General features: G+C 66.6%; 57 protein-coding genes (2 of these 57 running past the window's edge). 43 read left to right on the plus strand and 14 right to left on the minus strand.

The features are described 5' to 3' along the window. Together mtr and ACH49N_RS01415 are read right to left on the minus strand one after the other, a co-directional pair. Window positions 1-108: the 5' end (the start) of a mycothione reductase gene (gene mtr / locus ACH49N_RS01410; protein WP_358270478.1), read on the minus strand. 1,281 nt of this gene lie to the left of the window's left edge; only the first 108 of its 1,389 coding nucleotides appear in the window; its start codon is at window positions 106-108; the stop codon falls past the left edge of the window. Then, complete coding sequence (locus tag ACH49N_RS01415; RefSeq protein ID WP_159926190.1) at window positions 105-1,115, minus strand: alpha/beta hydrolase; 1,011 nt, start codon at window positions 1,113-1,115, stop codon at window positions 105-107. Before ACH49N_RS01415 ends, mtr begins: the two co-directional genes overlap by 4 nt. Before the next feature lie 122 nt (window positions 1,116-1,237). On the opposite strand from ACH49N_RS01415, the gene mqo reads away from it, so the two are divergent. The 9 genes from mqo (at window position 1,238) to ACH49N_RS01460 (ending at window position 12,359) form a co-directional block, all read left to right on the plus strand. Further along, window positions 1,238-2,785, plus strand: a complete 1,548-nt coding sequence (gene mqo, locus ACH49N_RS01420) for a malate dehydrogenase (quinone) (protein ID WP_213577905.1) — start codon at window positions 1,238-1,240, stop codon at window positions 2,783-2,785. Window positions 2,786-2,847: 62 nt separating this feature from the next. Further along, entirely contained in the window at window positions 2,848-3,372 is a 525-nt protein-coding gene (locus tag ACH49N_RS01425) for a GNAT family N-acetyltransferase (RefSeq protein WP_159926192.1), read from the plus strand. A 194-nt stretch (window positions 3,373-3,566) separates the two neighbouring features. Next, window positions 3,567-5,495: a magnesium chelatase subunit D family protein gene (locus ACH49N_RS01430; RefSeq protein ID WP_397504357.1), complete on the plus strand. Its 1,929-nt coding sequence runs from the start codon at window positions 3,567-3,569 to the stop codon at window positions 5,493-5,495. A gap of 67 nt (window positions 5,496-5,562) precedes the next feature. Beyond that, a complete protein-coding gene (cobO, locus tag ACH49N_RS01435; RefSeq protein WP_109330876.1) occupies window positions 5,563-6,177 on the plus strand; it encodes a cob(I)yrinic acid a,c-diamide adenosyltransferase in 615 nt (204 codons plus the stop codon). Further along, window positions 6,171-7,571, plus strand: coding sequence for a cobyrinate a,c-diamide synthase (locus ACH49N_RS01440; RefSeq protein WP_358270477.1), 1,401 nt, complete (start codon window positions 6,171-6,173; stop codon window positions 7,569-7,571). Before cobO ends, ACH49N_RS01440 begins: the two co-directional genes overlap by 7 nt. A gap of 7 nt (window positions 7,572-7,578) precedes the next feature. Further along, window positions 7,579-7,944 carry a cobalamin biosynthesis protein gene (locus ACH49N_RS01445; RefSeq protein WP_358270476.1) on the plus strand — a complete coding sequence of 122 codons (366 nt, stop codon included), beginning with the start codon at window positions 7,579-7,581 and terminating at the stop codon, window positions 7,942-7,944. Window positions 7,945-7,991: 47 nt separating this feature from the next. Next, window positions 7,992-9,218 carry a uroporphyrinogen-III C-methyltransferase gene (gene cobA, locus ACH49N_RS01450; RefSeq protein WP_159926201.1) on the plus strand — a complete coding sequence of 409 codons (1,227 nt, stop codon included), beginning with the start codon at window positions 7,992-7,994 and terminating at the stop codon, window positions 9,216-9,218. Window positions 9,219-9,349: 131 nt separating this feature from the next. Beyond that, on the plus strand, window positions 9,350-10,747 hold the full coding sequence (locus ACH49N_RS01455; protein ID WP_358270753.1) for an MFS transporter: 1,398 nt from the start codon (window positions 9,350-9,352) through the stop codon (window positions 10,745-10,747). Between the two features lie 79 nt (window positions 10,748-10,826). After that, window positions 10,827-12,359, plus strand: a complete 1,533-nt coding sequence (locus ACH49N_RS01460; RefSeq protein ID WP_358270475.1) for an NAD(P)/FAD-dependent oxidoreductase — start codon at window positions 10,827-10,829, stop codon at window positions 12,357-12,359. Window positions 12,360-12,397: 38 nt separating this feature from the next. Here ACH49N_RS01460 and ACH49N_RS01465 read toward each other — a convergent pair whose 3' ends face one another. Next, complete coding sequence (locus ACH49N_RS01465) at window positions 12,398-13,072, minus strand: response regulator (protein WP_159926222.1); 675 nt, start codon at window positions 13,070-13,072, stop codon at window positions 12,398-12,400. Between the two features lie 30 nt (window positions 13,073-13,102). Beyond that, window positions 13,103-14,719, minus strand: a complete 1,617-nt coding sequence (locus tag ACH49N_RS01470) for an ATP-binding protein (RefSeq protein ID WP_358270474.1) — start codon at window positions 14,717-14,719, stop codon at window positions 13,103-13,105. 66 nt (window positions 14,720-14,785) lie between these two features. Between ACH49N_RS01470 and ACH49N_RS01475 the strand changes: the two genes are divergently transcribed. From ACH49N_RS01475 to ACH49N_RS01490, 4 genes are read left to right on the plus strand one after another with little or no spacing between them, the layout of a single operon-like run. Then, complete coding sequence (locus ACH49N_RS01475; protein ID WP_358270752.1) at window positions 14,786-15,775, plus strand: tripartite tricarboxylate transporter substrate-binding protein; 990 nt, start codon at window positions 14,786-14,788, stop codon at window positions 15,773-15,775. Further along, window positions 15,772-16,311, plus strand: coding sequence for a tripartite tricarboxylate transporter TctB family protein (locus ACH49N_RS01480; RefSeq protein ID WP_358270473.1), 540 nt, complete (start codon window positions 15,772-15,774; stop codon window positions 16,309-16,311). Before ACH49N_RS01475 ends, ACH49N_RS01480 begins: the two co-directional genes overlap by 4 nt. A 1-nt stretch (window position 16,312) precedes the next feature. After that, window positions 16,313-17,872, plus strand: coding sequence for a tripartite tricarboxylate transporter permease (locus tag ACH49N_RS01485; protein ID WP_358270472.1), 1,560 nt, complete (start codon window positions 16,313-16,315; stop codon window positions 17,870-17,872). Continuing rightward, window positions 17,869-18,255, plus strand: a complete 387-nt coding sequence (locus ACH49N_RS01490; protein ID WP_159926230.1) for a universal stress protein — start codon at window positions 17,869-17,871, stop codon at window positions 18,253-18,255. The genes ACH49N_RS01485 and ACH49N_RS01490 overlap by 4 nt, the downstream gene beginning before the upstream one ends. A 50-nt stretch (window positions 18,256-18,305) precedes the next feature. Here the strand turns inward: ACH49N_RS01490 and yaaA are convergent, their stop codons facing one another. Then, complete coding sequence (yaaA, locus tag ACH49N_RS01495; RefSeq protein WP_358270471.1) at window positions 18,306-19,049, minus strand: peroxide stress protein YaaA; 744 nt, start codon at window positions 19,047-19,049, stop codon at window positions 18,306-18,308. Window positions 19,050-19,138: 89 nt separating this feature from the next. On the opposite strand from yaaA, the gene ACH49N_RS01500 reads away from it, so the two are divergent. The 4 genes from ACH49N_RS01500 (at window position 19,139) to ACH49N_RS01515 (ending at window position 24,652) form a co-directional block, all read left to right on the plus strand. Then, window positions 19,139-20,884, plus strand: a complete 1,746-nt coding sequence (locus tag ACH49N_RS01500) for a proline--tRNA ligase (protein ID WP_358270469.1) — start codon at window positions 19,139-19,141, stop codon at window positions 20,882-20,884. Between the two features lie 68 nt (window positions 20,885-20,952). Continuing rightward, a complete protein-coding gene (locus tag ACH49N_RS01505) occupies window positions 20,953-22,680 on the plus strand; it encodes an acyl-CoA dehydrogenase family protein (protein WP_358270468.1) in 1,728 nt (575 codons plus the stop codon). Between the two features lie 334 nt (window positions 22,681-23,014). Then, window positions 23,015-23,476, plus strand: coding sequence for an Hsp20/alpha crystallin family protein (locus tag ACH49N_RS01510; protein WP_159926238.1), 462 nt, complete (start codon window positions 23,015-23,017; stop codon window positions 23,474-23,476). Window positions 23,477-23,689: 213 nt separating this feature from the next. Continuing rightward, window positions 23,690-24,652, plus strand: a complete 963-nt coding sequence (locus ACH49N_RS01515) for an alpha/beta hydrolase (RefSeq protein WP_358270467.1) — start codon at window positions 23,690-23,692, stop codon at window positions 24,650-24,652. Here ACH49N_RS01515 and ACH49N_RS01520 read toward each other — a convergent pair whose 3' ends face one another. The 5 genes from ACH49N_RS01520 to ACH49N_RS01540 form a co-directional block, all read right to left on the minus strand. Then, the gene (locus ACH49N_RS01520) at window positions 24,653-25,273 is read right to left on the minus strand and encodes an FHA domain-containing protein (protein ID WP_159926242.1); all 621 of its coding nucleotides are present in this window, start codon (window positions 25,271-25,273) and stop codon (window positions 24,653-24,655) included. Window positions 25,274-25,379: 106 nt separating this feature from the next. After that, on the minus strand, window positions 25,380-26,207 hold the full coding sequence (locus ACH49N_RS01525; RefSeq protein WP_358270466.1) for an SDR family NAD(P)-dependent oxidoreductase: 828 nt from the start codon (window positions 26,205-26,207) through the stop codon (window positions 25,380-25,382). Next, the gene (locus ACH49N_RS01530; protein ID WP_358270465.1) at window positions 26,204-26,689 is read right to left on the minus strand and encodes a nuclear transport factor 2 family protein; all 486 of its coding nucleotides are present in this window, start codon (window positions 26,687-26,689) and stop codon (window positions 26,204-26,206) included. Before ACH49N_RS01530 ends, ACH49N_RS01525 begins: the two co-directional genes overlap by 4 nt. Before the next feature lie 115 nt (window positions 26,690-26,804). Then, window positions 26,805-27,248, minus strand: a complete 444-nt coding sequence (locus tag ACH49N_RS01535; protein WP_358270463.1) for a ferritin-like domain-containing protein — start codon at window positions 27,246-27,248, stop codon at window positions 26,805-26,807. After that, a complete protein-coding gene (locus ACH49N_RS01540) occupies window positions 27,245-27,778 on the minus strand; it encodes a hypothetical protein (RefSeq protein ID WP_358270461.1) in 534 nt (177 codons plus the stop codon). Before ACH49N_RS01540 ends, ACH49N_RS01535 begins: the two co-directional genes overlap by 4 nt. 223 nt (window positions 27,779-28,001) lie before the next feature. Between ACH49N_RS01540 and rimP the strand changes: the two genes are divergently transcribed. The 11 genes from rimP to truB all read left to right on the plus strand — a co-directional run bounded on the left by rimP (window position 28,002) and on the right by truB (window position 39,085). Next, window positions 28,002-28,574: a ribosome maturation factor RimP gene (rimP, locus tag ACH49N_RS01545; RefSeq protein ID WP_358270459.1), complete on the plus strand. Its 573-nt coding sequence runs from the start codon at window positions 28,002-28,004 to the stop codon at window positions 28,572-28,574. Continuing rightward, window positions 28,571-29,602, plus strand: a complete 1,032-nt coding sequence (gene nusA, locus ACH49N_RS01550) for a transcription termination factor NusA (RefSeq protein ID WP_109330833.1) — start codon at window positions 28,571-28,573, stop codon at window positions 29,600-29,602. Before rimP ends, nusA begins: the two co-directional genes overlap by 4 nt. Window positions 29,603-29,646: 44 nt before the next feature. Beyond that, entirely contained in the window at window positions 29,647-30,000 is a 354-nt protein-coding gene (locus tag ACH49N_RS01555; protein ID WP_358270457.1) for a YlxR family protein, read from the plus strand. 105 nt (window positions 30,001-30,105) lie between these two features. Continuing rightward, window positions 30,106-33,081 (plus strand): translation initiation factor IF-2, encoded by a 2,976-nt coding sequence (infB, locus tag ACH49N_RS01560; RefSeq protein WP_358270455.1) that lies wholly within the window; start codon window positions 30,106-30,108, stop codon window positions 33,079-33,081. A gap of 102 nt (window positions 33,082-33,183) precedes the next feature. Then, complete coding sequence (locus tag ACH49N_RS01565; protein WP_109330827.1) at window positions 33,184-33,474, plus strand: DUF503 domain-containing protein; 291 nt, start codon at window positions 33,184-33,186, stop codon at window positions 33,472-33,474. A gap of 116 nt (window positions 33,475-33,590) precedes the next feature. Beyond that, window positions 33,591-34,079 carry a 30S ribosome-binding factor RbfA gene (rbfA, locus tag ACH49N_RS01570; protein ID WP_109330825.1) on the plus strand — a complete coding sequence of 163 codons (489 nt, stop codon included), beginning with the start codon at window positions 33,591-33,593 and terminating at the stop codon, window positions 34,077-34,079. A gap of 10 nt (window positions 34,080-34,089) precedes the next feature. Then, window positions 34,090-35,091 (plus strand): bifunctional oligoribonuclease/PAP phosphatase NrnA, encoded by a 1,002-nt coding sequence (locus ACH49N_RS01575; protein WP_317746542.1) that lies wholly within the window; start codon window positions 34,090-34,092, stop codon window positions 35,089-35,091. A 12-nt stretch (window positions 35,092-35,103) separates the two neighbouring features. Continuing rightward, window positions 35,104-36,486 (plus strand): MATE family efflux transporter, encoded by a 1,383-nt coding sequence (locus ACH49N_RS01580; protein WP_397504358.1) that lies wholly within the window; start codon window positions 35,104-35,106, stop codon window positions 36,484-36,486. 69 nt (window positions 36,487-36,555) lie between these two features. Continuing rightward, window positions 36,556-37,485: a metallophosphoesterase gene (locus ACH49N_RS01585; RefSeq protein ID WP_358270453.1), complete on the plus strand. Its 930-nt coding sequence runs from the start codon at window positions 36,556-36,558 to the stop codon at window positions 37,483-37,485. Next, a complete protein-coding gene (npt, locus tag ACH49N_RS01590; protein WP_250764143.1) occupies window positions 37,482-38,135 on the plus strand; it encodes a 4'-phosphopantetheinyl transferase Npt in 654 nt (217 codons plus the stop codon). Before ACH49N_RS01585 ends, npt begins: the two co-directional genes overlap by 4 nt. Before the next feature lie 35 nt (window positions 38,136-38,170). Further along, entirely contained in the window at window positions 38,171-39,085 is a 915-nt protein-coding gene (gene truB / locus ACH49N_RS01595) for a tRNA pseudouridine(55) synthase TruB (RefSeq protein ID WP_358270451.1), read from the plus strand. A 1-nt stretch (window position 39,086) separates the two neighbouring features. Here the strand turns inward: truB and ACH49N_RS01600 are convergent, their stop codons facing one another. Next, window positions 39,087-39,800 carry a metal-dependent transcriptional regulator gene (locus ACH49N_RS01600; protein WP_109330819.1) on the minus strand — a complete coding sequence of 238 codons (714 nt, stop codon included), beginning with the start codon at window positions 39,798-39,800 and terminating at the stop codon, window positions 39,087-39,089. A gap of 164 nt (window positions 39,801-39,964) precedes the next feature. On the opposite strand from ACH49N_RS01600, the gene ACH49N_RS01605 reads away from it, so the two are divergent. The 3 genes from ACH49N_RS01605 to ACH49N_RS01615 all read left to right on the plus strand — a co-directional run bounded on the left by ACH49N_RS01605 (window position 39,965) and on the right by ACH49N_RS01615 (window position 43,907). Continuing rightward, the gene (locus tag ACH49N_RS01605; RefSeq protein WP_201453467.1) at window positions 39,965-40,939 is read left to right on the plus strand and encodes a bifunctional riboflavin kinase/FAD synthetase; all 975 of its coding nucleotides are present in this window, start codon (window positions 39,965-39,967) and stop codon (window positions 40,937-40,939) included. 111 nt (window positions 40,940-41,050) lie between these two features. Further along, window positions 41,051-41,320 carry a 30S ribosomal protein S15 gene (gene rpsO / locus ACH49N_RS01610; protein ID WP_109330815.1) on the plus strand — a complete coding sequence of 90 codons (270 nt, stop codon included), beginning with the start codon at window positions 41,051-41,053 and terminating at the stop codon, window positions 41,318-41,320. A 313-nt stretch (window positions 41,321-41,633) separates the two neighbouring features. Next, the gene (locus ACH49N_RS01615) at window positions 41,634-43,907 is read left to right on the plus strand and encodes a polyribonucleotide nucleotidyltransferase (protein WP_109330812.1); all 2,274 of its coding nucleotides are present in this window, start codon (window positions 41,634-41,636) and stop codon (window positions 43,905-43,907) included. A gap of 72 nt (window positions 43,908-43,979) precedes the next feature. On the opposite strand, the gene ACH49N_RS01620 is transcribed toward ACH49N_RS01615, so the two are convergent. Next, entirely contained in the window at window positions 43,980-44,393 is a 414-nt protein-coding gene (locus tag ACH49N_RS01620) for an SRPBCC family protein (RefSeq protein WP_358270448.1), read from the minus strand. 136 nt (window positions 44,394-44,529) lie between these two features. On the opposite strand from ACH49N_RS01620, the gene ACH49N_RS01625 reads away from it, so the two are divergent. From ACH49N_RS01625 to ACH49N_RS01655, 7 genes are all read left to right on the plus strand, one after another. Further along, a complete protein-coding gene (locus ACH49N_RS01625; protein WP_358270447.1) occupies window positions 44,530-45,231 on the plus strand; it encodes a HemK2/MTQ2 family protein methyltransferase in 702 nt (233 codons plus the stop codon). A gap of 92 nt (window positions 45,232-45,323) precedes the next feature. Continuing rightward, window positions 45,324-46,670 (plus strand): pitrilysin family protein, encoded by a 1,347-nt coding sequence (locus ACH49N_RS01630; protein WP_317746546.1) that lies wholly within the window; start codon window positions 45,324-45,326, stop codon window positions 46,668-46,670. 32 nt (window positions 46,671-46,702) lie between these two features. Next, complete coding sequence (locus ACH49N_RS01635) at window positions 46,703-47,809, plus strand: alcohol dehydrogenase catalytic domain-containing protein (RefSeq protein WP_358270446.1); 1,107 nt, start codon at window positions 46,703-46,705, stop codon at window positions 47,807-47,809. Window positions 47,810-47,944: 135 nt separating this feature from the next. Then, the gene (gene dapB, locus ACH49N_RS01640) at window positions 47,945-48,703 is read left to right on the plus strand and encodes a 4-hydroxy-tetrahydrodipicolinate reductase (RefSeq protein ID WP_159926275.1); all 759 of its coding nucleotides are present in this window, start codon (window positions 47,945-47,947) and stop codon (window positions 48,701-48,703) included. Next, window positions 48,700-49,182, plus strand: a complete 483-nt coding sequence (locus tag ACH49N_RS01645; RefSeq protein WP_159926277.1) for a hypothetical protein — start codon at window positions 48,700-48,702, stop codon at window positions 49,180-49,182. Before dapB ends, ACH49N_RS01645 begins: the two co-directional genes overlap by 4 nt. A gap of 28 nt (window positions 49,183-49,210) precedes the next feature. Further along, window positions 49,211-49,669, plus strand: coding sequence for a flavodoxin family protein (locus ACH49N_RS01650; RefSeq protein WP_109330801.1), 459 nt, complete (start codon window positions 49,211-49,213; stop codon window positions 49,667-49,669). Window positions 49,670-49,737: 68 nt separating this feature from the next. After that, entirely contained in the window at window positions 49,738-50,970 is a 1,233-nt protein-coding gene (locus tag ACH49N_RS01655; protein ID WP_358270443.1) for a DNA glycosylase AlkZ-like family protein, read from the plus strand. A 3-nt stretch (window positions 50,971-50,973) separates the two neighbouring features. Here the strand turns inward: ACH49N_RS01655 and ACH49N_RS01660 are convergent, their stop codons facing one another. Next, window positions 50,974-51,408, minus strand: a complete 435-nt coding sequence (locus tag ACH49N_RS01660) for an SRPBCC family protein (RefSeq protein ID WP_159926281.1) — start codon at window positions 51,406-51,408, stop codon at window positions 50,974-50,976. A gap of 103 nt (window positions 51,409-51,511) precedes the next feature. Beyond that, window positions 51,512-51,991: a toxin-antitoxin system HicB family antitoxin gene (locus ACH49N_RS01665; RefSeq protein WP_358270441.1), complete on the minus strand. Its 480-nt coding sequence runs from the start codon at window positions 51,989-51,991 to the stop codon at window positions 51,512-51,514. A 166-nt stretch (window positions 51,992-52,157) separates the two neighbouring features. Between ACH49N_RS01665 and thyX the strand changes: the two genes are divergently transcribed. From thyX to ACH49N_RS01690, 5 genes are all read left to right on the plus strand, one after another. Further along, window positions 52,158-52,910: an FAD-dependent thymidylate synthase gene (gene thyX / locus ACH49N_RS01670; RefSeq protein WP_358270439.1), complete on the plus strand. Its 753-nt coding sequence runs from the start codon at window positions 52,158-52,160 to the stop codon at window positions 52,908-52,910. A 43-nt stretch (window positions 52,911-52,953) separates the two neighbouring features. After that, the gene (gene dapA, locus ACH49N_RS01675; protein WP_358270437.1) at window positions 52,954-53,862 is read left to right on the plus strand and encodes a 4-hydroxy-tetrahydrodipicolinate synthase; all 909 of its coding nucleotides are present in this window, start codon (window positions 52,954-52,956) and stop codon (window positions 53,860-53,862) included. Further along, window positions 53,859-55,847 (plus strand): RNase J family beta-CASP ribonuclease, encoded by a 1,989-nt coding sequence (locus ACH49N_RS01680; protein ID WP_159926287.1) that lies wholly within the window; start codon window positions 53,859-53,861, stop codon window positions 55,845-55,847. The genes dapA and ACH49N_RS01680 overlap by 4 nt, the downstream gene beginning before the upstream one ends. A gap of 25 nt (window positions 55,848-55,872) precedes the next feature. Then, on the plus strand, window positions 55,873-56,496 hold the full coding sequence (locus tag ACH49N_RS01685; RefSeq protein ID WP_358270435.1) for a TIGR03085 family metal-binding protein: 624 nt from the start codon (window positions 55,873-55,875) through the stop codon (window positions 56,494-56,496). A gap of 78 nt (window positions 56,497-56,574) precedes the next feature. Further along, window positions 56,575-57,671, plus strand: partial view of a DNA translocase FtsK gene (locus tag ACH49N_RS01690; protein WP_358270433.1) — the 5' portion only. It continues 1,540 nt past the right edge of the window; only the first 1,097 of its 2,637 coding nucleotides appear in the window; its start codon is at window positions 56,575-56,577; its stop codon lies beyond the right edge, outside the window.

Here is a 57,671-nt window from a genome sequence, read left to right on the forward strand (position 1 = left end):
GCCGAACGTGCCTTTCTCGAGAAGTGCGATCTTCTTGTCCGAAAAGCGTTCGTCGGGAAGGGAATTGCCCGACCCGGAGCCGATGATCGCAAGATCGAAGTGGGTCATCGCGGCGCCTCCGCGGAATTGTGGCCGTGCAGCCAGTCGAGCCAGAGGTCCACCTCGGCGAACGCCTGGGCGCGGGGTTCGTCCGAAGACAGGAAGACGTCGTGCCGGGCGCCCGGAATGGGCACTATCGTCGTGCGGTCGCCGAGACACCCGGCCCACCGGGCGATCTGCCGGACATCGAGGACTGCATCGGCTGTGTCGACCTGAGGGTCGTACCTCGGAGCGAAGTACGACGCCTTGGAACGCAGAATCAGCGCAGGAACACCGATATCGAGACCCCGGTGCAGTTGCGCATGCCCGCGGCGCACCGCCCGGAGCCAGCCGAAGGTGACGGGAAAGCCGCCCAGCGGTTTCCAGTCCAGGTTGTAGTTCCAGATTCCGTTGCCGTCGACGTGGAGACTCACCCCGTAGGTGTCGAGGGTGGTCTTCGGAACGATCGACTTCCGCTTGACACGGCCCAGTGCGTCGACGGCCACCGTTCCCACATTTCGCAGATACGACGGCCCCTGCAGGTCGAACCACGGGCTGTTCAGGATGACGCCGCTGACGCCGAGGGCCGCGGTGCCGCCGGCCTTCTTCTGCCGTCGGTGCAGCCACAGCGGGAGTACGAGTCCCCCGGTGGAGTGTGCGACCAGCAGGACCTGGCCCTCGCCGGTCTGCTCGCGCACGACGCGGAGAGCTTCGTCCAGTTCGGCGTCGTACAGCGTGAGGTCCGACACGAAGTGCGCCGTCTGACCGGGTTTGAGGGAACGACCACACTTGCGCAGGTCCAGGGCGAAGAAGGCGTATCCCTGGTCGGCGAAGTGCTCGGCCAGGTGTTTCTGGAAAAAGTAGTCGGTGAACCCGTGCACGTAGAGCACGGCTCGGCCGGTCCGCTTCGTCTCCTGTGCGGGCTGGTAACGGATCAACGTTGCCTCGACCTCACCTTCGCCGTCGGGATCGGTACCGAGGGGGATGGTCAACTGCTGATATCCGTCGCCGAGGACGTCGGGAGCCCATGTAGTCACAGATCACAATCTAATGGGCGATCCCGGGCCGCGGGGAGAGGCACAATTGGGGCAGGTAACTTCCGCTCATACGCGCGGGTAACCTATGCGGCGAACACGGCAGGCGGATGCGCGCACGGCTAATGGACAAGGAAGTCGATTCTCCAGTGTCAGATCAGAACGCGGTAGAGACGAAGACGGATGTAGTGCTGGTGGGCGCGGGCATCATGAGCGCGACGTTGGGGGCGATCCTGCGGCAGGTGCAGCCCGACTGGTCGATCACCACCTTCGAACGGCTCGACGCCGTCGCGGCCGAGAGTAGTGACCCGTGGAACAACGCCGGCACCGGTCACTCCGCGTTGTGTGAACTCAACTACACACCCGAGAACCCCGACGGCACCGTCGAGATCGCGAAGGCCGTCAACGTCAACGAGCAGTTCCAGGTGTCGCGCCAGTTCTGGGCGCACGCCGTGGAGAACGGCGTCCTGACCAAGCCGAAGGAATTCATCAACCCGATTCCCCACGTCAGCTTCGTGCACGGCGAGGCAAACGTGAAGTATCTGCGCGCCCGTTACGACGCGCTCGCCGGACACCCTCTCTTCGCGGGCATGGAATACGTGGAGGATCCTGTCGAGTTCGCCCGCCGCCTGCCGTTGATGGCGAAGGGCCGCGACTACAGCGATCCGATCGCGCTGAACTGGACCGAGAACGGCACCGACGTCGACTTCGGTGCCCTCACCAAGCAGCTTCTCGGCTACGTCGGTGCATCCGGCGGCATCGTGCATTTCGGTCACGAGGTCACCGATCTCACCAAGCAGTCCGACGGCAGCTGGGTCGTCAAGGTCACCAACCGCCGCAACGGTGCCAAAAAGGTGGTGCGCAGCAAGTTCGTCTTCGTCGGCGCCGGCGGCGGTGCCCTGCATCTCCTGCAGAAGTCGGGTATCTCCGAGGCCAAGGGCTTCGGTGGATTTCCGGTCAGCGGAGCCTTCCTGCGCTGCACCAATCCGGAACTCATCGACCAGCACCGCGCCAAGGTGTACGGCAAGGCTGCCGTGGGCGCTCCGCCCATGTCGGTGCCGCACCTCGATACCCGGGTGATCGGTAGCAAGCCCGGACTGCTGTTCGGCCCTTACGCCGGCTGGTCACCCAAATTCCTCAAGGAAGGTCGCGTCACCGACCTCCCCGGTTCGGTCAAGCCCGACAACCTTCTGTCGATGCTCGGCGTCGGTGTCAGTGAACTCGGCCTGGTCAAATACCTGATCAGCGAGCTCACGAAGTCGGAGGCCGGACGCATCGACACGCTGCGCGAGTTCGTACCCAAGGCCGTCGGTAAGGATTGGGAACTGATCACCGCCGGCCAGCGTGTCCAGGTCATCCGGCGGGCCAAGGGCAAGGGCGGTGTCCTCGAGTTCGGCACCGCCGTGGTCAATGCCGCGGACGGCAGCATCGCCGGTCTGCTCGGTGCGTCTCCCGGCGCGTCCACGGCTGTGCCGGCCATGCTCGACGTGCTCGAGCGCTGCTTCCCGGACCGGTACGAGTCCTGGAAGCCGAAGCTGCAGGAAATGGTGCCGTCGCTGGGGGTGAAGCTCACTGACGAACCGGGGCTGTTCGCGCAGGTCTGGGAGCACACGTCCAAGGTTCTTCAGCTCGATACCATCGCGGTGGAAGAGGCCTCGGTCGCCGCGGTCTGACGACGACGGGCGGGTTCGGCTGCGGGCGCGCGCCGAGCGGGCCTGTGCCATAGTTGCTTGTCATGACGGCAACTGCAGCACTGAAGCGTTCGTGGGCACTCGATCTCGACAACAAGACGCTCTATGAGTTGCTGAAGCTTCGAGTCGAGGTGTTCGTCGTGGAGCAGGCCTGCCCGTACCCGGAGCTGGACGGGCAGGATCTGCTGGCGGAGACGCGCCATTTCTGGTTGGAGCAGGACGGTCAGGTGGTCTGTACGCTCCGGTTGCTCGAGGAGCACGGCGACGGCACCACCTCGTTCCGCATAGGACGACTGTGCACGTCGCGGCCCGCGCGTGGGCAGGGCCATACCACCCGTCTCCTGCGTGCGGCGCTCGCTGAGGTGGGGTCCGCTCCCTGCCGGATCAACGCCCAGACCTACCTGGTGGATATGTATGCGAAGCACGGATTCACGCCGGATGGCGAGGAGTTCGTCGAGGACGGTATCCCGCACGTGCCCATGAAGCGTGGTGGTGGGGCGCCCCGCGGTGCGGGGGATACGGCGTCGGTATCGGATGCGCAGGGTGCCCCGTCGACGGCGGGCCGGTGAGCGCCGACTAGGGTCGGCGAAGGAATGTCCGCGGGGAAGTCCTGTTCCAATCAGGCGCGGTCCCGCCACTGTGACGGATCTCTGATTCGCTGCTGCCACGGGCGCGGCGAATCGGAAGTCCCAGCCAGATCGCCGCGGCATTCGTACCAGCCAACAGCTCTCGGCGAGGAAACCGGGGCGTGAAGGGATGCATCGTGCGCACGAACCGTGACGTGGACCAGTCTCCACGGGACTCCTCGACGGGTTTCCCGTTCAGTGCGGTGGTCGGCCAGGACCAGCTGCGTCTGGCGCTCGTCCTGTGCGCCGTCCACCCGGGCATCGGCGGCGTCCTGGTGCGGGGCGAGAAGGGCACGGCCAAGTCGACGGTCGTCCGGGCGCTCACCACGTTGTTGCCGGCGGTCCGTGACGAGAACGGCCCGCGGCCCGCGCGGCTGGTCGAGTTGCCGGTGGGAGCCACCGAAGACCGTGTGGTCGGTTCACTTGACCTCGAGAAAGTTCTGCGCGACGGTGAACGCGCCTTTCGTCCGGGCCTGCTGTCCGCTGCCCATCAGGGCGTTCTCTATGTCGATGAAGTGAATCTGCTGCACGATCATCTGGTCGACGTTCTTCTCGACGCCGCAGCGATGGGCCGGGTGCATATCGAGCGGGACGGCATCTCCCATTCGCATCCGGCTCGGTTCGTTCTGGTGGGCACCATGAATCCAGAAGAAGGCGAACTGCGGCCGCAGCTTCTGGACCGTTTCGGCCTCGCTGTCGATGTCGCTGCATCGCGTGACGTCGATGTGCGGATGGAGGTGGTGCGGCGGCGCCTCGACTTCGAACGCGACCCGCAGACGTTCGCCGCTCGCTATGCCGAGCGGGATCACGCTCTGGCTACCGCCATCCTGGAAGCTCGCAATCGACTCGATTCGGTGCAGCTCGACGACACCGAACTGCGCCGGATCGCGTTCCTGTGCGCCTCGTTCGACGTCGACGGTATGCGCGCCGATCTCGTCCTCGCTCGCACGGCCACCGCGCACGCCGCCTGGCGCGGTGCGGACGCCGTGACGGCAGAGGACGTGCGGGTTGCTGCGGAGTTGACGTTGCCGCACCGGCGCAGGCGGGACCCGTTCGACGAGCCGGGCCTCGACCAGGATCAACTCGACGAGGCGTTGCGTCAGGCCGACGAGGACACCAGGGCGGCGGCCGACGAACCGCCCGCCGAAGCACCGTCGAGCGAGGATTCGTCCGAGCCGACCGCGGGCGAGGCCGCGGAGGATCCCGACGGACCCGACGACCCGGGCGGACCCGGGGGCGGAGCGCCGCCGCCGGAGCGGCCTTCCGGGCCGGCGGGCTCGCAGTTCACCACCAAGCTGCTCGAGATTCCCGGTGTCGGTGAAGGCGCGCCGGGTCGGCGCTCGCGTTCCCGCTCGTCGCGTGGTCGAGCTGTGCGGGCGGCGAGCGAGCAAGGTCACGGCCTGCACCTCGTGGGCACGCTGTTCGCGGCAGCGGAACGGCAGGCCGCTCGCGGACGCACGGCGGGCCGGATGATTCTGGACTCGGCCGACCTGCGAGGCGCTGTCCGAGAAGGCCGCGAGGGAAACCTCGTGGTGTTCGTCGTGGACGCGTCCGGCTCGATGGCGGCACGAGATCGGCTGTCCGCGGTCACCGGGGCCGTCGTCTCACTCCTGCGCGATGCCTATCAGCGCCGGGACAAGGTGGCCGTCATCACCGTGCGTGGACGAGACGCCGAATTGGTTCTGCCACCGACATCGTCGGTGGACATCGCGGTCCGTCGGCTGCGCGGGATGCGCACGGGCGGTAAATCGCCTCTGGCGGAAGGCTTTCTGCGGGCTCGGCAGGTGGTATTGCGTGAGCGGCTCCGTGACCCGCAACGGCGGGCGCTCGTGGTCACACTCACCGACGGCCGGGCCACGGGCGGCAAGGACGCTCTGCACCGCGCCAGAGTGGCGGCAGGGTTGCTCGCCGACAGTGCAGTCGCCTCGGTGGTAGTGGATTGCGAGACCGGAATGGTCCGGCTCGGTCTGGCGGCAGAACTCGCCCGGCATCTGCGTGGTGGGTACGTCCGACTCGGTGAACTCTCCGCGCAGCACGTCGCAGGTGTCGTCCGCGCTGCGGCTTAACGACATTCGACGTAACGGAACCGGCATACAAGAAGCCGGGTGTTATCGAACGGTAGGAGAGTAGGACATGCCCAAAGGTGTTCCCGAGAACGTCCCGAACGACGGCCTCACCACACGGCAGCGAAGGAACGCACCGATACTCGCGGTCCACACCGGCCCGGGTAAGGGAAAATCCACCGCGGCTTTCGGGATGGCGTTGCGTGCGTGGAACCAGGGCTTCGATGTCGGGGTGTTCCAGTTCGTGAAGAGCGCCAAGTGGAAGGTGGGGGAGGAGGCGGCGTTCCGTGCCCTGGGGCAACTTCACGAGGACACCGGGGTCGGCGGCGCGGTCCAATGGCACAAGATGGGTGAGGGCTGGTCGTGGGCGCGGAAGCACGGCTCCGAGGAAGACCATGCCGCGGCCGCTGCCGAGGGATGGCGTGAAATCGCCCGGCGGCTCGCTGCCGAGGAACACCGTTTCTATGTGCTCGACGAGTTCACCTATCCCCTCAAATGGGGGTGGGTGGACGTCGACGAGGTCGTCGCGGTGCTGCGTGACCGGCCGGGTGCTCAGCACGTCGTCATCACAGGCAGGGATGCCCCACAGGCGTTGATCGACGCGGCCGACCTCGTGACGGAAATGACGAAGATCGCCCATCCGATGGACGCCGGCCGCAAGGGCCAGCGAGGCATCGAGTGGTGACTGCGCACTCCGCGGTTCCCGCCGTAGTCATTGCGGCCCCCGCCTCGGGGAGCGGAAAGACGACAGTCGCCACGGGCTTGATGGGTGCGCTGGGTCAGTCGGGAAATGCGGTGGCGCCGTTCAAGGTCGGCCCCGACTACATCGATCCCGGCTACCATGCCTTGGCCGCGGGTCGGCCCGGACGCAATCTCGACCCGGTGATGGTGGGAGCCAACCGAATCGGCCCGCTCTACCGTCATGGGAGCACCGAGTGCGACATCGCCGTGGTCGAGGGTGTCATGGGATTGTTCGACGGCAAGATCGACGCCGCGTCTGCGGAGCCGTCGGCCGAGGGGTCGACAGCACAGGTCGCGGCACTGCTCGGCGCTCCCGTCGTGCTGGTGGTCGATGCCCGCGGGCACAGCCAGTCTCTGGCCGCTGTGCTTCACGGATTTTCGACGTACGACGCGTCGGTGCGCATCGGCGGTGTGATCCTCAACCGGGTCGGAAGCGCCCGGCACGAGGAAGTGCTGCGGCAGGCGAGCGAGCGTGTCGGGCTCCCCGTGCTGGGCGCGGTTCCCCGGATGGCGGAGCTGGAAGTGCCGAGCCGGCATCTGGGCCTCATTCCCGCTGCCGAACACGGCGCCGCTGCCATGCAGGCCGTGGAGGCAATGACTCGGCTGGCCGCCCGGCATCTCGATCTGGCGGCGATCCGGGCGCTCGCAAGCTCTGCGGTCGACGGACCGGCGTGGGATCCCACCGTCGAGGTGGGTGAGGTGCCCGCCGGTGCTCGCCCGACGGTGGCAATCGCCGGCGGCCGGGCCTTCACTTTCGGGTACGCCGAACATCGAGAACTGCTCGCGGCGGCCGGGGCGCGCGTCGTGACCTTCGACCCGCTGCACGACGAACTGCCCGCGGACACGTCCGGAGTCGTCCTTCCGGGCGGCTTCCCGGAAGAGCATGCCGCCGCGCTCGCCGGGAACGGGCGCCTCCTCGCACAGATACGCGCACTCGCCGACGGCGGCGCACCGATACACGCCGAATGCGCAGGACTGCTGTATCTCGCGCGTAGCCTCGACGGTTCGGCGATGGCATCGGTCATCGATGTCGACGCCTCGTTCGGCTCACGCCTGACTCTGGGCTACCGCGATGCCGTGGCATTGACCGATTCGCCGCTCTTCGCTGCGGGCGAGCGGGTGGTGGGGCACGAATTTCATCGAACGTCGCTCACCCGGGCAGAGGCGCCCGGCTATGCGCCGGCGTGGGGATGGCGGCCGTGGGACGGTGCACCCGCGCGTGAAGGTTTCGCCGGAGGGGGCATTCACGCGTCGTACCTTCACACGCATCCGGCGGGACACCCCACCGCTGTCGCGCGGTTCGTGAGCGCCGCCCGCGACTTCGCCGACCGTGGTTGAGGTCTGCGTGGGCGTCGGGTTCCGCACGAGTGCGTCGAGCGCCGACATCGTCTCGGCGGTGCGCGCGGCGTTGGAGTCCGCGAGCGTCGAGGCGCCCGTGACAGTGATCTGCCTGGGCACTCTCGACCGCAAGGCGAACGCGCCTGCCGTCGTGGGTGCGGCCGCGGCACTCGGGGTTCCGGTCCTCGGATTCGACACTGAGACTCTCGCTGCCGTCGTCGTCCCACACCCGTCCGACGTGGTGCATGCACACACCGGTTCACCGAGTATCGCGGAGGCGGCGGCGGTACTGAGCGCCGGCGGCGGGCCACTGATCATTCCCAAACGGTCCGCGAATGGCGTCGTCGTCGCGGCAGCCCGTAAAGTTTCGTAGGTTCGAGACAAGACTTACCGGAAAATCTGGAGAAACGGGGATAGCGCGTGACTGCCGCCACCGGAGACGAGACCAACTACCTGGTCGGCCTCAATTTGACCGATCGCCGTGTGGTCGTGATCGGTGGCGGAAGCGTCGCACAGCGTCGACTGGGCCTGCTCATCGCATCGGGAGCACGCGTGCACCTGATCAGCCGCGCCGTCACCCCCGCGGTCGAGGGGATGGCGACGTCCGGTCAGATCACCCTGGAATTGCGCGACTATCGGGACGGTGACCTCGACGGCGCCTGGTACGCCATCGCGTGCACGGACGAACCCGACACCAATGCGGCGATCGTCGCCGAGGCCGAACGGAACAGGGTGTTCTGTGTCCGGGCAGACAACGCCCGGTACGGCACGGCCGTCACCCCGGCCAGTGCGGGCTACGACGGCTTGAGCATCGGTGTGCTGGCGGGCGGCGATCACCGCCGCTCCGCGGCCGTGAGAAACGCACTGGTGGAGGGCCTGCAGTCCGGAGTCGTTCCCGACACCGACGAGGCGCCCGCAGCCGGTGTGGCGCTGGTAGGCGGAGGCCCCGGCGACCCCGACCTCATCACCGTCCGTGGCCGTCGACTGCTGTCGCGCGCCGACGTCGTGGTGGCCGATCGCCTGGCGCCGCCGGAGCTTCTGGCCGAACTCGGTCCCGATGTCGACGTGATCGATGCTGCGAAGATTCCGTACGGCCGCGCGATGGCGCAGGAAGCCATCAACGCCGCCCTGATCGACAACGCCAAGGCGGGCAAGTTCGTGGTTCGTCTCAAGGGCGGCGACCCCTACGTGTTCGGACGGGGGTACGAAGAGCTCGAGGCGTGCGCGGCAGCAGGCGTCCCCGTCACGGTCGTCCCCGGTATCACCAGCGCGATCTCGGTCCCGTCGGCCGCCGGAATTCCGGTGACCCACCGAGGAGTGACCCACGAGTTCGTGGTCGTGAGCGGGCATGTGGCTCCCGACCATCCCGATTCTCTCGTCGACTGGTCGGCGCTGGCGCGGCTGAAGGGCACCATCGTGTTGCTGATGGCGGTCGAACGCATCGACGCGTTCGCGACGGTCCTGATGGCGGGCGGCAGGCCCGTGGATACCCCGGTCACCGTCATCCAGGAGGGCACACTGCGCACTCAGCGCACGCTCCGCGCGGATCTGCAGAGTGTCGCGGCCCGGGTGAAGGAAGAGCAGATTCGGCCGCCCGCCATCGTGGTCATCGGACCGGTGGCAGGGTTTAGCGTGGACGCTGGGTAACGTGAACGCTCGTGTCTGATTCCCGAGTGCCGAAATCTGCTTCAGTGAACTCTGCGGCAGATGCCCCAGCGGTCCCGGCCGCGGCGACCCGCGTGCTGGGTCTCGCCATCATCGTCCTGAGCGGCTTGCAGATGATGGTGGTCCTCGACGGGACCGTCGCCAACCTGGCCCTGGCCCCCCTGCAGGCAGACCTCGGTCTCACCGACAGCGGCCGTAACTGGGTGCTGACCTCCTATGCCTTGGCGTTCGGTGGGCTCATGCTCCTCGGGGGCCGGCTGGGGGACGCCTTCGGCCGGAAGAAGATGTTCATCGGCGGCGTCGCGCTCTTCACCGTCGCCTCCTTGTTGTGCGGCCTCGCGGTCAACGAATTCATGCTGATCGGTGCCCGCTTCCTGCAGGGTGTGGGTGCTGCGGTGGCCTCGCCCACCGCGCTGGCCCTGGTGGCCACGACGTTCGCCGCCGGTCCCGCGCGCAACCAGGCCATTGCGATCTTCGCTGCAATGACGGGGATCGGATCGATTGCGGGGCTGATCATCGGCGGTGCACTCACCGAAGTGTCGTGGCGGCTGATCTTCCTCATCAACGTGCCCATCGGTGTGGTCATCGTGCTGTTCGCCTTCACGTCGTTGAAGGAGACGGCCGGTGAGCGCCTGGCGCTGGACGTACCGGGCGCCGTTCTGGCGACGGTCGCGGCAACCGGTGTGGTGTTCGCTCTCACCGAGGGTCCGGAACTGGGGTGGACCAGTCCCTTCGTGATCGGTGCGCTCATTGCGGGTCTGCTGCTGTTCGTCGCGTTCCTGTACGTCGAGCGCACCGCCGACAACCCGTTGCTTCCCTTCTCGCTGTTCACCGACAAGAACAGGGTGGCCACCTTCGTCGCCATCTTCTTCGCAGGCGCCGTGATGTTCACAGTCGCCGCCTTCGTGGCGCTGTTCGTCCAGGACATCCTCGGTTACAGCCCACTCGAAGCGGGCCTGGCCTTCATCCCGTTCGCGTTCGGTCTGGGAGCCGCGGCCTTCGTGGCGTCGAAACTCGCCGTCCGCATCCAGCCGCGCTGGCTGGTGATCGCCGGGGCGGCCATCATGGTGGTGGGCCTGCTCTACGGTTCCACCCTGGACGCGTCGGCGACGTATCCGGCCAACCTGTTCGTGCCGGTCGTGGGAATCGGTTTCGGCGTCGGACTTGCCGTTGTTCCGCTTCCTCTGTGCGCCATCGCGGGAGTGCCGGAAACCGAGATCGGACCGGTGGCCGCCATTGCTCAGGTCGCGCAGACGCTCGGCGGCCCGCTCGCCCTCGCCCTGATCGGGGCGATGGCGACGTCCCGCACGCTGTCCCTCGGTGGGGTGTCGGGCAAGATCGCCGACATGACGCCGGCGCAGATCACTGCGCTCGGTGAGGGCTACACCTTCGCCCTGGTAGGCAGCGCCGTCTGTGCCCTGATCGCCGGTCTGGCGGCACTGTTCATCCGGTTCACTCCGGAACAGGTTGCGCAGGCGCAAGCGGCCGAAAAGGCAGCGCAGCAGTCCTGACTTTCCTCCCCGGGGCGTGCGGGCGAAAAGATCCGTAATCGTTGTGCCTGGCGTTCTGTAACTGTCTAGGGTCATTTATATGGATGACCGGGTAACAGACACTGCAGCGGTCGGCGTCGTTCCGGAGAACAGCGTGCGGCACGTCCGCACGGTGATCATCGGCAGTGGTTTCGCGGGACTCGGTGCGGCTATCCGACTGAGCAAGGACGGGCGGGAGGACTTCCTCGTCCTCGAGCGGGACAGTGACGTCGGGGGCACCTGGCGCGACAACACCTATCCCGGCGCCGCCTGTGACGTGCCCTCGCACCTGTACTCCTACTCCTTCGCACTCAACCCCGAATGGTCACGTTCGTTTTCGGCACAACCGGAGATCCAGCACTACATTCGCAGGGTTGCGCGTCAGTACAACGTCCTCGAAAAGCACGTCTTCGATTGCGACGTGACCGAGGCCCGCTGGAATTGCGGCGTCTCGCGGTGGGAGCTCACCACCAGCCGCGGCCACTTCGCCGCGGACACCGTGATCTGCGCGTTCGGGGCGCTGGCCGAGCCCTCTCTGCCGAGCATTCCCGGGATCGACATATTCGACGGCGAGATCTTCCACTCGGCGCAATGGAATCACGATGCCGACCTCACCGGCACACGCGTGGCAGTGATCGGCACGGGAGCATCGGCAATTCAAATCGTTCCTGCCATCGTCGACCAGGTGCAACACCTGGACGTGTATCAGCGCACCGCCCCCTGGTTGCTGCCGCGATTCGACCGGGCCTATACCCGGATCGAGCGGTGGGCCTTCCACCACGTGCCCGGCGTCCAGCGACTGCTCCGCGCCGCAATCTACGGAGGCCGGGAAGTGCAGGTGGTCGGTCTCGCCAAGGCACCCGTCTTCATGAAACCGCTGGAATGGCTGGCGCGCATGAAGATCCGGACGGAGATCAAGGACCCGGCCCTGCGTGAGAAGGTCACTCCGAACTTCCGGATCGGTTGCAAGAGAATGCTGATTTCCAACGACTACTACGCGGCCCTCGACCGGGACGACGTCGAACTCGTCACCGACCCGATCGCGGAGATACGAGAGCATGCGGTGGTGACGAGGGACGGCACCGTGCGTCCGGTGGATGCCATCGTCATCGCGACCGGATTTCAGGTGACGGATTCACCGATGTTCGAGGTCATCTTCGGGCGGGACGGACGCAGTCTGGCGCAGGTTTTCGGTGAAGCCGGTATGCAGGCCTACAAGGGCGCGACTGTCGCCAACTTCCCCAACATGTTCTTTCTCGTCGGACCCAACACGGGGCTCGGCCACACGTCGATGGTGTACATGATCGAATCGCAGATCAACTACGTCGCCGATGCCATTGCGGCGTTGGAGCAGAACGGTATTCGCACGGTCGAGGTCCGCAAGGAGGTTCAGGACGATTACAACCGGGACCTTCAGGAGAAGCTGTCGAACAGCGTCTGGATGACGGGCGGATGCGCCAGCTGGTACCTCGATCGGCACGGCAACAACACCACACTGTGGCCCGACTTCACCTTCAGATTCCGCCGCCAGACACAGCGTTTCGACATCGCAGCCTACGAGGTATCCGCCGACGCGGGCACGCCGGTGGGGTAGCGACCGGCCACGGCAGACTGTCCTGATGCCGGACTGCCTCAGCGGCGAACGGGCCGGTACCGGCGAACAGGTCTGCCCGCGCCCCCGTACTCGAGGCGTACTTCGAGTAAACCCTCGGCCAGGTAATGCTCGAGGTACCTGCGCACGCTCACCCGGGACAGTCCCGCGAGCTCGGCGCATTCCATGGACGACAACTCGCCCCGCTCCTGCACGATGTCGAGGACCAACCTGCCGGTTTCGACGCTGAGCCCCTTGGGCAGACGGCCCGGGTCGGCGTTCTTGCCTGCGCTGCCGAACAGGGAGTCGATCAACGACTGATCCGCGCCGGATTGCGATTCGAGTGCCCGTGCCCGTCGCCGGAAGTTCTCGAGCTTCTCCTGCAGATGGGCGTACTCGAACGGTTTCACCAGGTAGTCGGAGGCGCCGCCGTGCAGCGCCCTGCTGACGGTGTCGATTTCTCGTGCAGCCGTGATCATGATCACGCCGACCGGATTTCCTTCCGCCCGGAGGGACTGGAGGACATCGAGTCCGGACATGTCCGGCAAGTACACGTCGAGAAGCACGAGATCCGGCCGACGGGAGCGCACGGCATCGAGGGCGTCGGCTGCGGTCCGCGCGACTGCGACGGTGGTGAACCCCGGCGTCTTGTCGACGAACCGGCGGTGTATCTCCGCGACCATGAAGTCGTCGTCGACGACCAGCACCTCATACATCGTTCCGCCGAACGGTCATGGTCGGAGAGTCTAACTACGGGGAACGTGGACAGTGAACAAGGCGCCTCCGGTGCCGGGCGCGTCCGACACGGAGGCGAATCCGCCGTGCTGCGCGCTGACCAGTCGCACCAGGGCCAGCCCGATCCCGCGACCGCCCGGCACCCCCGTCTTGGACGTGACTCCCCGGGAGAAGATTTCCTCGCGCATCGACTCGGGTACCCCGGGGCCCGAGTCGGCGACCTCGATCAGAATGCCGTCGCCGTCCGTGATTCGAATCGATATCGTCGCGTGCGGTCCACCTTCGGACACGTCGACGGCATTGTCGATGAGATTTCCGACGACGGTGATGACGTCGGTCGCGAGCTCGGGGTCGAGTGCGTGGAGGCGTGAATCGGGCTCCAGTGTCAGAGACACTCCGGTCTCCGCCGCCAACGAGGTCTTCGCGATCAGGAGGGCGGCCACGGCCGGATCGGAAATCCTTTGCGTCACCGCGTCGCTGATCTCTGCTCGGCGTCGAGTGAGGGTTCCGACGAATTCGGTGACGGCGTCGTAGTCACCGAGCTGAGTGAGTCCCGAGATGGTGTGCAACTGGTTGGCGAATTCGTGCGTCTGCGCGCGCAGCGTGTCGGTGACGCTCTTGTGGGACGACAGCTGGCTCTGCATCGACGCCAGTTCGGTGCTGTCGCGCATGGTGGTGACGGTGCCGATCTTGTGGCCCTGGCTGGTAGCGGCCCGCCGGCTGAGCGCCAGCATGCGCGAGGACGTCGAGAGCACCACGTCACGGCCGTCCTCGCCGGTGAGCAGATACCGCCGGACGCCCGGGTCGAGTGGGACGTCGTCGACGTGCCTGCCGACGACGTCACCGCTGAGGTCGAGTAGATCCTGGGCGCTGTCGTTGAGGAGCGTGATGATGCCGTCGGTGTTCACCGCGACCACGCCCTCACGGATGCTGTGAAGCAGGGCCTCCCGGTGGTCGGCGAGACTGGCGATCTCGGCGATCTCCAGCCCCCGGGTGTGTGTCTTGATTCTGCGTGAGAGGAGCCACGAACCGAGAAGTCCCAGCCCGGCGCCGATCCCGAGGTAGAGGAGCAGGCGCGCACCGGCACTGCTGAGCAGGGCCCAGGTCGACGGGTAGTCGTCGCTGACCGACACTGCTGCCAGGACGTCACCGGTGGCCGTGAGGATAGGAACGTGGCCGACGATGGCGCGCCGGTCGTCGACCACGACATCACCCGACCAGGCGCGGCCGGTCAGCACGTCGCTGCCGCCGAGTTCCGCGGGCAGCCCGATCCGGGTGGGGTCGGAGGACACTGCCGTCACCCCTTCGGGTGTGACGATCTCCGCCAGTGTCGCGCCCGACAGATTGACTGCCCGATCCACTTCGGGGGCGAGGACCCGCTCGACCGACGGGTCCGAGAGGCGGTCACGCACCACCGGGGTCGAGGCGACGTTCTCGGCAACGGCGATCATGCGCTGGCCCTGCAGTTCGCGAAACTCCCCCGTCGATTGGTGAACCGAGACGGCAGCGACCGCGAGAAGGACGACGCCGACGACCACCAGCTGGAGCAGCAGGACCTGTCCGGCAAGACTTCGCACTCTGGGGTGACGTGGTGACCACAATGAACTTAAGTTCCATTTCGTTCGCATAGGTGACGTGCGTCACCAATGGGGACAGTATTGCCGAAGATCACATCGATGGCGAAATGGGGAACGATGGCGAGAACAGGTGGCGGAAGCAGCGTACGCGCGGTGCTCCTGCTGGCGCTCGTAGGCCTTCTCGTGGCCGGGTGCGGAGTTACCCGTGGCGAGGACGAGGGCTTGCACAGGGTGCGGATGATGGTTCCGAACAGCCCCGGCGGCGGCTACGACCTCACCGCGCGGACTGCGGTGAAGATCATGGAAGATCAGGACATTACCGGCCGCGTCGAGGTCTTCAACGTCATCGGTGCAGGTGGAACGGTCGCCATGGCTCGACTGATGAACGAGTTGGGCAACGACGATCTCATGATGATGATGGGTCTCGGAGTCGTCGGTGCCGGTTACACCAACGGGTCGTCCGCCCGGGTGTCCGACGCGACCGCATTGGCGAAGGTAGTGGAAGAGCAGGAAGGCATTCTGGTGCCTGCGGATTCGCCGTTGCGCACCATCGACGACTTCGTCGCGGCGTGGCGGGCCGACCCGGCCTCGGTCACGATCGGCGGGGGATCGTCACCGGGCGGACCGGACCACCTGTTTCCGATGGAGACCGCCCGCGCGGTAGGGGTGGACCCCAATGCAGTGAACTACGTCTCCTACGACGGTGGAGGTGACCTGTTGACGGCGCTGCTCGGACAGAAGATCACCGCAGGCACCTCGGGGCTGGGGGAGTACGTCGACCAGATCGAAGCCGGTCAGGTGCGCGTGCTCGCGGTGTCGGGTAGCGAACGGGTCGAGGGCGTCGATGCGCCGACGCTGTCGGAGGCGGGAATCGATCTCACCTTCACCAACTGGCGTGGAGTCCTTGCGCCCCCAGGCCTTTCGGACAGTGCCCGGGCCGACATGGTGGAGGCGCTGGAGAAGTTGCACGACACACCCGAATGGAAGGAGGCCCTGGTGAAGAACGGTTGGAGTGACGCCTTCATGACGGGACCGGATTTCGAGCAGTTCCTGCGCGACCAGGACGAGCGGGTCTCGTCCACCCTGTCCGAACTGGGGTTGGCATGACCACGCCCGTGACACCGCCCGCCGGCGCCCCCGACGTGGTCCCGGCGCCACGCAAACGGGACCTGGCACAGTTCATCGTGTGTGCGGTCATGCTCACGGTGGGCGTGTTCCTCATCGTCGACGCACTGACCCTCAGTGCCGGGTTCGCGAAGGTGGACCCGGTCGGGCCGCGGCTGTTTCCGCTGGCGGTGGGCATCGGGTTGCTCGTCCTCGCCGCGATCCTCGCTGTCGCGATCCTGCGCGGCTCCACGGGGGAGGCCGACGGGGGCGAGGACGTCGACCTCGATTCGTCGAGTGACTGGCGAACGGTGGGGCTGCTCGTCGGTCTGTTCGCCGCCACCATCGCGCTGATCGACTTCCTCGGATGGGCGATCACCGGAACGTTCCTCTTCGCCGGGGCGGCAACAATTCTCGGCAGCCGCCACTGGGTACGCAACATCGCCATCGGCGCGGTGCTCGGCTTCGGTAGCTTCTACGCGTTCTACGTCGGGCTCGGAATCCCGCTGCCCGCAGGCATTCTGGACGGAATTCTCTGACATGGACAATCTGAACTGGCTGCTGCAGGGGTTCGAGCAGGCAGCCACCCCGATGAACCTCCTCTACGCATGCCTGGGCGTCCTGCTCGGTACCGCTGTCGGTGTCCTTCCCGGCATCGGCCCCGCCATGACCGTGGCGCTCCTGCTCCCCGTCACCTACAACGTCAGTCCGAGCGCCGCCTTCATCATGTTCGCCGGCATCTACTACGGCGGAATGTACGGCGGCTCGACCACATCCATTCTGCTGAACACCCCGGGGGAGTCGTCCTCGGTGATCACGGCCATCGAAGGCAACAAGATGGCCAGAGCAGGACGAGCGGCGCAGGCTCTGGCGACCGCGGCGATCGGTTCCTTCGTCGCCGGATCGATCGGCACGATGCTGCTCGTACTCTTCGCCCCCGCGGTCTCGAGTTTCGCTGTAACCTTGGGTGCCCCTTCGTATCTCGCTATCATGCTGCTCGCCCTCGTTGCCGTCACGGCGGTGCTGGGAAGCTCGAAGCTTCGTGGATGCATCTCCCTCCTGCTCGGGCTCGCGATCGGGCTGGTCGGGATCGATTTCCTCACAGGGCAACCGCGCGCCACGTTCGGAATCCCGCAGCTGTCCGACGGCATCGATATCGTCGTCGTGGCAGTCGCAGTCTTTGCGCTCGGTGAAGCCCTCTGGGTGGCGGCGCACCTGCGCCGCCGACCGGCCGAGGTCATTCCGGTCGGCCGGCCGTGGATGGGCAAGAAGGACTGGAAGCGGTCGTGGAAGCCATGGCTGCGAGGGACCGCGTACGGATTCCCGTTCGGCGCACTCCCCGCCGGTGGCGCCGAGCTCCCTACCTTCCTGTCCTACATCACCGAGAAGAAGCTCTCGAAGCACAAGGACGAATTCGGCAAGGGCGCCATCGAAGGGGTCGCGGGCCCCGAGGCGGCCAACAACGCCTCCGCGGCGGGCACGCTCGTGCCCATGCTGTCGCTCGGTCTGCCCACCAACGCGACCGCGGCTGTCATGCTCACAGCCTTCGTCTCGTACGGAATCCAGCCCGGACCGACCCTGTTCGAGAAGGAACCGCTTCTCATCTGGACGTTGATCGCCAGCCTGTTCATCGGCAACTTCCTCCTGCTCGTCCTGAACCTGCCGCTCGCGCCGCTGTGGGCCAAGCTGCTCCGCACCCCGCGCCCCTACCTGTATGCGGGAATCTTGTTCTTCGCTGCACTCGGCGCCTTCGCCGTGAACCTGCAGTGGCTGGACCTGGCGCTGCTTTTGGTCTTCGGCCTGATGGGTTTGATGATGCGCAGATTCGGATTGCCCGTGCTGCCACTGATCATCGGTGTCATCCTCGGTCCGCGCATCGAACGGCAACTGCGGCAGAGTCTGCAACTCGGTGGCGGCGACTGGGGAAGTCTGTTCACCGAGCCGGTGGCAATCATCGTCTACGTGATCATCGCGCTTCTGCTTCTCGCCCCGCTCGTCGCGAAGTTCGTCCGTTCGCGGCTTCCCGCCCCCACACTCGACCTCCCGGAGGGACCGTCCGCTGACGACTCCCCGGACACCAGAGAGAAGGCGCACGCATGATCGTCGTCGGTTACACCCCGGACCGGTACGGAGAGGCAGCCCTCGACCACGGCCTCGCAGAAGCACGGCTGCGCCGGACGTCGCTGGTGGTGATCAACTCCTCGAAGGGCGACGCTCTTGCGGATCAGTCGTTCGCCGACCACACGCAGCTGCAGAAACTGGAAGAGAAGCTCGCGGACAGCGGTGTCGAACACGAGGTCCGGCAAATCGTCGGCGACGAGGTGGTCGACGTCATCATCGAGGCGACGACAGCACCGACCGCCGAGCTGCTCGTCATCGGTATCCGCGACCGCACCCCCGTCGGGAAGCTGCTGATGGGGAGCACTGCGCAACGCCTGCTGCTGTCCTGCCGCAAGCCCGTCCTGGCGGTCAAACCGGAGTAGACCCCCGTGAGTACTTGTTAACCGCCCGCGGTTGACAAGTACTCACAGGGTTAGTCGGTGAGGATGATCAACTCCCGCTTCGAGGCGACCTCGACCCGGAGTCCGGCCTTCGATGCCACGCGGGCGACGCCGCGTACGTCCTGGGGTTCGGCGCGCGAAAGGGTGAGTGCGCGGGCGAGCAGCCCTTTGTGGTGTTTGTTGAAATGGCTCACGACGGTGCGGGTGCCGTCCGGCTTCTCGGTGAGCACCGTGGCGATGACCGCGTCCGGAATCGGTCCGAGCTGCTGATACGTCCCGGATCGCAGATCAACGACGAGGCCATCCGCTTCCGCCGTGATCGCGCGGCTCAATTCCGGCTTCCACAACGACCGGAGGGTCCCCAGACCCGGCAGCTTCGACCCGCCGGACAACCGGTAGGCGGGGATCAGGTCACCCGCGCGCACCGCGCCGAACAGTGCCGATCCCATCGCGAGGCGCGAGAGCGCCTTCGACTTCTGTGCCTTGGTGAACGACTTCGCGTCGAGCGCGTCGAACAGGACGCCGGTATATCGCTCCAACGCCGGTCGGGTCGGCGACACCCACAGCTTGGCGTTCCGCTCGATCTCGTCGGCCTGCGTCGGGCCGAGGCCCAGTGCCTCCTGCGACGCCTCCGCATCGGCGGCGAGGGCCACCAGCGCCGACACCAGCACCTCTCGAGTGTCGGTGAGCTGCGGCATGGACAGCTCGGCCAGGTCGAGGGGGGCGTCGGCGCCACCATCGGACTTGGTTTCTGAGGGAGGAAGCAACACCAGCACGGTGGAGACCCTACCGATCGGCCCCTTCATCGATGCCGAAGCCGTGCCGACGCAGTGGTGCGGCTACCAGCGGACTATTCTGATGACCCGTGATTACCCGCCTCTCCCACCTGTTCCTCCGCACTTTGCGTGACGACCCCGCCGACGCCGAGGTTCCGAGCCACAAGCTGCTGGTCCGTGCCGGCTACGTACGACGTATCGCTCCCGGTGTGTACTCGTGGCTGCCGTTGGGTCTGCGCGTGCTGCGTGAGGTCGAGCGGGTGGTGCGGGAAGAGATGAACGCGATCGGCGGCCAGGAGATTTCCTTGCCCGCGCTTCTGCCGCGCGAACCCTACGAGGCCTCCAACCGCTGGACCGAGTACGGCGAAGGGCTCTTCCGCCTCAAGGACCGCAAGGGCGGCGACTATCTGCTGGGCCCCACTCACGAGGAGCTGTTCGCCCTCACCGTCAAGGGTGAGTACAACTCCTACAAAGACTTCCCGGTCACCCTCTACCAGGTGCAGACCAAATACCGCGACGAGGAGCGCCCCCGTGCCGGGATTCTCCGTGGTCGCGAATTCATCATGAAGGACTCGTACTCCTTCGACCTCACCGATGACGGTCTCATCGCCTCATATCAGGCCCACCGGGACGCCTACGAGAAGATCTTCACCCGTCTCGGTGTGAAGTATGTGATCGTGTCGGCCACTTCGGGCGCTATGGGCGGAAGTGCGTCCGAAGAGTTCCTGGCGGAAAGCGAGATCGGCGAGGACACCTACGTCCGCTGCCTCGAGTCGGGCTACGCCGCCAACGTCGAAGCCGTCGAGACGCTGGCGCCCGAGCCCATTCCCTTCGACGGGCTTCCTCCCGCGCAGGTGCACGACACGCCGGACACACCGACCATCGCGACGCTCGTCGACTGGGCCAACGGGGCCGACCTGGGCCGGACCGTGACGGCCGCCGACACGTTGAAGAACATCCTGGTCAAGACCCGGCAGCCCGGCGGCAAGTGGCAGTTGCTCGGAATCGGCATCCCCGGTGACCGGGAGATCGACGACAAGCGCCTCGGTGCGTCGTTGGAACCGGCGGAGTTCGAAATGCTCACCGAGGCCGATTTCGAGGCCAACCCGTTCCTTGTGAAGGGGTACATCGGACCGAAGGCTCTGCAGGAGAACGGTGTTCGCTACCTCGTGGACCCCCGGGTGGTCGACGGCACGAGCTGGATCACCGGCGCCGACGAGCAGGGTAAGCACGTGGTGGGTCTCGTCGCCGGCCGCGACTTCACCCCGGACGGCACCATCGAGGCGGCGGAGGTTCGAGACGGGGACCCGTCGCCGGACGGCGCCGGTGCCCTGGTGGCTGCCCGTGGCATCGAGATCGGCCACGTCTTCCAGCTCGGTCGCAAGTACACGGATGTGTTCTCCGTCGACGTTCTGGGCGAGAACGGCAAGCCGGTCCGGCCCACGATGGGCTCCTACGGTGTCGGCGTGTCCCGCCTCGTCGCCGTGATCGCGGAACAGCACCACGACGACAAGGGTTTGCGCTGGCCGGCGGAGGTGTCTCCCGCAGACGTGCACGTAGTGATCGCCAACAAGGACGACACCGCGCGTGAGGGTGCGGAGGGGCTCGCGGCACAACTCGATAAGGCCGGACTCGAGGTCATTCTCGACGACCGTAAGGCTTCGCCCGGCGTGAAGTTCAAGGACTCCGAGCTGCTCGGCGTGCCACTGGTCGTGGTGGTCGGGCGCGGCTGGGGTGAGGGAAAGGTGGAGGTCCGCGATCGCTTCACCGGCGAGAGCCGTGAGGTTGCCGCAGAGTCCGCGTTGAGCGAAATCGTGCAGACCGTCAGGGGCTGATCAAATCGCCGCGCGCCTTTCGTCTCGACTGTTAGCTTGGCCTGACACGTCCGGACGAAAGGCCCGCTGTGACGAACTCGCTGCTGTTCGACCCGACTTCCTACGACCCCGAGCATTTCGACCCCGAGACGCGACGGCAACTGCGGTCGCTGATCGACTGGTTCGAGGCGCGGGGTAAGAAGAGGCTGCTCGAGGACGATCTCGGGGCGGTATGGCCGGCCGAATTCCTGGAGTTCGTGAAACGGGAGAAGCTGTTCGCGACCTTCCTGACTCCTGCCGAACTCGCGGACGGCAACCCGGACAAGCGCTGGGACGCCGCGCGCAACGCCGCGCTGAGCGAAATTTTCGGGTTCTACGGGCTGGCGTACTGGTACGCGTGGCAGGTCACAGTACTGGGGCTCGGTCCGATCTGGATGAGCGCGAACCGGGCGGCGAAGGAACGCGCCGCCCGACTCCTCGACGAGGGCGGGGTGCTGGGTTTCGGTCTGTCGGAGAAGGCACACGGCGCCGACGTCTACTCGACGGACATGCTTCTCACACCCTATCCGGACCGGGACCTCGCCTTTACCGCGACCGGCGACAAGTACTACATCGGCAACGGCAACGTCGCCGGCATGGTGTCGGTGTTCGGACGCCGCACCGACGTCGAGGGCAGCGACGGGTACGTCTTCTTCGTCGCCGACAGCAGGCATCCCGCCTACCATCTCGCGGGCAACGTGGTGCACGGGCAGATGTACGTCAGCACTTTCCGGCTCGAGGAGTACCCGGTGCGCGAGGAGGACATCCTGCACACCGGCGTGGCGGCGTTCGAGGCGGCACTGAACACCGTCAACGTCGGGAAGTTCAATCTGTGCACCGGGTCGATCGGAATCTCCGAGCACGCCTTCTACGAGTCGATCACCCATGCCCACAACAGGGTCCTGTACGGCAACCCGGTCACCGACTTTCCGCACGTGCGCGGAAACTTCGTCGACGCCTACAGCCGGTTGATCGCGATGAAGCTCTTCAGTGCCCGCGCAGTCGACTATTTCCGCAGCGCGAGTCTCGACGATCGCCGGTACCTGCTGTTCAACCCGATGACGAAGGCGAAGGTCACCTCCGAAGGGGAGAAGGTAATCGCGCTACTGCACGACGTGATCGCGGCGAAGGGGTACGAGAAGAACACCTACTTCCGGGAGGCGGCTCAGCTGATCGGCACCCTGCCGAAGCTCGAGGGCACTGTGCACGTCAACGTCGGACTCATTCTGAAGTTCATGCCGAACTACCTGCTCAACCCCGCGGAGTACCCGGAGATCGGCACCCGCCTCGACGCCGTCGACGACACCTTCTTCTGGGCTCAGGGCCCGACCCGCGGCGCGGGCAAGATCCGGTTCCACGATTGGACGAAGGCATACGAGGCGCACTCGGACCTTCCCAACGTGGCCCGGTTCTATGAGCAGGCAACCGCATTGCGGGAACTGCTCACCACCGCTCCGCCCGATGCGGCGCAGCAGAAGGATCTCGATTTCCTCCTCGACCTCGGTCACCTGTTCTCGCTCGTCGTCTATGGGCAGCTGATCCTCGAGCAGGCGGACATCCTTCACCTGAACCACGAACTGATCGACCAGATCTTCCACTTCCAGATTCGGGACTTCTCCGGCTACGCCGTTGCGCTGCACGGAAAGTCGTCGGCAACCGAAGGGCAGCAGAAGTGGGCGCTCGGTGCGATCCGGCGTCCGGTCGTGGACGCCGAGCGGTTCTCGCGAGTGTGGACGCAGCTGGAGAGTTACGACGGCGCCTACGAGATGAGCCCGTAGGGGTTGGTCGCGGCCTTCGACGGTCGGTGGTGGCGACGTCGGTCGTGCGGCAGGGGTGTGGGATGGCCATCCCAGGGTGGCTGGCCTAGGTGGTGTAGGTAGTGCATTCTGGTGTGGCAGAGACACTCGCCGACATTCACGTGAAATGCCGCAGCTACGGGTTGCGCTCGGCGGGTAGCGTTTCCGCGGTGGACCGGCACCAGCGGGTGCCGATTTTTCGAACGAATTCATGCTGGCACTCTCGGGTGTCGAGTGCTAAATTTTCAAGTGCACAGTGATGGTGGATGTCCGCCGCGGTGGCGGGCACCGTTGGAGACGTGGGAGGTGTGTTGCTGTGCTTCGCTTCGACCCCTTCAGTGATCTCGAATCCATGACGAAGAGCATGCTCGGCACTCCGGTCGGTTCCGCCCGGGTGCCGCGATTCATGCCGATGGATCTGTACAAGGTCGACGACCACTATGTTCTGCACGCCGACCTGCCCGGTGTCGATCCGGGATCGGTCGACGTCAGTGTCGACAACGGGACGCTCACGCTGACGGCTCATCGGAGCGCTCAATCCGAGGAGAACGTGCAGTGGATCGCCTCGGAACGGTTCACCGGTACATTCCGGAGGCAGCTTTCGCTCGGCGAAGGTATCGACTCCGACAAGATTTCGGCGTCGTACGAGAACGGGGTGCTGAGTGTGACCATCCCGGTCGCCGAACGGGCGAAGCCGCGCCGGATCGAAGTATCCAGCCTCGGTGCCGGTGAGCATCGGACGATCGAAGCCGGTCCCGCGGGTGGTGACTCGAGCTGATCGAGCGGCGTGGACTATTGTCCCGGAAGCCCCCTCTCGGAGGGGGCTTCGCCATGTCGTCATCCCCACCAAGGGTGTAAATGACGACACCTTCGGGGGCGAGCGCCACCTCTGAGGGTGCTGGAGGGTTCGGTTGCCGGACGGCAAGGTGGACATCAGTCGAGGAGCGGTAACACTCCACCCGTCCCGAGCGAAGATACCGAGGAGGCCCTCATGTCGAACACCCCGGTTTCATCCGAGCACGATGGTCGCCGGCTCACGGTCCGGACCGAAGACGGGATTCCTCTTGCGGTGCGAGAGTTCGGCTCACCCGATGCGCCGACCACGGTGGTGTTCGTCCACGGACATTGCCTCCGCACCGAATCCTGGTGGGCGCTGCGCAAGCAGCTGGTCCGCTTCTGGCGCAACGAGGTGCGCATGGTCTTCTACGATCATCGCGGGCACGGCGAGTCCGGAGAAGCCCCTGCGTCGACGTATACCATCGACCAACTCGGTCGCGATCTCGGTTCGGTGCTGAACGCGGTGGCGCCCCGGGGTCCGATCGTTCTCGTCGGACACTCGATGGGCGGAATGACCGCGTTGTCGTATGCGCGGCAGAATCCGCACACAATCGGTTCGCGCATCGTCGGGATGGCCCTGATATCGACTGCCGCATACGATCTCGCCGAGGCGGGCCTCGCCCGCCATCTGCGCAGTCCGGCCGTGTCGTTGCTTCGCAGCGCTGTCCGGCGGGCGCCGCGGGTCGTGCACGGATCGAAAAAGCTCGGCCGGACAGTCGGTACTGCACTGGCGAAAGCGGCGGAGGTACGTAATCGGCCCGTCGACCCGCGGCTCGCCGCTCTGGTGGCCGCCATGGTCAACACGACCTCCGTGGTGACGATGTCCAGCTTCCTCGAGTCGCTGCTCGGCTTCGACGAGCGCGCCTCCCTCGCGGCTCTCGCGCATATCCCGTCGTTGGTCCTCTGCGGCTCGGTGGACATGCTCACACCGTTCCAGCACTCCGCTGCCATGGCATCGCTGCTGCCCGCATCACAATTGGTCAGTGTCGACGGGGCGGGACACTCCGTCATTCTCGAACGTGCGGCCGATGTGGCAGCCGCGATCATCGGGCTGGTCGAGCGGATTGCGCACACCGCGCCCGCCGCCTCCGGCCGTGAACTGATGGCGGTCGGCTGATCAGAGATCGCGTTCGTTGATGATGCCGCTGCGCATCGCCCGCTCCGCCAGGCGAACGCGCTTCTGATTCTGCGGCAGATCCCCGACCCCGAATTTTGCGAACAACGTCCTCAAATGCGTCTTGATCGCATCGACGCTGAGGAAGAGCTCCTCGGCAATCTGTTGATTCGACGCCGGATTCGCGAATGCGGCACCGTGCTTGTAGGGCCGGCACAACGCCGTGAGCACGCCGCGCTGCGTCTCCGTGAGAGACCGGACGTCGGGCATGTCGGTGCCCATCCGGGTTGCCTCGTCGGGTCCGCCGCCGAACTCCTGATAGCGGATGCGGGTGGCACCGATGCGGATGCTGTCGCCCTGCCGTAGTCGCCGCCGTCCGGCGAGGCGTTCGCCGTTGACGAAGGTGCCGTTACGGGACAGTCCGTCGTCGAGAATGGTCCAGTGCGAGCCCACGCATTCGACCACGGCGTGGAGTCGTGACACCTCATCGTCTTCGGTGAGGGGGAGGTCGGAACCCGGCGATCGTCCGATGGTGACGCGCGGCGATTCGAGGGAGAGGTCCACGGTGTGGTGGTGACCTTCCCGATCGGAATAGCTCAGACGAGATTCAGTGTCTCGGTCCACGGCGACAACCCTTCGGCACGTTCCTATCCTGCCCCGCCGCGGGTGTGCTGAGCAAGATCAAGTGCGGCGGGGTGCTTGCGGTGTCGGTCGCATCGACAGCGGCGGTTCAGAAGACGGGTCCGCCGCCGAACGCCGCCCGGTGGGACGGCGGGGTGCGGCCGTTCGTGTCGGTGATTCCGTACTCGCGCGCGAGTTCCGCGGTCACGAAGGTGTGACCGCTGCGGTCGGAGAGGGACGGATCGTCGACGAGCCCGCAGATCACCTGGCCGACGAACTGCGGCGACTCGGCTTCCGCGACAGGAAATCCCGCGATGCTGTCGACACCGCTGGCGAGGATCATCTCCGTCCGGACGATCCCCGGCCACAGGGACACCGTCCGCACGTCGTGCGGCGCCAGCTCGACGGCCATGTCACTGGCCATCTTGTCCAGCCCCGCCTTCGACATGCCGTAGAGGACGGAATGAAGGTGGCTCCGGGTGCCGAACGACGAGATGTTGGCGATCAGGCCGCGGCGCCGGGGAACCATCAGCCGGGCAGCCTCCACGGACGCAACGTAGTGGGCCCGCAATCCGACGCCGATGAGGGAGTCCCAGTCGTCGAGCGGACGCTCCCAGAAGGGAGTGCTGAATCCCCCGAACCCTGGCGGACTCGCCCACACGTTGTTGACCAGCAGGTCGAGCCGGCCATCCTGCTCGTCGGCGATGTGCCGGAACAGGGTCCGCACGTCGTCGTCGTTCCGGTGATCGCACGCAACGGCGACTCCGGTGCCGCCGGAGTCGGAGACCGTCTCGGCAGCGCCAACCAGTGGGCTGCCTTCCGGTGCGGGGCCCCGGCCGGTCAGGTACACCGTCCATCCCGCCGCACCCAGAGCCGTGGCCACACCCTTGCCGACGCCGCGGCTCGCCCCGGTGACCAGGGCAACGCGGGCGGTCACTGCACCACCACCGTGTCCGAAGCGAGCGGACGGGTTATCGACCATCTCACGCTGTAGTGGCACCGCGACATTCGCCATTCACCGTTCTCGACCCGATAGTCGTCGTCGTACTCGCCGGAGGACACCGTCTCCGTACCGTGGAGCAGATCGACTTGACGGAAAGCCAGCGTCCACGCGCCGGACGCCTCGGTCTCGCCGTGCAACTCGATGTGGGGATGAAAGCCGTGATGCATGTCGAGGATGACCGGCCGACCGTCCACTTCCCGTAGGGCGATGTCCGTGAACACCTGGGTGATGCGGTCAGCGTCGTCGAACCGGCCGAGGACGCCGAAGTCGATCGACGCTCCCGACGAGACGAAACAGGCCCGGAACGCGTCCGGGTCCTTTCCGTCACAGGCGCGCCAGTACCGGTACTTCAGCGCCTTGATGGCCTCGACCCTCTCGAGATCGTCCAGACGCCGTTCCATCGAGCGATCGTCCACGCCGTCGTCCTCTCGTTCCACCAGTGGCCTGGCTGAGACGCTAGGCCGAGAACGAGTCGCGTGGGTGTGGGCATCCCGGTGGCCGGGAACCGGGTTGTCGGGAACCTGGGCGCGGTTACGGTTGGCCGGGGAAGACCGCTGTCGTGGGGTCTGTTCCGAGCGCGAGACGCCAGCCCGCCTCGCGGATCGCCGACTCCGTCAGCGCGGCGACCCCCAGCGACCGCGTGTCCTCCGTCTCGCCGTGCTCGACGACAGCGCGCCAGGCGATGGCGGTATCGGCTTCAACTCGTGCGGCGAGCTGGGCCGCCGAGACAGGGTCGGTGACCGGGAACGGCAGGGTGTAACCCGCCTCGGCGGCCGGGGCCGTCAACTCTGCGGCCGTCAACGTGTCGATCAGGGCGTCGCGGCGTGCACGGTGGCCCGCGGCGCCGGCAGCCACCTGATCCGCACGAACCGGATTGGAGAATGCAGCGACCACCCCGTAGGCGAATACTGCGGCATGCTCGGCGGCGAGTGCGTCGGCGAGACTCCGCCCCTCGGATTCGGTAGGAGCGGTCACGACAGCACCACCGCCAGGTAGGTGGCGCACGCGGCGCTGATGGACGCCGACAGCCCGGCGCGGTAGCCACTCAGAGTCCGCGCCGAATCAGCTGCACTGCGCTGGGACTCGGCGAGTTCGGCGCGTAGCTGATCCAATGTCGGCGGGGGAGCCGGCGCGGTCGGTGCCGCGGACGCGGACGGCGAGGTGGTCGGCGTCGTTCCGTCCGGATAAGTTCCTGCAGCTCTGGCTATTTCGGCGTCCAACGCGTCTGCGTGCGCGGTGCGTTGGACGCGGACGAGGTCGAGCGCGGCGCTGCGGTCGGGGTGCAGTGCGATCGAGGCCGCAGCGCCTGCGGCATCACGTCGGGCCAGCTGCGACTGGGCGACGAGGGAATCGACCTCTGCCTGGTCGTTCGTGTCCTCGGTGCACCCCGCCAGGAAAGCGACACCGGTGGCACCGACGGCGGAGACTGCTGCGAGCCGGAGAGCGGCGCGCCGGGACACGGCCGGGCCGAACGTCGGCGGTCGGGAGGCGGTGGGCGTGAGCACCGGTCCATGGTGCCAGGTCGGGTGGCGAAGCCGGGAATCGGCGAGCGGTGCTGGTCACGGAAGCCTCCGATCGGCGTTACTCTTAGATGCCCGAACCCGTCGGAACGGGTAGCGGTGCCGCGTGCGCCCAGCACGTGACGCTGCAGCACCGGACTTCCGACGAACGACCCGCCCGACGAACGATCCGCCCGACGAACGACAACTGAAACGAGGAGCTTTCCCGATGCCGGTTCCATCCAAGGAGAGGGTGACGGAGCTCATCTCCGATCTGGTGCACAGCCAGGGTTACGACTTGGAGGACGTTGCCGTCAACCTTGCGGGCAAGCACAGCGCGGTCCGGATCATGGTGGACAGCGACGCCGGGCTCGAGCTCGATGCCGTGGCGCGCCTGAGTCACATGATCTCGGAGGTCTTCGACTCGGTTCCGGACTTCGGGGAGACTCCGTACATGCTCGAGGTCACCTCTCCCGGTATCGACCGGCCGCTCACACATGAGCGGCACTGGCGCCGGGCACGCGGCCGGAAGGTGCGCATCGACCTTCCGAACGAGACCGTCGTGGGCCGTATCGGTCGGTGGGACGACGACGTAGTCGAGGTGGTGATCGGGTCGCGCTCCGGGCCGGAGGTTCGCCGAGTGTCCGTGTCGGACATCGAGAAAGCCATTGTGCAGGTGGAGTTTTCGAAGCCTGACCCGCGAGAGTTGGAGCTCGCAGGTGGAATACCCGAGGGTCGGGTGTCGCCGTCCGACTCCGATATATCGGAAGAGGAAGAAGTAGTAGAGGAGTTGGACAAGTGAATATCGACATTGCGGCGTTGCGCGCCATCGAGGCTGACAAAGGCATTTCGATCGAAACCGTCATCTCGACGATCCAGACGGCGCTGCTGACGGCCTATCGGCACACCGAGGGCCACAAGAATCATGCGCGGATCGACGTCGATACGAAAAGCGGCATCGTGCGCGTGATGGCGCACGACGTCGACGCGGACGGCAACATGGTCGGCGAGGAGTGGGACGACACCCCGGAGGGCTTCGGCCGCATCGCGGCGACCACCGCGCGTCAGGTCATCCTCCAGCGCCTGCGTGACGCCGAGCACGAGCGGAGCTTCGGTGAGTACTCCACCCACGAGGGTGAGATCGTCGGCGGTGTCATCCAGCGCGACACCCGGGCGAATTCCCGAGGCATGGTCGTCGTGCGGATCGGCAGCGAGGCCAATGGTGCCGAGGGGCTGATACCGCCCGCCGAGCAGGTTCCCGGCGAGACCTACGAGCACGGCGAGCGTCTCAAGTGCTACGTCGTGGGAGTGTCGCGGGGGCAGCGCGGACCACAGATCACCCTTTCCCGGACACACCCGAATCTCGTCCGGAAGTTGTTCGCGCTCGAGGTTCCGGAGATCGCGGACGGGTCGGTGGAGATCATCGCCGTGGCGCGGGAAGCGGGCCACCGGTCGAAGATCGCCGTCGCGTCGCGCGTCTCCGGACTCAACGCGAAGGGGGCGTGCATCGGCCCGATGGGCCAGCGCGTGCGGAACGTGATGAGTGAACTCGCCGGCGAGAAGATCGACATCATCGACTTCGACGAGGATCCCGCCCGGTTCGTCGGCAACGCGTTGTCGCCGTCGAAAGTGGTCTCCGTCACAGTGGTGGATCCGGATGCGCGCGCGGCGCGAGTCGTCGTCCCCGACTTCCAGCTGTCCCTCGCGATCGGCAAGGAAGGGCAGAATGCCCGTCTTGCTGCGCGCCTGACCGGTTGGCGGATCGACATCCGCAGCGATGCGGCGCCCACCCCGGAGTCGGCCGACGGACCCGCCGCCACCACTCGTTGAGCGTGGAATGCGGAGATCGGGGCGAGTCGGCGGTAGAGTGGTCAATGGTTCAGCATGAGCTCCCGGATTTCACGCGCGTCAGTGCCGGTTCGCCGGTACGGACGTGCATTGGATGTCGAGAGCGCGCGCTGGCTCTCGATCTGCTCAGGGTCGTGGTAAGTGAGAGTGGGCCGCAAGGCCATATACTCGTTCCCGACCCACGACGTAGGCTTCCCGGACGAGGTGCGTGGCTGCACCCCGATCAGGCTTGCCTGAGTCTCGCAGAGCGACGCCGAGCCTTCGGCAGAGCGCTGCGAGTCGCCGGAAGTGTGGATACGTCAGAGATCGAACATTGGGTACGAGCAGAACGCACACGCAGAGCAGTACCTCTCGAACAGAACAGGCACAAGCACTCATGAGCACACCGTGAAGCACCAGCGATGATCGTCCATCGGAGATAACCCGAGGTCGTGCGGGCCCCTCTCAGGGGAGCCTCCTGCTCGACCTCATCAGTGAGGAGAGCAGTGGCAGGCAAGGCCCGCGTGCACGAGTTGGCTAAAGAACTCGGTGTCACAAGTAAAGAACTACTCGCAACGCTCAAGGAGCAGGGCGAGTTCGTGAAGTCGGCGTCCTCCACAGTGGAGGCGCCCGTTGCCCGACGTCTGCGGGAGTCGTTCCCGAAGTCTTCGTCGCCCGATTCAGCGGCACGCCCGGCGGCAAAGCCCGGCGCGCCGGCGCCGAGCGCACCGTCGACGACGTCGGCCAAGCCGGGCGGACCCCGTCCCGGCCCCAAGCCGGCAGCCCCGGCTCCGGCAGCACCCGCACCGGCGGCGCCGGCTGCATCAGCTCCCGCAGCCACGCCCGCGGCGCAGGCTCCGGCAGCGCCCGCAGCAGCGGCTCCGGCAGCTCCTACCAGCAGTGCACCTACGAGCAGTGCACCGAAGCCGGGTCGCCCGGCTCCGGCCGCGCCGGCACCCGCTGCGCCGTCGGCTCCGGCCGCCAGTGCGTCCGCGGCTCCGTCCACCGGCGCAAAGCCGGGTGGGCCGCGACCGGGCCCCAAGCCTCCGCGTGTCGGTAACAACCCGTACTCGTCGGCTCCGGCCGAGCGCCCGGCGCCGCGTCCGGCTCCCGGCGCACCGCGTCCCGGTGCTCCTCGACCCGCTCCGGGTCAGGGCGGTCCTCGTCCGGCTCCGGGTCAGGGCGGTCCTCGTCCGGCTCCGGGTCAGGGTGGACCTCGTCCGGCTCCGGGTCAGGGCGGTCCTCGTCCGGCTCCGGGTCAGGGTGGACCTCGTCCGGCTCCGGGTCAGGGTGGACCTCGTCCGAGTCCCGGTTCGATGCCTCCTCGTCCGAACCCCGGCGCGATGCCGGCACGCTCGGCTCGTCCCGCACCCGGTGGTGGCCGTCCCGGCCGTCCCGGCGGCGCTCCCGGTGGGCGTCCCGGCGGTGCAGGCGGCGGCGGTGGCTACCGCGGTGGCGGTGCCCCCGGTGCCGGTGCCGGTGCCGGTGCTCCCGGTGGCGGCGCACCCGCAGGTGGTTTCCGCGGCCGTCCCGGTGGCGGTGGACGCCCCGGTCAGCGCGGTGCAGCAGCGGGCGCGTTCGGTCGCCCCGGTGGCGCCCCGCGTCGTGGTCGCAAGTCCAAGCGTCAGAAGCGCCAGGAATACGACTCCATGCAGGCGCCCGCCGTCGGTGGCGTGCGGTTGCCGCGTGGCAACGGCGAGACCATTCGCCTCGCTCGCGGTGCTTCGCTTTCGGACTTCGCGGAGAAGATCGACGCGAACCCGGCTGCCCTCGTGCAGGCACTGTTCAACCTCGGTGAGATGGTGACGGCTACCCAGTCCGTCAACGACGAGACCCTCGAGCTGCTCGGCGGCGAGATGAACTACGTCGTCCAGGTCGTCAGCCCGGAGGACGAGGATCGTGAGCTGCTCGACAGCTTCGACCTCACCTACGGTGAAGACGAGGGCGGCGAAGAGGATCTCATGTCCCGTCCGCCGGTGGTCACCGTCATGGGCCACGTCGACCACGGTAAGACCCGCCTGCTCGACACGATCCGTAAGGCCAATGTCCGTGAGGGCGAGGCCGGCGGTATCACGCAGCACATCGGTGCCTACCAGGTGCTCACCGAGCTCGACGGCAACGAGCGTCTCGTGACGTTCATCGACACCCCCGGTCACGAGGCCTTCACGGCCATGCGTGCTCGTGGTGCCAAGGCCACCGACCTCGCGATCCTGGTCGTCGCCGCCGACGACGGCGTCATGCCGCAGACGGTGGAAGCGATCAACCACGCCCAGGCGGCCGACGTGCCGATCGTGGTCGCGGTGAACAAGATCGACAAGGAAGGCGCGAACCCGGACAAGATCCGGCAGCAGCTCACCGAGTACGGGCTGGTGGCCGAGGAGTACGGCGGAGACACCATGTTCGTCGACATCTCGGCGAAGCAGGGCACCAACATCGATGCACTGCTCGACGCCGTGCTGTTGACGGCGGACGCTGCCCTCGACCTGCGGGCCAACCCGGATATGGACGCACAGGGTGTCGCCATCGAGGCGCACCTCGACCGTGGACGCGGACCCGTCGCGACCGTGCTCATCCAGCGTGGAACGTTGCGGGTCGGTGACTCGATCGTCGCCGGCGACGCCTACGGCCGTGTGCGCCGGATGGTCGACGAGCACGGCGAGGACGTACTCGAGGCAATGCCCTCACGTCCCGTGCAGGTGGTCGGTTTCACGTCGGTCCCCGGTGCAGGTGACAACCTGCTCGTGGTCGACGAGGATCGCATCGCCCGTCAGATCGCCGACCGGCGCAATGCGCGTAAGCGCAACGCTCTGGCCGCGAAGAGCCGCAAGCGGATCAGCCTCGAGGACCTCGATTCGGCCCTCAAGGAGACGTCGCAGCTCAACCTCATCCTCAAGGGTGACAACTCCGGAACCGTGGAGGCCCTCGAGGAGGCGCTGCACGGCATCCAGATCGACGACGAGGTGCAGTTGCGCGTCATCGACCGTGGTGTCGGTGGCGTCACCGAGACGAACGTCAACCTGGCCGCTGCGTCGAACGCGATCATCATCGGGTTCAACGTCCGCGCCGAGGGCAAGGCGACCGAGTTGGCGAACCGCGAGGGCGTCGACATCCGGTACTACTCGGTGATCTACCAGGCAATCGACGAGGTCGAGAAGGCCCTCAAGGGCATGCTCAAGCCGATCTACGAAGAGGTCGAGCTGGGCAAGGCGGAGATCCGCGCGATGTTCCGCTCGTCCAAGGTCGGCAACATTGCCGGTTGCCTCGTCACCTCGGGTAGCATCCGTCGCAATGCAAAGGCCCGGCTGCTGCGTGACAACACGGTTGTCGCCGAGACCGTCACCATCTCTTCGCTGAAGCGGGAGAAGGACGACGTCGTCGAGGTACGCGAGGGTTACGAGTGCGGTTTGACGGTCACCTACACCGACATCAAGGTCGGTGACGTCATCGAGGCCTACGAGCTTCGGGAAAAGCCGCGTGACTGATCTCCCTTTTCGAGTGGGGTGACGTAGCAGCGTTATCCGGCGTGCGCTTCTCCGGCCGACTGGTTCGGCCGGAGAAGCGCACGTCTCCCCGAAGGAGGAAAGTTGTACGTCGGTGCGCTCGAGCTCGACATCTTGCTCGGTGACGTGCGATCTCTGAAAGAGAAGCGTGCAATGGTCAAACCGGTTCTCGCGGAGCTGCGTCGCTACGGTGTGTCCGCCGCGGAAACCGGCGAACAAGATCGGTACCGCCGGTCGATGCTGGGCGTCACCATGGCGAGCTCGGCCGTCGATCACGTACACGAAGTGCTCGACACCTGCGAGCGGCATGTTGCAGATCTGCCGGAGCTGCAACTACTCGCCGTGCGGCGGAGAATCTTCGGGCCCGAGGACTGACTCGGTATGCCCTGCCCGGCGGGTCGTCACGACGCCCCGGCGTGCAGAATGAGAAAGACAGAGCAAAAGCAGGACCACAAACTTATCGAGCGGCCAGGGAGAGGAGTCTGATTGTCATGGTGGATCCCGCCCGGGCACGCAAGCTCGCCAAGCGCATCGGCACCATTGTTGCGACGGCAATCGATCACGAAATCAAGGACCCCCGCCTGGCGTTCGTGACCATCACCGACACCAAGGTGACGGCCGACCTCCACGACGCGACCGTGTACTACACCGTGATGGGCGCCGACCTCGAGTCGGAACCTGATCTTGCTGCTGCGGCCGCAGGCCTGGAGAAGGCCAAGGGTGTTCTGCGCTCCAAGGTCGGTGCCGGCACCGGCGTGAGATTCACGCCGACGCTCACGTTCGTCGCGGACACCGTGCCGGACACTGCCCGTCATATGGAAGAACTCCTCGCCCGCGCTCGTGCCGCGGACGACGAGGTCGCCCGTGTCGCTGCCGCGGCGTCCCCGGCCGGAGACCCGGACCCGTACAAGGAGCCACGAACCGAGGATTCGGACGACGTGGATGTCGACGAGCCGTCCGGTTCCCGCCAGGCGGACTGACGCCGACGACATGACCCACACTCAGGAGACGTCCCTGTCTGATCTCGATCGCCATGAGGTGTATCTGCCGCAGGCGGTCGCCGTCCTCGAGAACGCGACGTCGGTGACGGTTCTGTGTCACGTTCAGCCCGATGCCGACACCATCGGCAGCGGCCTTGCGCTCGGTTTGGTACTCGAGCGTAAAGGTATCCCGGTGCAGGTGGCGTTCGCTGCTCCGGATGAACTGCCCGAGTCGATGCGCGAACTGCCCGGCACCCACCTGCTGGTGCCGGCGGATCAGGTGCATCGAAACGTCGATCTGCTGGTCACCGTCGACTGCGGCAGCGCTGGGCGGCTCGGCACGCTCGCGGGCCGCCTCCATGATGCGGCGGAGACGCTCGTCATCGACCACCATCGGTCCAACACCAGGTTCGGGCGGATGAACCTGGTGGACGAGTCGGCGGAATCGACCACTGCGGTCCTGGCTCAGATGTTCGACCTGTGGGGCGTGGAGATCGACGCCGACCTCGCGCACTGCCTCTACGCCGGCCTCGTGACCGACACCGGTTCGTTCCGCTGGGTCCAGCCCGGGACCCACACCCTCGCCGAGCGGCTACTCGCGACCGGTATAGACGGTGCCCGGATCGCCCGGCGACTGCTCGACACCCATCCCTTCGGCTGGCTGCCGATGCTGTCCACGGTGCTGGGATCAGCCACATTCGTTCCCGGCGCCGCAGGCGGCCGTGGTCTGGTCTATGCCGTCATCCGACAGGCCGATGTGCGGGGTCTGCGCTCCGAAGAAATCGAAAGCGTCATCGACATCGTCCGCACCACATCGGAGGCCGAGGTCGCCGCGGTCCTGAAGGAGGCCGCAGACGGCACCTGGTCGGTCTCGCTGCGCTCCAAGTCCGACGTGGACGTCTCGCTCGTCGCCGGATACCTCGGCGGCGGCGGACACCGGTTCGCGGCCGGGTACACCGCAGTCACCTCCGTCGACGAAATCGTGGCGTCACTCGTCGAGTCGCTCGGCTGAGGTTCGGGTCAGTTGGCGGAAGTCTCGGAGAGCACGGGCGATGTAACGGCTGGGACGAAGGTTTCGGGCGATGTAGCTGCGCGCACGGTGTTCGGTCTTGCGCTCCCGGCGCTGGGGGTGCTTGCCGCGGAACCGATCTATCTGCTGTTCGACATCGCTGTCGTCGGACGGCTCGGTGCGCTGGCACTCGCGGGTCTTGCGGTCGGCGGACTGATCCTGGCGCAGGTCAGCACCCAGCTGACGTTTCTGTCCTACGGGACCACGGCCCGGGCTTCGCGGATGCACGGTGCCGGGGACGAGCGTGGTGCCGTCCGCGAGGGGGTGCAGGCGACGTGGCTTGCGCTCATCATCGGCGTGACGGTGGTCGCGCTCGTTCATCTGCTGGCCGGTCCCGTGACTTCGGCGATCGCCGGCGGCTCCGACATCGCGCACGCGGCGGCGAGTTGGTTGCGCATCGCCGTGTTCGGCGCCCCGTTGATCCTGATCGCGATGGCCGGCAATGGCTGGATGCGCGGCATGCAGAACACCGTGCGGCCCTTACGGTTCGTGATCGCGGGCCTCGTCGTGTCGGCGATCACGTGTCCGCTGCTCGTACACGGACTGTGGGGCGCCCCGCTCCTCGGACTCGAGGGTTCGGCCGTGGCGAATGTGATCGGCCAGGCCGTGTCGGCCAGTCTCTTCGTCGGTGCGCTGGTATTCGAACGAGTGCCGCTGCGTCCGCAGTGGGGCGTGATGCGGGCTCAGATGATCCTCGGCCGGGACCTGATCCTCCGGAGTCTGGCGTTCCAGGCGTGTTTCCTCTCGGCAGCCGCAGTCGCATCACGGTTCGGGGCCGCAGCTGTCGCCGCACATCAGGTGGTCCTGCAGTTGTGGAATCTGGTCGCACTCACCCTGGATTCCCTCGCGATCGCCGCACAGGCCTTGGTGGGTGCCGCACTGGGCGCGGGGCACGCCCGCGGGGCCACCCGCCTGTCGTGGCGTATCACGCGGTGGTCCACGCTCTTCGCGTCGGCGTTGGCGCTCATGTTCGCCCTCGGTCACAGTGTCGTACCCGGCCTGTTCACCTCCGATACTGCGGTGCTGGACGACATGGCGGTGGTGTGGTGGTTCTTCGTTGCCATCATTCCCGTGGCCGGAGTGGTCTTCGCTCTCGACGGTGTGCTCCTCGGGGCGGGAGATGTCGTGTTTCTCCGGAATGCCACCCTGGCCTGCGCGTTGGTCGGCTTCCTGCCCTTGATCTGGCTGTCGATGCTCCGCGACTGGGGTCTGGCGGGAATCTGGACGGGGTTGACCGTGTTCATAGTGCTTCGGATGCTCGCGGTCGTCTGGCGCGTCGGCACCGGCCGCTGGGCGGTGACCGGTGCAGACCTTCAAACCCGGCACCCCGAGGCCTGACGCGGACGGAAACGCGAACCGGTGCAACGAGCGATCGACAAGGAAACGCGATCGGGAAGGGGAGTGGACGTGGCAGCCAAGTTGATGGCCGTGAGCGACACCCATGTCGGACACCGGGGAAATCGCCCGATCACCGAGGAGATCTACCCGGATTCTCCGGACGACTGGCTGATCGTCGCGGGTGACGTCTCCGAGAAGACCGACGACATTCGCTGGGCCCTGAAGCTGCTTCGGAGCAGGTTCGCCAAGGTCATCTGGGTGCCCGGCAATCACGAGCTGTGGACGACGGCCAAGGATCCGGTCCAGATGCATGGCGTCGCGCGCTACGACTACCTGGTCACGATGTGCCGCGAGATCGACGTCATCACTCCCGAGGATCCGTTCCCGGTGTGGGAGGCAGAGGACGGCCCGGTCACGCTGGTTCCAATGTTCCTTCTCTACGACTACACGTTTCTGCCCGCCGGAGCCACCTCCAAGGAGGAGGGCCTCGCGATCGCGCGGGAGAAGAACGTGGTGGCGACGGACGAGTTCCTGCTGTCGAGCGAGCCGTACGGCACCCGGGATGCGTGGTGCCGTCACCGCGTGGAGACGACGAAGGAGCGCCTCGATGCGCTGCCCGCCGGCACCCGGACGGTGCTGATCAACCACTTTCCCCTCGTGCGTGAGCCGACCCAGGTGCTGTGGTACCCGGAGTTCTCGTTGTGGTGCGGCACCGAGATGACGGCGGACTGGCATACCCGGTACAACGCTGTCTGTGCGGTGTACGGGCACTTGCACATTCCGCGTACCACCTACTACGACGGCGTGCGGTTCGAAGAGGTCTCTCTCGGATATCCGAGGGAGTGGCAGCGGCGTGGCCTTCCGGAGAAACTGCTCCGCCAGATCATGCCGGTGCCGGAGTATCCGCCGGGGACGCTCAACAAGTGGGGCGGTCACTTCAAGGTGACTCCCGAGCAGGAGGCGGAAGTGGAGAAGATGCGGGCGAGGGGGACTTTGTGATCGAGAGGATCCTGCCCTCCGGTGTGGCGTCTGCCGAGCTCTTCGAAGACCCGCCGGGTTTGCGTCCGCATCCGCAGGAGGAGGCGCTGATCGGGCGGGCGGTGGAGAAACGTCGCCGCGAATTCACCAGCGCCCGGCACTGCGCGCGACTGGCCATGGCGAAGCTGGGTGTGGACCCTGCCCCGATTCTCCGGGGAGAGAAAGGCTCGCCGGTGTGGCCTCGCGGCGTCGTCGGAAGTCTGACGCACTGTGACGGCTACCGCGGCGCCGTGCTCGGGTATGCGATGCAGGTGCGGTCCGTCGGAATCGACGCCGAGCCGCACGAGGCTCTGCCCGAGGGTGTGCTCGACGCGGTGAGCCTCGAGGTGGAACGGAAGTGGCTGTCGGGGACTGACGACTCGGTGCACTGGGACCGGCTGCTGTTCTGTGCCAAGGAGGCGACGTACAAGGCATGGTTCCCCCTCACCGGGAGATGGCTGGGTTTCGAGGACGCACACATCACCTTCGAGGCCGCGGACGGCGGCACGGGCACCTTTCATTCAAATCTGCTCATCTCGGGGGAGACCCTCGATGGGCCGCCGCTGGCGTCGTTCGACGGACGCTGGATGGTGTCGGACGGCCTCATCATCACAACAATTGCGGTGCAGTGAGAGTGCCGATTGCCCGGCTGGCAGAATCGGAACACGTGCCTGCGCGTGAAAAGCCTTCGTCCGGTCTCGTCGGTGCCGGTCTGCTCATCGTCGACAAAGACGCCGGGATCACCAGCCACGATGTCGTGGCGCGGTGCCGCAAACTCCTCGGTACCCGGAAGGTCGGGCATGCGGGCACTTTGGATCCCATGGCGACGGGCGTCCTCGTCCTCGGCGTGGAGCGTGCGACGAAGATGCTCGGGCTTCTGGCGTTGACCACGAAGGCGTACACCGCGACTATTCGGTTGGGGCAGTCGACCGCCACCGACGACGCCGAGGGCGAGACTCTGGCGTCGGCCGATGCTTCTGCTGTGCGAGACGAGGAGATCGCCGCGCACGTGGCGCTCCTCACGGGCGAGATTTCGCAAGTTCCTGCGAGCGTCAGCGCCATCAAGGTCGACGGGCAACGCGCCCATGCCCGGATTCGTGCGGGCGAGGAAGTGGAACTGGCGGCGCGCTCGGTGACGGTTTCCCGCTTCGACGTGGTCGCGCGACGCGACGAGGGCACGTTCGTCGATCTGGATGTCGAGGTGGAATGTTCGTCCGGCACCTACATTCGTTCTCTCGCCCGCGATCTCGGCGCCGCGCTCGGGGTGGGCGGTCACCTGACAAGGTTGCGGCGAACGCGAGTCGGGCCCTTCAAACTGGACCATGCCCGCACCCTCGAACAGTTGGCCGAGGAGCCGGCGGTCAGCCTCGACATCGACGCGGCAGCGCAGACTGCGTTCCCGCATCGACTCGTCGATGCTGCGGAGGCCGAGTCGATCAGTCAGGGCCGGTGGCTCGAGCCGGTCGGAATCAAGGGTGTGTACGCCGCCATCGACCCGGGCGGCTCCACCATCGCACTGCTGCAGGAGCGCGGCAAGCGTGCCAGTTCGGTGATGGTGGTTCGTCCGGCGACGCTGAGATAGCTCACACCAGCCAGATGGCCTGGGCCGCCGGGTTGCCCAGTTCGACGGAGTCCGGACCGGCGTCGAGCCGGACCGACACCGTCCCCGCGTAGTCGCGTCGCTCGAGCACCGTCACTTCGACGTCCAGTGCCACGCCGACCGAATCGAAATAGCGCAGCATGGCCGGGTCCGAGTCGGAGATCCGTGCGATCCGGCCGCTTTCGCCGTTCGCGAAGTGACTCAGCTGGCGGGCCGGGGGTGTCGGAACCGAACCGTCGACCGAGGGGATGGGGTCACCGTGGGGATCCCGCTCCGGGTGTCCCAGCTTGGCGTCCATCCGGTTGATCATGAGATCGGACACGGCGTGCTCGAGTATTTCCGCTTCGTCGTGTACCTCGTCCCAGCCGTACCCCAGTTCGCGCACCAGATACGTTTCGATGAGCCGGTGGCGACGGACCATTCCGATGGCGGCCACCCTGCCCGCCTCGGTGAGTGCGATGGAACCGTAGCGGGCGTGATCGACCAGCCCCTGATCGGACAGCTTCCTGATGGCCTCCGACACGGTGGACGCCGACACGCCGATCTTCTCGGACAACAACTTGGTGGACACCCGCTCCTGCGACCACTCCCCGGTGGTCCAGATGACCTTGAGGTAGTCCTGCGCCACAGCCGACAAGGAGCCGGTCTCCGATGCCGTGTCCTCGGTCGCGATCTGGTCATTCTTGTTTCCGGCCACGCCCCGAGCTTAGGCAAGTCTTACCGGACAGACACATCGACACACCTCGAAGGGGCACTCGCGGGGGAAGAACGGCGAGGTGACGGCACGTCCGCCTACACGATCCCGGGGGACCGGCCGGTCCGGAGATGAACATCGGCGCGCCGCACCGTAGGCTGCCAGTCGTGCTGAGATGGCGTGGTCTCGACGAGGTTCCTGCCGACTGGGGTCGTTGTGTACTCACGATCGGCGTATTCGATGGCGTGCACCGAGGTCACGCCCAACTGATCAGCCGGGCGGTGTCGGCTGCACGCAAGCGTGGAATACCCAGCGTGCTCATGACTTTCGACCCACATCCCATGGAAGTGGTTCGCCCGGGCAGTCATCCCGCCCAGTTGACGACGCTGGCCCGCCGCGCCGAACTCGCGGAGGACCTCGGGATCGACGTGTTCTGCGTCATGCCGTTCACCGCCGAATTCATGAAGCTGACGCCGGAGCGGTATGCCCACGAAATTCTCGTGGAGCGTCTGCACGTGGCCGAGGTCGTCGTCGGTGAGAACTTCACCTTCGGCAAGAAGGCCGCCGGCAACGTCGACCTGCTCCGTCAGATCGGCGACCGGTTCGGGTTCGCGGTCGACGGCGTCACGCTGCTCGCCGAGCACGCCGTCACCTTCTCCTCCACTTACATCCGTTCGTGCGTGGACGCAGGCGACATGGCCGCCGCGACGGAGGCCCTGGGCAGGCCCCACCGGGTAGAGGGGGTAGTCGTCCACGGGGACGGTCGCGGGCGTCAGCTCGGTTATCCGACGGCCAATGTCGCGCCTCCGATGTACGCGGCCATCCCCGCGGACGGGGTTTACGCGGCTTGGTTCACCGTGCTCGGGCACGGCGTCGATCTGGGTACGGTCACCTCGGGGGAGCGCTACATGGCGGCCGTGTCGGTCGGCACCAACCCCACGTTCTCGGGCCGCACCCGTACAGTGGAGGCCTTCGTTCTCGATCGTGAGGCCGACCTCTACGGCCAGCACGTCGCTGTCGATCTGGTCGAGCGGTTGCGAGGGATGGAAAAATTCGACTCTGTCGACGATTTGATCGTCGCGATGGGGCGCGACGCGGAGCGGTCACGCGAGATCCTGTCCGCCTCGGACGGCGCAACGTAATCGAGCCGCATTTCAGCTGGTAAAGTAGTCCGCTGGCGTGCGCTGCGGTTCGCGGTGGCCGCGTCGAATATCGATCCTTTCACGCGAACGTCATTACCAGGAGTGAAAACAGTGGCATTGACCACCGAACAGAAAAAGCAGGTTCTGGGCGAGTACGGCCTGCACGAGACCGACACCGGTTCGCCGGAGGCGCAGGTGGCCATGCTCACCAAGCGCATCGTCGATCTCACCGAACACCTCAAGACGCACAAGCACGACCACCACTCCCGCCGCGGCCTGTTGCTGCTGGTCGGACGCCGTCGTCGTCTGCTCAAGTATGTCCAGAAGGTCGACATCGAGCGTTACCGCTCGCTGATCGAGCGTCTCGGCCTGCGTCGCTGAGTTTCGTGGCACGGCGATCATTCGATCGCCAATCACTCCGGTAGCCGGCGTGGCCTTGCTTAGACTGGGCCTCGCTGGCTATCGGCGTTCGCTGCCGTAGGGCAGCACTACCGTATGCACCCGAGAATGTGGTGTCGGTCTTCGGTAGTGGTCGTCCGGACACGGTCCGGGGGACTTCGATCGACGGCCGCCTCCGCACAGCGACATCCCGAGATCTCGAGAGGGGGATGTCCCTCAGGTGCGCAGTTCTCGCCAGGAGGGTGAGAACGCCCGCGCGGGTACGGCGAAGACGAGAGGGAAGTGAAAAGAAGAGATGACAGAGAACTCCGCAGTAGAGATCGATGAGGGCGTGTTCGAATCCACCGCCGTGATCGACAACGGGTCCTTCGGCACCCGCACCATTCGATTCGAGACCGGCCGCCTCGCTCAGCAGGCCGCCGGCGCCGTCGTCGCCTACCTCGACGACGAGACCATGTTGCTGTCGGCCACCAGCGCCAGCAAGCACCCCAAAGAGCACTTCGACTTCTTCCCCCTGACGGTGGACGTCGAGGAGCGGATGTACGCGGCCGGTCGCATTCCCGGCTCGTTCTTCCGCCGTGAGGGCCGTCCCTCCACCGACGCCATCCTCACCTGCCGCCTGATCGACCGTCCGTTGCGCCCGTCGTTCGTCGACGGCCTGCGTAACGAGATCCAGGTCGTCGTCACGGTGATGAGCCTCAACCCGCAGGACCTCTACGACGTGGTCGCCATCAACGCGGCGTCGGCGTCCACCCAGATCGCCGGCCTGCCGTTCTCCGGTCCTGTCGGTGGTGTGCGTGTAGCGCTCATCACCTCGGCGGAGAACAAGGCCGGCCAGTGGGTGGCATTCCCGACGGTCGAGCAGCTCGAGAACGCAGTCTTCGACATGGTCGTTGCCGGCCGCATCGTCTCCGGTTCCGGTGACGACGCCGACGTCGCGATCATGATGGTCGAGGCCGAGGCCACCGACAACGTGATCTCCTTGATCGCGGACGGCGCTCAGGCACCGACCGAGGCGATCGTGGCCGAGGGCCTCGAGGCGGCCAAGCCGTTCATCGCGCGGCTGTGCACCGCTCAGCAGCAGCTCGCGGCGAAGGCGTCGAAGCCCACCGGCGAGTTCCCCGTCTTCCCGGCGTACCAGGACGACGTGTTCGCCGCGGTCGAAGAGGCCGCCGCCGAGAAGCTGAGTGCCGCACTCACCATTGCCGGCAAGCAGGAGCGCGACGACAAGACCGACGAGGTCAAGGTCGAGGTGCTCGAGCAGGTTGCACCCAAGTTCGAGGGACGCGAGAAGGAACTCGGCGCAGCGTTCCGTTCGCTGACCAAGAAGCTGGTACGTCAGCGCATCTTGCGCGACCAGTTCCGCATCGACGGTCGTGGAATCACGGACATCCGTTCGCTCTCCGCCGAGGTTGCCCTCGTGCCGCGGGCACACGGTTCCGCGCTGTTCGAGCGTGGCGAAACCCAGATCCTGGGCGTCACCACCCTCGACATGGTGAAGATGGCGCAGCAGGTCGACAGCCTCGGGCCCGAGACCACCAAGCGGTACATGCACCACTACAACTTCCCGCCGTACTCCACCGGAGAGACCGGTCGTGTCGGTTCGCCGAAGCGCCGCGAGATCGGACACGGCGCGCTGGCCGAGCGGGCACTCATGCCTGTACTGCCGAGCGTCGAGGAGTTCCCCTACGCCATCCGTCAGGTGTCGGAGGCTCTCAGCTCCAACGGTTCCACCTCGATGGGTTCGGTGTGTGCGTCGACGCTCGCGCTGCTCAACGCCGGTGTGCCGCTGAAGGCTCCGGTTGCCGGTATCGCCATGGGTCTGGTGTCCGACCAGGTCGACGGGGAGACCCGCTACGTGGCCCTCACCGACATCCTCGGTGCCGAAGACGCTTTCGGTGACATGGACTTCAAGGTCGCGGGCACCAAGGACTTCGTGACGGCCCTCCAGCTCGACACGAAGCTCGACGGCATCCCGTCGAAGGTCCTCGCCGGCGCGTTGTCGCAGGCCAAGGATGCGCGTGCGACGATCCTCGACGTCATGGCCGAGGCCATCGATACTCCGGACGAAATGAGCCCGTTCGCTCCGCGGGTGACGGCCATCAAGGTGCCCGTCGACAAGATCGGCGAGGTCATCGGCCCCAAGGGCAAGATGATCAACTCGATCACCGAGCAGACCGGCGCCAACATCTCCATCGAAGATGACGGCACCGTGTTCGTCGGTGCGACGGACGGCCCGTCCGCGCAGGCCGCGATCGACATGATCAACGCCATCGCCAACCCGCAGCTGCCGAAGGTCGGCGAGCGCTTCCTGGGCACGGTCGTCAAGACCACCGCCTTCGGTGCGTTCGTGTCGCTTCTCCCCGGCCGCGACGGGCTGGTGCACATCTCGAAGCTGGGCTCCGGCAAGCGCATTGCCAAGGTCGAGGACGTCGTGAGCGTCGGCTCCAAGTTGAGGGTCGAGATCGCCGACATCGACAACCGCGGCAAGATCTCGCTGATCCCGGTCGAGGAGGACGGCGCTGCGCCGGCCACCGAGCAGGACGAAGAGCAGGCAGCCGAGAAGTAGGTCTTTCCCAGCTCCTGCCGAGCGGCCCCGCACGTTACTCGTGCGGGGCCGCTCGCGTATTCGGGACCACTGTCAGGTGGTGGGTGCCGCGCCGGCGACGCGGGCGAGCCGCCGAACGAGAAGGGCGATGATCGGCCCGTAGGTGGCGGCCAGCACCGGCTCCACCGGCCCGGGCGCCGACAGCGTCATCGTGATGCGCGAGCCGGAACCGAGGGGTTCGACGGAGTGCTCGAGGTCCATGGGACCCACCCGCCAGGTCCAGGGCCGACCGGCCGTCTTGGCCGAGATGACCACCGGAACCGGAATGAACCACAGCACCCGTGCTGCCCCGCAGCGCCCGCACTGCACCTCCGGAGATCCCAGAGCCCAGGCACCGCGAATGTGCGGAGCCCATTCTGGCCACCGTGACGGCCGTGACAGCAGGGACCAAATCGCGTCGGCCGGCGCGGGAGAATCGGCGGAAAAGGAACGGGGCACCCCCGTCATATACCCGATTCGCGACGCCTTCAGCCGGCTCGGACGGGATCCGACGTGAACACCGGATGAAATGCGGCCAGTCGAGTTGCATGTAACTGTGGGTCCCTCCCACGCTGGTCATCAACGGCGTGGGAGGGAGCCGGTCATGTTGTTTCGCCTGCCCGGGGTCTATCGGCCTCAGCGGGACACCTGGTTGCTCGCCGAGGTACTTGCCGGACGAGAGCTCGGGCCGGGCACGCGTGTGCTCGATTTATGCTGTTGCACCGGCGCATTGAGTGTGGCCGCCTGTGAAGGGGGCGCGGGATGGGTCACCGCCGTCGACGTGTCTCGCCGCGCCGTGATCAGCACTTGGCTCAATTCCAAGCTGAACCGCCGGACCGTGCGGGTGGTGCGGGGCGATCTCGTCGACCCGGTGCGGACGCTGCGCTTCGATGTGGTGGTGGCGAATCCGCCGTACTCGCCGGCGTCGGACGACTCTGTTCTCGGTCGCGGTCGCGGGCGCGTTCTCGGGCTGGCCTGGGATGCGGGAATCGACGGGCGCGCCGTCCTCGACCGCCTCTGCATCGCGGTCCCGGATCTCCTCGCTCCGGGCGGCACTTTTCTCCTCGTCCAGTCTGTCCTGAACGGTGTGGAGAAGTCGCGAACCATGCTCGAGGAGCGGGGTCTGCGGGTCGAGGTCGTGGCCTCGGAACACGTTCCGTTCGGCCCAGCACTCGCCGGCCGCGCGCGGATGCTGGAGGAGCGGGAGATGATTCTCCCTGGGCAGCGAACCGAGCGGATCGTCGTACTGGCCGCCACGGATGTGGGCTCGAGAGCCGGTTCACGCCCAGCTAGCTTCGACGAGTGATCCCGCCGGAGGCGGAAACGGGTCGGTCGGTGTCTCCGTGTAAAGTTTGCCGTTCGACGTCGCCCAGTTTTCGAGGACCGCTGAACCACTACATGGCCAAGATCGATCGCCGCCGCGTCGCGGCCCCCACTGCAGCGTCGACCCTGCGTGAACCGGATCCCGGTGTCGAGCGCACCGTGCTTCCCGGCGGTCTCCGGGTTGTCACCGAATACGTTCCCGGCGTGCGTTCCGCATCCGTCGGTGTCTGGGTCGGTGTGGGATCCCGTGATGAGCAGCCCACGGTCGCGGGCGCCGCGCACTTCCTCGAGCATTTGCTCTTCAAGGCCACTCCGTCACGCAGTGCCCTCGACATCGCCCAGGTGATGGACGGTGTAGGAGGCGAACTCAATGCCTTCACCTCGAAGGAACACACCTGTTTCTACGCGCACGTGCTGGATGAAGATCTGCCCCTGGCAGTCGACCTGGTAAGCGATGTGGTGCTTCGAGGCCGCTGCCGTTCCTCGGATGTCGACGTGGAGCGCCAGGTAGTCCTCGAGGAAATCGCGATGCGTGACGACGACCCCGAAGACTTGCTCGGCGATGCCTTCCTGACGGCCCTGTACGGCGACCACCCCGTCGGCCGTCCCGTGATCGGCAGTGTCGAGTCGATCGAATCGATGACTCGCACCCAGCTGCACTCGTTCCACGTTCGCCGGTACACACCGCCGCGGATGGTGGTGGCGGTGGCCGGGAACGTCGACCACGAGCACACGGTGGAGATGGTGCGCCGGGCGTTCGCCGGTCATCTCGAGGAGGCGGCCGAGCCCGCGCCTCGCCGCGCCGGTGCGTTGCGGCTGCGGACAGCGCCCACGCTGAGCCTCACCAACCGCGACAGCGAACAGGTCCATCTCTCCCTCGGCGTTCGGGCCTTCGGCAGGCACGAGTCGCATCGGTGGGCGCTGTCGGTGCTCAATGCCGCCGTCGGGGGCGGGCTCAGTTCCCGCCTCTTCCAAGAGGTGCGCGAAATCCGCGGGCTCGCGTATTCCGTGTACTCCGGCGTCGATACGTTCGCCGACACCGGTGCGTTCTCGGTCTATGCGGGCTGCCAGCCCGAGAACCTCGGCGAGGTCGCCACGGTCATCCGAGAGGTGCTGTCCACCGTCGCCGCCGACGGCATCACAGACGCTGAATGTGCCCGCGCGAAGGGGTCTCTGCGCGGGGGTCTGGTTCTCGGCCTGGAGGATTCGGGATCGCGGATGCACCGCATCGGCAAGAGCGAACTGAACTACGGCAACCATCGCAGCATCGCCGAAACCTTGGCGAAGATCGATGCCGTCACCACCGACGAGGTTCGCGACGTGGCGAGGGTGCTGTTGCAGCGCCCCTTCGGCGCCGCCGTCGTAGGGCCGTATCGACGCAAACGTGATTTGCCCGCGTCGGTGCGTGGCATCGTCCGGTAACGAGCTACCCCCGACAACAGGAGGCGTGCGAGATGAAGATTCGCGGAGCAGTGCTCGAAGAGATCGGCCGAACACGACCCTTCGCGGAGTCCGCGCCCATCTCTATCGCCGAACTGGAACTGGACGAGCCGGGTCCGGGTGAAATTCTGGTCCGAATCGAGGCTGCGGGACTGTGCCATTCGGACCTGTCCGTCGTCGACGGCAATCGGGTCCGGCCGGTTCCGATGCTGCTCGGTCATGAGGCGGCCGGGCGTGTCGAGCAACTCGGCGCGGGCGTGGACGACCTCAGCGTCGGACAACGGGTCGTCATGACATTCCTGCCGCGCTGTGGCCAGTGCGAGGGCTGCGCCACCGACGGCCAGATGCCGTGCGTGCCGGGTACGAAAGCCAACAACGACGGAACCCTGCTCGACGGCGGCTCGCGTCTGCATCGGGGCGACGAGTCGGTGCACCACCACCTCGGAGTGTCCGGTTTCGCCACGCATGCCGTGGTCAACCGCCATTCTGTCGTTCCTGTCGGTGACGACGTGCCCGCCGATGTGGCCGCGGTACTCGGATGCGCTGTTCTCACCGGAGGCGGAGCCGTTCTCAACGCCGGCAATCCGCGCCCCGGTCAGGCCGTCATGGTGGTCGGCCTCGGTGGGGTCGGAATGGCCGCGATTCTCACCGCCGTCTCGCGGGGTGCCGGCGAGGTCATCGGGGTCGACTCGGTGCCGGAAAAGCTCCAGGCCGCACTCGAACTGGGTGCGACGGCGGTATACACGCCTGCCGAACTGGTGGAGGCCGGCATACGGGCGCCCATCGTGATCGAGGCCGCCGGCAGTGCGCGAGCCTTCGAATCGGCCGTGTCCGCCACCGCCCCCGGCGGAAAAACCATCACCGTCGGGTTGCCGTCCCCACAGGCGCGCTCGTCGATCTCGCCGTTGACCCTGGTGGCCGAGGCCCGCACAATCATCGGCAGCTACCTCGGATCGGCTGTTCCCGCTCGGGACATCCCCGTCTACGAGGATCTGTGGCGTTCGGGAAAGCTGCCCGTGGAGAAGCTGATTTCGTCCCGCATCTCACTCGACCAGATCAACCACGGCATGGACGAACTCGCCGAGGGCCGCGCGATCCGCCAGATCATCGTCTTCGATTGATCGCACCCGGCTACGGGTGTGGAAGATACGGGTGAGGAGAGGAAGATCTCCCGGTCGGCCCCTGCACTTCGGCCGTCACCCGGTGGTTGCGTAGGCTTTCGGGCGAATCGATGTGACTGGACGGAGCGTGGAGAAGTGAGCGCAGCAGCACCCATCAGGGTCGGAGTTCTCGGAGCCAAGGGCAAGGTCGGCCGAGCGATCTGCGAGGCGGTGGAGCAGGCGTCGGACCTCGAGCTCGTGGCGGAGGTCGATCACGGCGACCGGTTGGAGTCGTTCACCGAGTCCGGTACTCAGGTTGTCGTCGACTTCACGCACCCCGATGTGGTGATGGACAATTTGAACTTCCTCGTTGCCAATGGCATTCACGCAGTGGTGGGAACCACGGGCTTCGATGACACCCGCCTCGACACGGTGCGGTCGTGGCTGGCCGATCAGCCCTCGGTGGGGGTCCTCATCGCTCCCAACTTTGCGATCGGAGCCGTTCTGTCGATGCGGTTCGCCGAGGCCGCCGCGCGCTTCTTCGACTCCGTCGAGGTCATCGAACTGCATCACCCCAACAAGGCGGACGCACCGTCCGGCACCGCCTACCGGACCGCGGCGCTCATCTCCGAGGCGCGTCGCAAGGCGGGCCTGGGCCTCAGTCCGGACGCCACCACCACCGAACTCGACGGTGCCCGCGGCGCCGACGTGGACGGTGTCCGGGTGCACTCCGTCCGGCTCGCCGGGCTCGTCGCGCATCAGGAGGTCATCCTGGGAACACAGGGGGAGACGCTGACCATCCGGCACGACTCGATCGACCGCAATTCCTTCGCTCCCGGCGTACTCCTCGGGGTGCGGCAGATCGCGTCCCGCCCCGGCCTCACCGTGGGTATCGACCCGCTCCTCGACCTGTGAAGAGTAACGAGTCGACCAAGACGGTCGTGACGATCGCGTTGCTTGTCGCCGCGCTCGTGTTCTACTTCGTGCTGCTCGGTCAGCGCGGGATCGCCCTGATCCAGGACGGCGGGGTCGCCGCGGTCGGGCTCGGCGTCGGAGTTCTCATCCTTCCGTTCCTCGGTGCGTGGATCGTCTACGCGACACTCCGGGCCGGCCTGCAACATCAGAAACTCGCCCGTCGCATCGGCGACGAGGGTCTCGAACTGGACGTCACGAATCTGCCGAAGCGTCCGTCCGGACGAATAGACCGCGACGCTGCCGACGCCCTCTTCCAGCAGGTCAAGGCGGAATGGGAGGCGGACCCCGACAACTGGCGGAGCTCGTACCGGCTCGCCCGCGCCTACGACTACGCCGGCGACCGCGGCCGCGCCCGGGAGACGATGAAGCGGGCCGTGGAACTCGAACGTCTCGAACGCGAGAGCGGGGCGGGGCAGTAGTGCCGGAACCGGTCGTACGCTGACGACTGTGCCATCACTCCTCGTCGTCCACCACACCCCGTCGCCGGTCACCCGCGAGTGCCTCGAAGCGGTGCTGAAGGGTGCTCGGGACCCCGACATCGAGGGCGTCGAGGTGCGGTCGATACCCGCGCTCGGTGCCACCGTGCCCGACGTCCTCGCCGCCGACGGCTTCCTGTTCGGGACGTCCGCCAACTTCGGTTACATGTCGGGAGCGCTCAAGCACTTTTTCGATACCGTGTACTACCCTTGTCTCGACGCGGTCGCGGGCCGCCCCTACGGTCTGTGGGTACACGGCAACAACGACACCGCCGGCGCGGTCACGTCGGTACAGAAGATCGTGACCGGCCTCGCACTCACGCAGGCCGCCGAAGCGCTCGAACTCACCGGCGCGGTCGACGCGGCAGCACGTGAGCGCTGTTACGAACTCGGTGCGACGGTGGCAGTGGTTCTCGCCGAGGGCATCTGACGCCCGCTGGGGCGTTTCGATCCGCGATCCTGCCTCATACTGTCGGTACCTGGTGACAGGATGCGGTCATGCGTGAGATGACCGCCGCCGCGGCCAGAAAGTCGGCACTGTGGGCGCAGGGATTTGCCGATGCCAGGCCGACGGGTATCCCCACCCGACGGCACATCCGCTCGGTTCTCGACCGGATCGGGCTGTTCCAGATCGATTCGGTGTCGGTGGCGGCTCGGGCCCACTACGTTCCGCTGTTCAGCAGAATCGGCGTCTACGACCGGGGACTGCTCGACTCGGCGGCGTGGTCGCACCGCGCCCGCACGCCGCGCATGCTCGCGGAGTACTGGGCGCACGAGGCGGCGTTCATCCCGGTCGAGGACTGGCCGTTGTTCCGGTGGCGTATGCACCGCTACCGGCACGGCAGGTGGGCAGGCGAGGCCCGGGTGCTCGACCGCAATCCCACCCTCGCCGCCGATGTGCTCGACGTGATCCGGGCGGTGGGTCCCAGCAGCGCCCGCGACGTGGAGAAGCACCTCGAGGTCGACCGGCCCGATCGCAAAGGGCCGTGGTGGGATCGCAGCGACACCAAGGTCGTATGCGAGCAGTTGTTCGCCGCCGGGGCCCTCGCGGTCGACAAACGAGTCGCGTTCACCCGTCACTACGATCTCACCGACCGAGTGGTGCCCGAAAGAATTCTCGCGCAGGAGTATTCGGAGGAGGAGTCGATCCGGCGACTCGTCGGCCGGTCCGCATGGGCACTGGGAGTAGCGACGGAGTCGGACCTGCGCGACTACTACCGGCTGTCGCCGGCGCAGATCAAGCCCGCAGTCGAGGACCTCGTCGAGGACGGTGTGCTCCACGCCGTCAGCGTGCGAGGCTGGGACGTTCCGGCGTACATGCATCGCGACGTCCGGACGCCGCGGCGGGTAGAGGGCGCCGCGTTGTTGTGTCCGTTCGATCCGCTTGTATTTTTCCGACCGCGGACGGAGCGGATGTTCGACTTCCGGTATCGCCTCGAGATCTACACTCCCGCGCACAAGCGGGTGCACGGATACTACGTCTTTCCGTTCCTACTCGACGGCGAGTTGGTAGCCCGAGTCGATGTGAAAGCCGACCGAGCGAGGGGAGCCCTCGAGGTGCGGTCGGCCTTCGTCGAAGCGGGAGCGCGTCCCGAGCGGGTGGTGGAGCCGCTGCTGTCCGAGCTGTACCGGATGGCGGAGTGGCTCGAGCTGGGCGAAGTCACGGTAGACAAGCGCGGAGATCTCGCCCCACTTCTCGCGGCCGCGGCGAAGCGACCGCGAGAAGTGTGAGCACTACAGGCTTTCGACGAACTTGGTGAGACCCTTGCTGGCCGTCTCCAGTGCAGTCTTCTGCGCCTTCTTCACGAGGAAACCGGGCAACGGGATCTTCGGATCGACCGTCAGCTCGAAAGTCACCTTGGTGCCGGAGCCTGATTCGGTCAGAACATACGAGCCGTCCTGCGCATTTTGCTGACCGCTCTCGACGAGGTGCCACGACACGGTGTCGTCACCCTCGAAGGTGTAGTCGACCACCTGCTCGTCGCTGATGCCGAGAATGGAGACGTTCATCCGAACACGGTGGGGCCGGCCGTCGTCGTGGGTGCTTTCGATGGTCACCGACTTGTGAGCAGACGACCACTCGGGCAGCCGATCCACCGCGGCGATCGCGGCCATCACCGTGGCCGGATCGGCCTTGATCTCGAACTCTTTGACGCCGGAAACGGCCATATTTTTCGCTCCTTCGAGCCCGTGGCGACTCTCACCGTGTGGCTGTTGCGACGTAATTAGAACACCGTCGGTGCCGGGGGAGTGGAGGGAGTACGGCTGCGCTTCAGAAATTGTTGCCGAGGTTCCGGCGCATATGGTCTTTGAGGGCGCCCTGCACTGCCTGGGACACCCACGAGTTCAGCGACACTCCGTTCTGTGACGCGGCCTCCTCTGCCTTCGACTTGATCTGATCCATCAGCCGCAGAGTGACGCGGCTGATGTCACCTGTGGCGTCATCGAAGGCGGCGCTGATGTCTTCGGCGGTGGTGGTGTTCTTGTCCTCGGCTCCTGCGGCGCTTGCGGTGGTGCGGGCGATGTCGACCCCGACCTCGGTACCTTCCAGTCGCACCTTCACGGCGCGGCTCTCGAGGGCAGAAGACACCTCACCAGCAAATTCGGTGAGTGCGGACAGTAGGAGGAGCCGGGTCGCCGGTTCGACGGCTGCCGCGAGCGCCGCCGCGGTGTCCCGGGTCCGGTCGTCGCCGAGGGCTGCGGCTGCCGTGAGGTCGTCGCGCAGCCGGGCGACGTAACTGTCGAGGTTCATGACGCCAGCATGACGTCATCGGTGACGTCGGTCAAGGGTGTCGGTCGAGGCGTGGCAGCGACCGCCGCATGGGCGCCCCCACCCGCACGGAGCCCGAATTACGGCGCAACTAGGGTTTACGCATCAGGAATGGATCCGTTCTCGGGTCCGGTAGGAGGATCAGGCAGTGCCGCAGACGGTGTCGCTCAGGGTGCAGCTCGTCGCGAAGACGGAGTTCTTTCCACCGGAGGACATCCCGTGGGAGACGGACGCCGACGGCGGGGAGGCGCTGGCCGAGTTCGCGGGGCGCGCCTGCTATCAGAGCTGGTCGAAGCCGAATCCCCGCACGGCGACAAACGCCGGGTATCTTCGCCACCTCCTGGAAGTCGGGCACGAATCCGTCCTGGAACACGGCAGCGTCACCTTTTACATCACCGGAATCTCCCGCTCATGCACCCACGAGCTGATTCGGCACCGGCATTTCTCCTACTCGCAGTTGTCGCAGCGGTTCGTGCGGGAGAACGACTCCAACGTGGTCGTGCCGCCCGCGATCGCCGGTGATCCCGAGCTCGAGGCGCTCTTCGCCACAGCGACGGACGCGAGCCGGGCGGCATACGGCGAGCTGCTCGAAGCACTCGAGGCCAAGCTTGCGGAGACCTCGAGCCTTCCCGTGCGGAACAAGGAGGCCCGCCAGGCCGCCCGGGCTGTACTGCCCAACGCGACCGAGACCCGGGTGGTGGTCACCGGCAACTACCGCGCGTGGCGTCACTTCGTGTCCATGCGGGCCACCGAGCACGCCGACGTCGAGATTCGGCGACTTGCTGTCGATTGCCTCAGGCAGTTGCAGGAGGCGGCACCTAATGTGTTCGGCGACTTCGAGATCGTCGACTGGGGAGACGGATCGGAAGTGGCGCGGAGCACGTTTTCCGCCGACCTGTGAGTGGTGTGCGAAAGTACCTGGGCCACCGGGTAGCCTTCTGACCATGACCTACGGTGATTCCGCTTCTAACGTCGAGCGTCCGTTCGGCACCGTTTCCACTGCGATGGTGACGCCGTTCACCTCCGACGGAAAGCTGGACGTCGACGCGGGTGTCCGCCTCGCGGCGTACCTCGTCGACAATGGATGCGACGCTCTCGTGCTCGCCGGTACCACCGGTGAGTCGCCGACGACCACGGAGAACGAGAAGCTCGAGCTGCTCCGCGCCGTCATCGACGCCGTCGGCGACCGGGCGAAGATCATCGCAGGCGCAGGAAGTAACGACACCGCCCACAGTGTCGAACTCGCGCGCGACGCCGCCCGCGCCGGGGCGCAGGGACTCCTCGTCGTCACCCCGTACTACTCGCGTCCGCCGCAGGCGGGTCTGTACGCCCACTTCACTGCCGTCGCAGATGCCACCGACCTTCCGGTGATGCTCTACGACATTCCGCCGCGCTCCGTCGTCCCCATCGAGACCGAGACGATCCGCCGCCTCGCCGAGCATCCGCGCATCGTCGCGGTCAAGGACGCGAAGGGCGACTTGAACGCCGGCGCCGAATTGATCGGAACCACCGACCTCCTCTTCTACTCGGGCGATGATCCGCTGAACCTGCCGTGGTTGGCGGTCGGCGCCACCGGTTTCGTCAGCGTGATCGGGCACCTCGTGCCGTCCCGGCTGCGTGAACTCCACACGGCATTCGCGGCTGGCGATATCGCCCGGGCGCGTGCCATCAACCTCAGCCTGATCCCGGTCATCCGATCCGTTGCGCGGTTGGGCGGCGTCAGTGCGTCGAAGGCAGGATTGCGATTGATAGGTCTCGACGTGGGCGAACCCAGGCTCCCTCAAGTGGCACCCACCCACGATCAGCTCGATCTCCTGGCCGCCGACCTTCACGCTGCGGGGGTACTCGCATGACCCGTCCCCCTCGTCGTCGCAGCGCAAGCCGCCAGGCCGGACCGCCGTCTCCCAGCCCGGCCGAGCAGCCCACAGCACCTCCCGTGTCAGAGCCGTCGGCGCCGGCGACGGAGCAACCGAAATCGGAACCCCCGCTCGCTGAGACCCCCACTGCGCCGAAGCAGGCGAAATCCGCGCCGGTGAAGGCTGCATCCACTAAGACGGGCGCCACCGGCAAGTCGCCCTCGCGCTCTCGTCGCGGTGGCAACGGCAACAAGCGTCCGGACAACCGGGCGGCAACTCCCGATCCGACCGCGCGGCTCGGTGCACCGCCCAAGGCGCCCTTCAAGGGACTGCGCGTGGTCGCCCTCGGGGGCATCGGTGAAATCGGCCGGAACATGACCGTCTTCGAGCATCAGGGCAAACTGCTCATCGTCGACTGCGGCGTCCTGTTTCCCGAGGACCAGCAGCCTGGTGTCGATCTGATCCTGCCGGACTTCCGGCACATCGAGGATCGCATGGCCGATGTCGAGGCCGTCGTCCTCACCCACGGTCACGAGGATCACATCGGCGCGATCCCATTCCTGCTCCGCCTCCGGCCGGATCTGCCGGTCATCGGCTCCCGATTTACGCTCGCGCTCGTCGCAGCCAAGTGCCGGGAACATCGTCAGCGACCCAACCTCGTCGAGGTGACGGAAGGCCAGCGCACGGCACACGGCCCGTTCGAGTGTGAGTACTTCGCGGTCAACCACTCCATCCCGGACGCGATCGCGGTCGCCATCAGGACGGACGCCGGAGTCGTGCTGCACACCGGTGACATCAAACTCGACCAGCTTCCGCTCGACGGCAGGCTCACCGACCTTGCCGGCTTCTCGCGTCTCGGCGACGAAGGCGTGGACCTGTTCCTGGTCGACTCGACCAACGCCGAGGTGCCGGGATTCGTCACACCGGAACGTGAGATCGGCGGCGTGCTCGACAACGTCATCGGTAAGGCGAAGCAACGTGTGATCGTGGCGTCGTTCGCCAGCCACGTCCACCGCATCCAGCAGGTCGTCGACGTGGCGCACCGCTACAACCGCAGGGTTGCGTTCGTGGGCCGGTCCATGGTCCGCAACATGCAGATCGCACAGGATCTCGGCTACCTGAGCGTGCCCGACGGTCTGGTGGTCGACATCGACACCGCGGCGAACCTGCCCGACGATCGCCTCGTTCTCATCTCCACCGGCTCTCAGGGTGAACCGCTGTCGGCGTTGTCGCGGATGGCGCGGGGTGAACACCGGCAGATCAATGTCCGGGCCAACGACCTGGTGGTCCTCGCCTCGTCATTGATTCCGGGTAACGAGAACTCCGTCTTCGCGGTGGTGAACGGCCTCGCCAAGCGCGGCGCCACCGTGGTCACGCAGCAGAGCGCCAAGGTGCACGTCTCCGGTCACGCGTCGGCGGGTGAGCTGCTCTACCTGTACAACGCGGTCCGGCCCACCAATGCCATGCCGGTGCACGGCGAATGGCGGCACCTGCGCGCAAACGCCGCGCTGGCCAAGGCCACCGGCGTTCCGGAAGAACGCATCGTGCTCGCCGAGGACGGCGTGGTGGTCGACATGGTGGACGGTCTCGCCGAAATCGTCGGGCAGGTACCGGTAGGACACGTCTACGTCGACGGACTGTCCGTCGGTGATGTCGGCGACTCCACGCTGTCGGATCGATTGGTTCTCGGGGAGGGCGGGTTCATTGCGATCAACGTGGTGATCGACGACCACACCGGCCGCGCCGTCAGCACCCCGGAGGTGTCCGGGCGCGGATTCTCCGACGACCCGACCGCCCTCAAGGATGCCGCTCAGCTGGTCGAGGCGGAACTCGCGCGCCTGGCCACGGAGGGCATCAACGACGCGCATCGGATCGCTCAGGCGATCCGGCGGGTGGTGGGTAAGTGGGTTGCGGACAAGTACCGTCGCCGGCCGATGATCGTGCCCACCGTGATCGCGGTGCCGTCGTTCGACGGCAAATAGTTCCGCGGCAGGTAGATTCGTTCGGGTGACCTTCGCCCGAGATGAACGCCTTGCCCTGGTCGACTCGATGGCCGAGTTCGGCCCGGATGCGCCCACGCTCTGTGGGGACTGGACCAACCGGGATCTCGCGGCCCACCTCGTCGTCCGTGAACGGCGGCTCGACGCGGCCCCGGGAATCCTCGTCAGCCGTCTCGCCGGTTACACCGAGCGGGTCCAGAACGAGACGGCGACGCGCCCGTGGAGCCGGCTGCTCGACGAGGTCCGGACCGGTCCTCCGCGGTGGTCGCCGATGTACTGGGTCGACGCTCAGGTGAATCTGGGCGAGATGTTCGTCCATCACGAGGACGTGCGCCGTGCCCACGAAGGGTGGGAGCCGCGGATTCTCCCCACAGCGCGCCAGGACGCCCTGTGGGGTCTTGCACGCAAGGTGGGACGGCTCGGCTATCGCCGCGCGCCTGTCACGGTGGTGCTCGAACGTCCGTCGGGTGAGCAGGCGACGGTGCGCAACGCCGGGCCCCGACAGGTCGTTCTCCGAGGTGAACCTGCCGAATTGGCCCTGCACGCGTTCGGGAGAGACGCCGTGCGGATCGAGGCCGCGGGGGACGCCGAGGATGTCGCCGCGATCATGTCACTGGACCGTAGCTTCTGAGGCGCTCGGCACAGGTCGACGGCTGTTACGGGTGTTGCGGATGGTCCGGAAGGTGCCGCAGCGACTAATCTGAGAACCATGGCAGGTAAGGCGAGCGCCCGCGGTTCGAGCACGACGACGTCCACGGCAAGGACGGGCGTGCGGGGTGCCTCGTCTGCGTCCAAGCCGAAGTCGCGGACGACCCGCACTGTCAGCACTCCGCGTAAGGCCACCTCGCCGCGTGCCGGTGCCACCCGCGGCGGCGGCGGGAGAAAGCCGGCGGCGAAGAAGGCGTCCGGCGCGAGCCCGTTGAAGTCGGTGGGCCGCGGCATCGGCGCCGGATGGTCGCTGGTGGCCAAGGGTGTCGGAGCAACCACCCGCACCGTCGGCAAGGCTGCCGAGATCGAACAAGGACATCGGCGCGACGGAATTGCGCTCGGTCTGATCGCGATGAGTGTCGTCATCGCCGGAGGCATCTGGTTCTCCGCGGGCGGTCCTGTGGGGGAGTGGATCGAAACCGGTGTCCGGGCGGTATTCGGCGGCGCCTCCGCGGTGTTGCCCGTGATCGGCGTCGGCATTGCCGTCGTACTGATGCGAACGGAGCCGAAGCCGGAGATCCGGCCGCGACTGGTGCTCGGGTCGCTGTTGGTGGGATTGCCCGCACTGGGTCTCTGGCACATCGCGAGTGGCGCCCCCACCGACGCCGACGGCCGGGCGCAGGGTGCGGGCTTCGTCGGCTATGCGGCGGGCGGTCCGTTGACGGACGGACTGACCGTGTGGTTGTCCGCTCCTTTACTGCTCATGGCAGCGCTCTTCGGCGTCCTGTTGGTCACCGGGACCACGGTGCGCGAAGTTCCCGGCAAACTGCAGGCGTACTTCGGCACTTCCTTCGGCCGCGACCACTACGCCGACTACGACAGCGAGTACTACGAGGACGGCGAATACGACCCCACGCTGTTCGACGCCGACGGCTACCCGGTGGACGACTACGCGTCCGGACCGAAGGGCGCACCGGCCGACAACTATCCCACCGACGAATACACCGTGAGCGACACGGCGAAGACGGAAGTGCTGGGACTCTGGGACGCCGAGACCGCGGCGGAGCCGGTGCCGCCGCCACCCGTTCCGACGCCGAAACCCGCTCGCCCCAAGACCAAGCCGGTGGTGGCGCCGAAGCCGGAACCCGAACCGGAGCC

This window comes from Rhodococcus sp. NPDC019647 (assembly GCF_044389235.1).
Taxonomy (GTDB): Bacteria; Actinomycetota; Actinomycetes; order Mycobacteriales; family Mycobacteriaceae; genus Rhodococcus_F; species Rhodococcus_F oxybenzonivorans.

Bases quoted from the DNA above. Each gene is read 5' to 3' on its own strand.
- mqo (WP_213577905.1), top strand. From the start codon at position 1,238: ATGGACAAGGAAGTCGATTCTCCAGTGTCAGATCAGAACGCGGTAGAG.
- ACH49N_RS01425 (WP_159926192.1), top strand. From the start codon at position 2,848: ATGACGGCAACTGCAGCACTGAAGCGTTCGTGGGCACTCGATCTCGAC.
- cobO (WP_109330876.1), top strand. From the start codon at position 5,563: ATGCCCAAAGGTGTTCCCGAGAACGTCCCGAACGACGGCCTCACCACA.
- ACH49N_RS01455 (WP_358270753.1), top strand. From the start codon at position 9,350: ATGATGGTGGTCCTCGACGGGACCGTCGCCAACCTGGCCCTGGCCCCC.
- ACH49N_RS01460 (WP_358270475.1), top strand. From the start codon at position 10,827: ATGGATGACCGGGTAACAGACACTGCAGCGGTCGGCGTCGTTCCGGAG.
- ACH49N_RS01465 (WP_159926222.1), bottom strand. From the start codon at position 13,072: ATGTATGAGGTGCTGGTCGTCGACGACGACTTCATGGTCGCGGAGATA.
- ACH49N_RS01470 (WP_358270474.1), bottom strand. From the start codon at position 14,719: ATGCGAACGAAATGGAACTTAAGTTCATTGTGGTCACCACGTCACCCC.
- ACH49N_RS01475 (WP_358270752.1), top strand. From the start codon at position 14,786: ATGGCGAGAACAGGTGGCGGAAGCAGCGTACGCGCGGTGCTCCTGCTG.
- ACH49N_RS01480 (WP_358270473.1), top strand. From the start codon at position 15,772: ATGACCACGCCCGTGACACCGCCCGCCGGCGCCCCCGACGTGGTCCCG.
- ACH49N_RS01485 (WP_358270472.1), top strand. From the start codon at position 16,313: ATGGACAATCTGAACTGGCTGCTGCAGGGGTTCGAGCAGGCAGCCACC.
- ACH49N_RS01490 (WP_159926230.1), top strand. From the start codon at position 17,869: ATGATCGTCGTCGGTTACACCCCGGACCGGTACGGAGAGGCAGCCCTC.
- ACH49N_RS01515 (WP_358270467.1), top strand. From the start codon at position 23,690: ATGTCGAACACCCCGGTTTCATCCGAGCACGATGGTCGCCGGCTCACG.
- rimP (WP_358270459.1), top strand. From the start codon at position 28,002: ATGCCGGTTCCATCCAAGGAGAGGGTGACGGAGCTCATCTCCGATCTG.
- ACH49N_RS01555 (WP_358270457.1), top strand. From the start codon at position 29,647: ATGGTTCAGCATGAGCTCCCGGATTTCACGCGCGTCAGTGCCGGTTCG.
- rbfA (WP_109330825.1), top strand. From the start codon at position 33,591: ATGGTGGATCCCGCCCGGGCACGCAAGCTCGCCAAGCGCATCGGCACC.
- ACH49N_RS01575 (WP_317746542.1), top strand. From the start codon at position 34,090: ATGACCCACACTCAGGAGACGTCCCTGTCTGATCTCGATCGCCATGAG.
- ACH49N_RS01615 (WP_109330812.1), top strand. From the start codon at position 41,634: ATGACAGAGAACTCCGCAGTAGAGATCGATGAGGGCGTGTTCGAATCC.
- ACH49N_RS01620 (WP_358270448.1), bottom strand. From the start codon at position 44,393: ATGACGGGGGTGCCCCGTTCCTTTTCCGCCGATTCTCCCGCGCCGGCC.
- ACH49N_RS01625 (WP_358270447.1), top strand. From the start codon at position 44,530: ATGTTGTTTCGCCTGCCCGGGGTCTATCGGCCTCAGCGGGACACCTGG.
- ACH49N_RS01630 (WP_317746546.1), top strand. From the start codon at position 45,324: ATGGCCAAGATCGATCGCCGCCGCGTCGCGGCCCCCACTGCAGCGTCG.
- ACH49N_RS01635 (WP_358270446.1), top strand. From the start codon at position 46,703: ATGAAGATTCGCGGAGCAGTGCTCGAAGAGATCGGCCGAACACGACCC.
- ACH49N_RS01655 (WP_358270443.1), top strand. From the start codon at position 49,738: ATGCGTGAGATGACCGCCGCCGCGGCCAGAAAGTCGGCACTGTGGGCG.
- ACH49N_RS01660 (WP_159926281.1), bottom strand. From the start codon at position 51,408: ATGGCCGTTTCCGGCGTCAAAGAGTTCGAGATCAAGGCCGATCCGGCC.
- ACH49N_RS01665 (WP_358270441.1), bottom strand. From the start codon at position 51,991: ATGAACCTCGACAGTTACGTCGCCCGGCTGCGCGACGACCTCACGGCA.
- dapA (WP_358270437.1), top strand. From the start codon at position 52,954: ATGACCTACGGTGATTCCGCTTCTAACGTCGAGCGTCCGTTCGGCACC.
- ACH49N_RS01680 (WP_159926287.1), top strand. From the start codon at position 53,859: ATGACCCGTCCCCCTCGTCGTCGCAGCGCAAGCCGCCAGGCCGGACCG.